Origin of the sequence: Sphingobacterium micropteri (assembly GCF_014692515.1) — a bacterium.
Classification (GTDB): Bacteria; Bacteroidota; Bacteroidia; order Sphingobacteriales; family Sphingobacteriaceae; genus Sphingobacterium; species Sphingobacterium micropteri.
This window is the reverse complement of the sequence record NZ_JACOIK010000003.1, coordinates 57,672-115,342: the sequence shown is the minus strand read 5'-3', so window position 1 is coordinate 115,342 and position 57,671 is coordinate 57,672. Positions and strand designations below refer to the sequence as shown.

Annotated in this window: 49 protein-coding genes (1 of these 49 only partly in view); 14 read left to right on the top strand and 35 right to left on the bottom strand. The window is 41.4% G+C overall.

What is annotated here, in order from left to right; genetic code table 11:
• Both kdsA and recQ read right to left on the bottom strand, forming a co-directional pair.
• Positions 1 to 465: the 5' portion of a 3-deoxy-8-phosphooctulonate synthase gene (gene kdsA, locus H8B06_RS04720; protein WP_190993158.1), read on the bottom strand. Its footprint begins 351 nt before the window's first position; only the first 465 of its 816 coding nucleotides appear in the window; the start codon lies at positions 463 to 465; its stop codon lies off the left edge, out of view.
• 11 nt (positions 466 to 476) lie between these two features.
• On the bottom strand, positions 477 to 2,666 hold the full coding sequence (recQ, locus tag H8B06_RS04715; protein WP_190993157.1) for a DNA helicase RecQ: 2,190 nt from the start codon (positions 2,664 to 2,666) through the stop codon (positions 477 to 479).
• 99 nt (positions 2,667 to 2,765) lie between these two features.
• On the opposite strand from recQ, the gene H8B06_RS04710 reads away from it, so the two are divergent.
• The 3 genes from H8B06_RS04710 to H8B06_RS04700 all read left to right on the top strand — a co-directional run bounded on the left by H8B06_RS04710 (position 2,766) and on the right by H8B06_RS04700 (position 5,521).
• Positions 2,766 to 3,728 carry a KpsF/GutQ family sugar-phosphate isomerase gene (locus tag H8B06_RS04710; RefSeq protein ID WP_394370017.1) on the top strand — a complete coding sequence of 321 codons (963 nt, stop codon included), beginning with the start codon at positions 2,766 to 2,768 and terminating at the stop codon, positions 3,726 to 3,728.
• A 113-nt stretch (positions 3,729 to 3,841) separates the two neighbouring features.
• Positions 3,842 to 4,219, top strand: coding sequence for a DUF1573 domain-containing protein (locus tag H8B06_RS04705; protein ID WP_130139783.1), 378 nt, complete (start codon positions 3,842 to 3,844; stop codon positions 4,217 to 4,219).
• A gap of 99 nt (positions 4,220 to 4,318) precedes the next feature.
• Positions 4,319 to 5,521 carry a pyridoxal phosphate-dependent aminotransferase gene (locus tag H8B06_RS04700; protein WP_190993155.1) on the top strand — a complete coding sequence of 401 codons (1,203 nt, stop codon included), beginning with the start codon at positions 4,319 to 4,321 and terminating at the stop codon, positions 5,519 to 5,521.
• A gap of 107 nt (positions 5,522 to 5,628) precedes the next feature.
• Here the strand turns inward: H8B06_RS04700 and H8B06_RS04695 are convergent, their stop codons facing one another.
• The 10 genes from H8B06_RS04695 to H8B06_RS04650 all read right to left on the bottom strand — a co-directional run bounded on the left by H8B06_RS04695 (position 5,629) and on the right by H8B06_RS04650 (position 20,239).
• Positions 5,629 to 6,693, bottom strand: a complete 1,065-nt coding sequence (locus H8B06_RS04695; protein ID WP_190993154.1) for a LacI family DNA-binding transcriptional regulator — start codon at positions 6,691 to 6,693, stop codon at positions 5,629 to 5,631.
• Positions 6,694 to 6,883: 190 nt separating this feature from the next.
• On the bottom strand, positions 6,884 to 8,482 hold the full coding sequence (locus H8B06_RS04690; RefSeq protein WP_190993153.1) for a beta-N-acetylhexosaminidase: 1,599 nt from the start codon (positions 8,480 to 8,482) through the stop codon (positions 6,884 to 6,886).
• Between the two features lie 29 nt (positions 8,483 to 8,511).
• On the bottom strand, positions 8,512 to 9,831 hold the full coding sequence (locus H8B06_RS04685) for a sugar MFS transporter (protein ID WP_190993152.1): 1,320 nt from the start codon (positions 9,829 to 9,831) through the stop codon (positions 8,512 to 8,514).
• Between the two features lie 30 nt (positions 9,832 to 9,861).
• Positions 9,862 to 11,412, bottom strand: a complete 1,551-nt coding sequence (locus tag H8B06_RS04680; protein ID WP_190993151.1) for a beta-N-acetylhexosaminidase — start codon at positions 11,410 to 11,412, stop codon at positions 9,862 to 9,864.
• Between the two features lie 39 nt (positions 11,413 to 11,451).
• Positions 11,452 to 12,645 (bottom strand): N-acetylglucosamine-6-phosphate deacetylase, encoded by a 1,194-nt coding sequence (gene nagA, locus H8B06_RS04675; protein WP_190993150.1) that lies wholly within the window; start codon positions 12,643 to 12,645, stop codon positions 11,452 to 11,454.
• Positions 12,646 to 12,673: 28 nt separating this feature from the next.
• A complete protein-coding gene (locus H8B06_RS04670) occupies positions 12,674 to 13,435 on the bottom strand; it encodes a 6-phosphogluconolactonase (RefSeq protein ID WP_190993149.1) in 762 nt (253 codons plus the stop codon).
• A gap of 73 nt (positions 13,436 to 13,508) precedes the next feature.
• A complete protein-coding gene (locus H8B06_RS04665) occupies positions 13,509 to 14,291 on the bottom strand; it encodes a glycoside hydrolase family 16 protein (RefSeq protein WP_223857477.1) in 783 nt (260 codons plus the stop codon).
• Between the two features lie 20 nt (positions 14,292 to 14,311).
• Entirely contained in the window at positions 14,312 to 15,751 is a 1,440-nt protein-coding gene (locus tag H8B06_RS04660) for a CBM96 family carbohydrate-binding protein (RefSeq protein WP_223857476.1), read from the bottom strand.
• 40 nt (positions 15,752 to 15,791) lie between these two features.
• Positions 15,792 to 17,165, bottom strand: a complete 1,374-nt coding sequence (locus tag H8B06_RS04655; protein ID WP_190993147.1) for a RagB/SusD family nutrient uptake outer membrane protein — start codon at positions 17,163 to 17,165, stop codon at positions 15,792 to 15,794.
• A gap of 11 nt (positions 17,166 to 17,176) precedes the next feature.
• Positions 17,177 to 20,239, bottom strand: coding sequence for a SusC/RagA family TonB-linked outer membrane protein (locus tag H8B06_RS04650; protein ID WP_190993146.1), 3,063 nt, complete (start codon positions 20,237 to 20,239; stop codon positions 17,177 to 17,179).
• 475 nt (positions 20,240 to 20,714) lie between these two features.
• On the opposite strand from H8B06_RS04650, the gene H8B06_RS04645 reads away from it, so the two are divergent.
• Positions 20,715 to 20,915, top strand: coding sequence for a DUF6965 family protein (locus tag H8B06_RS04645; RefSeq protein WP_190993145.1), 201 nt, complete (start codon positions 20,715 to 20,717; stop codon positions 20,913 to 20,915).
• 62 nt (positions 20,916 to 20,977) lie between these two features.
• Here H8B06_RS04645 and H8B06_RS04640 read toward each other — a convergent pair whose 3' ends face one another.
• Positions 20,978 to 22,771: a DUF4091 domain-containing protein gene (locus tag H8B06_RS04640; RefSeq protein ID WP_223857475.1), complete on the bottom strand. Its 1,794-nt coding sequence runs from the start codon at positions 22,769 to 22,771 to the stop codon at positions 20,978 to 20,980.
• 137 nt (positions 22,772 to 22,908) lie between these two features.
• Between H8B06_RS04640 and H8B06_RS04635 the strand changes: the two genes are divergently transcribed.
• Both H8B06_RS04635 and H8B06_RS04630 read left to right on the top strand, forming a co-directional pair.
• Complete coding sequence (locus H8B06_RS04635) at positions 22,909 to 24,546, top strand: ABC-F family ATP-binding cassette domain-containing protein (RefSeq protein ID WP_130139773.1); 1,638 nt, start codon at positions 22,909 to 22,911, stop codon at positions 24,544 to 24,546.
• 86 nt (positions 24,547 to 24,632) lie between these two features.
• The gene (locus H8B06_RS04630) at positions 24,633 to 25,529 is read left to right on the top strand and encodes a sugar phosphate isomerase/epimerase family protein (protein ID WP_190993144.1); all 897 of its coding nucleotides are present in this window, start codon (positions 24,633 to 24,635) and stop codon (positions 25,527 to 25,529) included.
• Here the strand turns inward: H8B06_RS04630 and H8B06_RS04625 are convergent.
• From H8B06_RS04625 to pdxH, 5 genes are read right to left on the bottom strand one after another with little or no spacing between them, the layout of a single operon-like run.
• A complete protein-coding gene (locus H8B06_RS04625) occupies positions 25,522 to 27,024 on the bottom strand; it encodes a M14 family zinc carboxypeptidase (protein WP_190993143.1) in 1,503 nt (500 codons plus the stop codon). The two genes, H8B06_RS04630 and H8B06_RS04625, sit on opposite strands and share 8 nt — an antisense overlap.
• A 51-nt stretch (positions 27,025 to 27,075) precedes the next feature.
• Positions 27,076 to 28,413, bottom strand: coding sequence for a dihydroorotase (locus tag H8B06_RS04620; RefSeq protein ID WP_190993142.1), 1,338 nt, complete (start codon positions 28,411 to 28,413; stop codon positions 27,076 to 27,078).
• A gap of 51 nt (positions 28,414 to 28,464) precedes the next feature.
• Positions 28,465 to 29,655, bottom strand: coding sequence for an NADH-quinone oxidoreductase subunit D (locus tag H8B06_RS04615; protein ID WP_190993141.1), 1,191 nt, complete (start codon positions 29,653 to 29,655; stop codon positions 28,465 to 28,467).
• A gap of 6 nt (positions 29,656 to 29,661) precedes the next feature.
• On the bottom strand, positions 29,662 to 30,153 hold the full coding sequence (locus H8B06_RS04610) for an NADH-quinone oxidoreductase subunit C (protein WP_190993140.1): 492 nt from the start codon (positions 30,151 to 30,153) through the stop codon (positions 29,662 to 29,664).
• Positions 30,154 to 30,156: 3 nt separating this feature from the next.
• A complete protein-coding gene (gene pdxH, locus H8B06_RS04605; RefSeq protein WP_190993139.1) occupies positions 30,157 to 30,810 on the bottom strand; it encodes a pyridoxamine 5'-phosphate oxidase in 654 nt (217 codons plus the stop codon).
• A 138-nt stretch (positions 30,811 to 30,948) separates the two neighbouring features.
• Here pdxH and H8B06_RS04600 point away from each other — a divergent pair, with 138 nt between their 5' ends.
• Positions 30,949 to 31,515 (top strand): YqgE/AlgH family protein, encoded by a 567-nt coding sequence (locus H8B06_RS04600; RefSeq protein WP_190993138.1) that lies wholly within the window; start codon positions 30,949 to 30,951, stop codon positions 31,513 to 31,515.
• Positions 31,516 to 31,580: 65 nt separating this feature from the next.
• On the opposite strand, the gene fucP is transcribed toward H8B06_RS04600, so the two are convergent.
• From fucP to H8B06_RS04580, 4 genes are all read right to left on the bottom strand, one after another.
• Positions 31,581 to 32,834, bottom strand: a complete 1,254-nt coding sequence (fucP, locus tag H8B06_RS04595) for an L-fucose:H+ symporter permease (protein WP_190993137.1) — start codon at positions 32,832 to 32,834, stop codon at positions 31,581 to 31,583.
• Between the two features lie 22 nt (positions 32,835 to 32,856).
• Positions 32,857 to 33,735, bottom strand: coding sequence for an ROK family protein (locus H8B06_RS04590; RefSeq protein WP_190993136.1), 879 nt, complete (start codon positions 33,733 to 33,735; stop codon positions 32,857 to 32,859).
• Between the two features lie 74 nt (positions 33,736 to 33,809).
• Positions 33,810 to 34,832 carry a LacI family DNA-binding transcriptional regulator gene (locus H8B06_RS04585; RefSeq protein ID WP_190993135.1) on the bottom strand — a complete coding sequence of 341 codons (1,023 nt, stop codon included), beginning with the start codon at positions 34,830 to 34,832 and terminating at the stop codon, positions 33,810 to 33,812.
• A 128-nt stretch (positions 34,833 to 34,960) separates the two neighbouring features.
• A complete protein-coding gene (locus tag H8B06_RS04580; RefSeq protein ID WP_130139763.1) occupies positions 34,961 to 35,362 on the bottom strand; it encodes a winged helix-turn-helix transcriptional regulator in 402 nt (133 codons plus the stop codon).
• A 110-nt stretch (positions 35,363 to 35,472) separates the two neighbouring features.
• On the opposite strand from H8B06_RS04580, the gene H8B06_RS04575 reads away from it, so the two are divergent.
• From H8B06_RS04575 to H8B06_RS04565, 3 genes are all read left to right on the top strand, one after another.
• Positions 35,473 to 36,102 carry an NAD(P)H-dependent oxidoreductase gene (locus H8B06_RS04575; protein WP_190993134.1) on the top strand — a complete coding sequence of 210 codons (630 nt, stop codon included), beginning with the start codon at positions 35,473 to 35,475 and terminating at the stop codon, positions 36,100 to 36,102.
• Between the two features lie 299 nt (positions 36,103 to 36,401).
• The gene (locus H8B06_RS04570; RefSeq protein WP_190993133.1) at positions 36,402 to 36,620 is read left to right on the top strand and encodes a hypothetical protein; all 219 of its coding nucleotides are present in this window, start codon (positions 36,402 to 36,404) and stop codon (positions 36,618 to 36,620) included.
• A gap of 45 nt (positions 36,621 to 36,665) precedes the next feature.
• Positions 36,666 to 36,905, top strand: a complete 240-nt coding sequence (locus H8B06_RS04565) for a DUF1456 family protein (protein WP_190993132.1) — start codon at positions 36,666 to 36,668, stop codon at positions 36,903 to 36,905.
• Positions 36,906 to 36,944: 39 nt separating this feature from the next.
• Here H8B06_RS04565 and H8B06_RS04560 read toward each other — a convergent pair whose 3' ends face one another.
• The 13 genes from H8B06_RS04560 to H8B06_RS04500 form a co-directional block, all read right to left on the bottom strand.
• Positions 36,945 to 38,102: a PepSY-associated TM helix domain-containing protein gene (locus tag H8B06_RS04560; RefSeq protein WP_190993131.1), complete on the bottom strand. Its 1,158-nt coding sequence runs from the start codon at positions 38,100 to 38,102 to the stop codon at positions 36,945 to 36,947.
• A gap of 9 nt (positions 38,103 to 38,111) precedes the next feature.
• Entirely contained in the window at positions 38,112 to 39,326 is a 1,215-nt protein-coding gene (locus H8B06_RS04555) for a DUF4374 domain-containing protein (RefSeq protein ID WP_190993130.1), read from the bottom strand.
• A gap of 5 nt (positions 39,327 to 39,331) precedes the next feature.
• Positions 39,332 to 41,704 carry a TonB-dependent receptor plug domain-containing protein gene (locus tag H8B06_RS04550; protein WP_190993129.1) on the bottom strand — a complete coding sequence of 791 codons (2,373 nt, stop codon included), beginning with the start codon at positions 41,702 to 41,704 and terminating at the stop codon, positions 39,332 to 39,334.
• 94 nt (positions 41,705 to 41,798) lie between these two features.
• On the bottom strand, positions 41,799 to 43,037 hold the full coding sequence (locus tag H8B06_RS04545) for a DUF4374 domain-containing protein (RefSeq protein ID WP_190993128.1): 1,239 nt from the start codon (positions 43,035 to 43,037) through the stop codon (positions 41,799 to 41,801).
• A gap of 4 nt (positions 43,038 to 43,041) precedes the next feature.
• Positions 43,042 to 43,707 carry a hypothetical protein gene (locus H8B06_RS04540; RefSeq protein WP_190993127.1) on the bottom strand — a complete coding sequence of 222 codons (666 nt, stop codon included), beginning with the start codon at positions 43,705 to 43,707 and terminating at the stop codon, positions 43,042 to 43,044.
• 48 nt (positions 43,708 to 43,755) lie between these two features.
• Positions 43,756 to 44,304 (bottom strand): RNA polymerase sigma-70 factor, encoded by a 549-nt coding sequence (locus tag H8B06_RS04535; protein WP_190993126.1) that lies wholly within the window; start codon positions 44,302 to 44,304, stop codon positions 43,756 to 43,758.
• 70 nt (positions 44,305 to 44,374) lie between these two features.
• Complete coding sequence (locus H8B06_RS04530; protein WP_190993125.1) at positions 44,375 to 45,439, bottom strand: NADH:flavin oxidoreductase/NADH oxidase; 1,065 nt, start codon at positions 45,437 to 45,439, stop codon at positions 44,375 to 44,377.
• Positions 45,440 to 45,588: 149 nt separating this feature from the next.
• Positions 45,589 to 46,497, bottom strand: a complete 909-nt coding sequence (locus H8B06_RS04525) for a hypothetical protein (protein ID WP_190993124.1) — start codon at positions 46,495 to 46,497, stop codon at positions 45,589 to 45,591.
• A gap of 5 nt (positions 46,498 to 46,502) precedes the next feature.
• Positions 46,503 to 47,138 carry a hypothetical protein gene (locus H8B06_RS04520; RefSeq protein WP_190993123.1) on the bottom strand — a complete coding sequence of 212 codons (636 nt, stop codon included), beginning with the start codon at positions 47,136 to 47,138 and terminating at the stop codon, positions 46,503 to 46,505.
• 86 nt (positions 47,139 to 47,224) lie between these two features.
• Positions 47,225 to 48,280: an AraC family transcriptional regulator gene (locus H8B06_RS04515; protein ID WP_190993122.1), complete on the bottom strand. Its 1,056-nt coding sequence runs from the start codon at positions 48,278 to 48,280 to the stop codon at positions 47,225 to 47,227.
• Positions 48,281 to 48,470: 190 nt separating this feature from the next.
• On the bottom strand, positions 48,471 to 49,190 hold the full coding sequence (pgl, locus tag H8B06_RS04510; RefSeq protein WP_190993121.1) for a 6-phosphogluconolactonase: 720 nt from the start codon (positions 49,188 to 49,190) through the stop codon (positions 48,471 to 48,473).
• 28 nt (positions 49,191 to 49,218) lie between these two features.
• Positions 49,219 to 50,703, bottom strand: a complete 1,485-nt coding sequence (gene zwf / locus H8B06_RS04505; protein ID WP_190993120.1) for a glucose-6-phosphate dehydrogenase — start codon at positions 50,701 to 50,703, stop codon at positions 49,219 to 49,221.
• A gap of 196 nt (positions 50,704 to 50,899) precedes the next feature.
• The gene (locus H8B06_RS04500) at positions 50,900 to 53,305 is read right to left on the bottom strand and encodes a TonB-dependent receptor (protein ID WP_190993119.1); all 2,406 of its coding nucleotides are present in this window, start codon (positions 53,303 to 53,305) and stop codon (positions 50,900 to 50,902) included.
• Between the two features lie 205 nt (positions 53,306 to 53,510).
• On the opposite strand from H8B06_RS04500, the gene H8B06_RS04495 reads away from it, so the two are divergent.
• The 4 genes from H8B06_RS04495 (at position 53,511) to H8B06_RS04480 (ending at position 57,640) form a co-directional block, all read left to right on the top strand.
• Positions 53,511 to 54,578 carry an endonuclease/exonuclease/phosphatase family protein gene (locus H8B06_RS04495; RefSeq protein ID WP_190993118.1) on the top strand — a complete coding sequence of 356 codons (1,068 nt, stop codon included), beginning with the start codon at positions 53,511 to 53,513 and terminating at the stop codon, positions 54,576 to 54,578.
• Between the two features lie 356 nt (positions 54,579 to 54,934).
• Positions 54,935 to 55,702, top strand: coding sequence for an HmuY family protein (locus H8B06_RS04490; protein ID WP_190993117.1), 768 nt, complete (start codon positions 54,935 to 54,937; stop codon positions 55,700 to 55,702).
• A gap of 13 nt (positions 55,703 to 55,715) precedes the next feature.
• A complete protein-coding gene (locus H8B06_RS04485) occupies positions 55,716 to 56,687 on the top strand; it encodes a hypothetical protein (RefSeq protein WP_190993116.1) in 972 nt (323 codons plus the stop codon).
• 2 nt (positions 56,688 to 56,689) lie between these two features.
• On the top strand, positions 56,690 to 57,640 hold the full coding sequence (locus H8B06_RS04480; RefSeq protein ID WP_190993115.1) for a hypothetical protein: 951 nt from the start codon (positions 56,690 to 56,692) through the stop codon (positions 57,638 to 57,640).
• Positions 57,641 to 57,671 lie beyond the last annotated feature (31 nt).

Below are 57,671 nucleotides of genomic sequence, written 5' to 3'. Positions count from 1 at the left end.
ATCTTTTACTTTATCGACAGCAAATTTCATCGACGCTGCAGATAAAAACTGTCCTTTTTTAATATTAATGACCTTACCAGTATCTGCTGCGGCAACCAGCAATTCCGTTTGTCTGCATAAAAATGCCGGTATCTGTAGCACGTCAACATAAGCTGCAGCAATAGCCGCCTCTTGGCTCTCATGTATATCTGTTACTGTCGGAACGCCAAATGTTTGCCCGACCTTTTCCAGTATTTTTAACGCTTTCTCGTCTCCTATTCCTGTAAAAGAATCTGAACGTGAACGATTGGCTTTTCGATAAGATCCTTTGAAGATGTATGGAATCTGATATTTATCCGTAATCTGCACAATCCGTTCTGCAATACGCAAAGCTATGTCCTCTCCCTCAATAGCACAAGGCCCCGCCATTAGAAAAAAACAGGTAGACTCCCCGTGTTTAATGGTAGGTAAATATTGTTGAATCATATATTTGGTTATTAATTTCCTAATTCAGACATGAATTTAATCCGCATTAATTGGATATCTTCATACGTATAATCATCTTCACCAAGTTCTTTTAACGCCTCCTGGATAGAATCGACCTCGGCCGTACGGAAGTAATCATATACTTCTTCTTGACGATCACTATCAATCATTTCATCCACAAAATATCCAAGATTAAGCTTTGTGCCAGAGTTGACAATAGACTCCACTTCTTTAAGCAAATCTTCATAACTGATTCCCTTAGCGGAGGCTATGTCTTCTAAACCAATCTTTCGATCTATATTTTGTATAATGGAAACTTTTAATGCCGATTTATTTGCTGTGCTCTTAATGACAAGATCCAACGGCCGGTCGATATCGTTGTCATCCACATATTGCTTAATCAACTCGACAAATGGTTTTCCAAACTTAAGGGCTTTGCCTGCCCCCACACCATGCATTTGCTTTAGCTCATCCAAACTAACCGGATAGTGTGTACACATTTCGTCCAGTGATGGGTCTTGAAATATCACAAAGGGTGGCAGGGATTTCTGCTTTGCTATTTTCTTCCTTAGATCTTTCAACATTTTCAGCAATTCCGTGTCCAATGTTCCAGATCCTTGTACCAGTTCCTCCGTACCATCCTCATCCGCCTTTTCCATTATTCTATTTAGAATAAATTTAATGCTATAAGGATTAGCTAAATATCTCTGACCATGCTCAGTAAGCGTAAGCAAACCATAATGATCAATATCCTTCTTCAGGAAATTGTTTAATTCGGCTTGTCGAATCAATGATTTCCAGTAATTTACACCTAAACTTTTACCTTTTCCGAACAAAGGATGTAGATCATGCTTATAAGAAGATACCGGTTGATTATTTTGTCCAATCATCACATTAATGATATGATGATCATCAAACTTCTCTCCTTCTTTCTCTATAAAACGCAGTATTTCCAGTAAATTTTCCTCGGCATCAAAATAGGTTTTCGATGTACGACAGTTGTCGCACATGTTATTGCAACCTGTTTCATCAAACTGTTCACCAAAATAATGTAAAATCTGTTTTCGACGACATACGGACGATTCTGAATAATCTATAACTTCTTTTAATATTTGCGTACCGATCTCTCGTTCGGAAACAGGCTTGTCTTTCATGAATTTGGTGAGCTTCTCTATATCCTTTTCAGAATAGAATGCTAAACAAATACCTTCGCCCCCATCACGCCCAGCACGGCCGGTTTCCTGATAATATCCTTCCATTGATTTGGGGATATCATGATGAATGACATATCGAACATCCGGTTTGTCTATCCCCATCCCAAACGCTATAGTTGCTACAATAACTTCGACATCTTCCATCAGAAACTTGTCTTGTGTATCTGCTCTGGTTTTCGCATCCAACCCCGCATGATATGGTAATGCCTTTATTCCATTGATATTAAGAACTTCCGCGACCTCTTCCACTTTTTTGCGGCTGAGACAGTATATAATGCCCGTTTTTCCAGCATTGTTCCGAATAAACTTCACAATTTCTTTTACAACATTCTTTTTAGGTCTGACCTCGTAATATAAGTTTGACCGATTAAAAGAAGATTTAAACAGCGTCGCGTTATTCATCTGTAAATTTTTGCGAATATCCGATTGCACCTTCGGTGTAGCGGTTGCTGTTAAAGCGATGATAGGAATATTTTCCCCGAGAGCATTAATAACTTGTCTTATCTTGCGGTATTCTGGACGAAAATCGTGTCCCCATTCTGATATACAATGGGCTTCGTCTACAGCCACGAAAGAAACCTTAATCTGCCGTAAAAAAAGTGCATTTTCTTCTTTTGCCAACGATTCTGGTGCTACATAGAGCAACTTCGTTTTACCCTCTGTTACATCCTTTTTAACTTTTGTAATCTCTCCCTTATTAAGTGAGGAGTTTAAAAAATGTGCAATGCTATCATTCCCACCGAACGCCCTTAGTTGATCTACTTGATTCTTCATAAGTGCAATAAGCGGCGAGATGACAATGGCCGTACCCTCGCTCATCAGCGCCGGCAATTGATAACAGATGGATTTCCCTCCCCCCGTAGGCATAATAACAAACGTATCTTTTTTATTCAATATATTCGTTATTATGGCTTCTTGATCCCCCTTAAAGGTATCAAAGCCGAAAAACTCCTGCAAATTGTCAAATAGTGATTTTTCTATTTCCATTGACCTCAAGACAAAAATTAGATGGATCCGTGGCTCATTTGAGCGCTAAATAACCTACTTTTGTAGTTAATTAAAATAAAATTAACTATTTTTTCTGTGATACACAACATCGATATCAAAAAGACTGCAATAGACACATTAGAACTAGAGGCCGCGGCAATTCATAACCTTGCACAATTCATTGATGACGATTTCATTAAGGTTGTTAATCAAATATTAGATCTACAGGGTAGAATTATTGTAACAGGCATTGGTAAGAGTGCTATCATTGCACAAAAAATAGTAGCCACCTTTAATTCTACCGGTACACCTGCCATTTTCATGCACGCAGCTGACGCCATTCATGGCGACCTAGGTATCATCCAGAAACATGATCTTATTATTGCCCTCTCTAAAAGTGGAAATACGCCTGAAATTAAAGTATTAGTACCATTTTTGAAGCAGACGGGCAATACGCTAGTTGCTATGGCAGGTAATATGGATTCTTTTTTAGCACACCACGCAAATTTTATTTTGAACACTTCTGTTGAACGAGAAGCTTGTCCGAATAACTTGGCTCCTACGACAAGCACAACAGCACAACTAGCCATGGGAGATGCCTTAGCCGTTTGCCTACAAACATGCCGCCAGTTTTCAGACCGCGATTTTGCTAAATATCACCCTGGAGGTGCTCTCGGAAAACAGTTATATTTAAAAGTCAGCGACCTGTCTGACCATAATGGCAAACCCGAAGTTTCTCCGTCGGCAAGCGTACGGGAAGTACTCATTACGATTACGAAGTATCGTTTAGGCGCGACTGCTGTCATTGATGCAGACAAGGTTGTAGGCATCATCACCGATGGCGACATCCGTAGAATGCTCGAAAAATATGAAGATCTAGCACATTTAACGGCAAATGACATGATGACACGACACCCAAAAGCAATAAAAAGAGAAGCACTAGCAGCAGATGCCCTCCATAGTATGCGACAACACAATATATCGCAACTGCTGGTTATTCAAGAGAACCATTACGCCGGTATTATCCATATACAGGATCTGTTGAAAGAGGGCATTATTTAGTTATTTCTGTAATATTTTTGTTTATTTCTAAGAAATAAGCCTATATACTTTGTGCTATTTGTAACTTTGGCGTATCTTTTGATAATTATCATGGAGGTTAAAGTATTAGTAAGATGAAGAAAAGAACATTAGGAATATTGGCAACGTTTATAGCTATCATTGGTTTTATGTCGATGACTACCGCTATTGGTGAATTCAAATTTGAAAATGAAACCCATGATTTTGGAACTATTCCCCAAAATAAGCCAGCATCATATAATTTTAAGTTTTCGAATACGGGTGACGCCCCGATTATTATCAACGAAGTAAAACCTTCTTGTGGGTGCTCTGTGGCTGAATTCACGAAGACTCCAGTTAAACCTGGAGAGGGGGGTACCGTAACGGTAACCTATAATGCGGCAGCCACAGGACCTTTCACGAAGCAATTCACCATTAAGTCCAACACAAAGACGCCTATAAAAACATTAACAATTAAAGGAAATGTAGAATAACTCTTCTTCCCTCTGGAGAGAAGATTATAGATTAAGCAAAGCCGTCAATTGACGGCTTTTTTTATTAGTTTTGCAGTATACTTAAAAACGTACAAGGTAATGCCAGAAATATCAAAAAGGGGCTTGGATATGCCCGCTTCTCCCATTAGAAAGCTTACGCCTTTTGCAGAACAAGCCAAAAAAGAAGGGAAGAAAGTATATCATTTAAATATAGGACAGCCCGATATCGAAACGCCAGAAGTCATGATAAATGCTTTAAAAGACATCGATTTCACGATATGGGCGTACACCGCATCAGAAGGTATTGCTTCGTATCGGGAGAAATTGGCGACGTATTACAACAAATTGGGTTACAACATCTCGCCGACAGATATTTTGGTAACCAACGGTGGATCAGAGGCCCTTACTATAGCGATGCAAAGCTGCCTTAGTTCCGGCGATGAAATTATCATTCCCGAACCATTTTACGCAAATTATAATGGATTTGCCTGTGCAGCAGACGCTATAGTAAAACCGATCCTATCTTATATAGAAACGGGCTTTGCTTTACCACCGATTGCGGAATTTGAAAAACTAATTACCAATAAGACGCGTGCAATTGCAATCTGTAACCCCAATAATCCTACAGGTTATCTCTACTCACGCGAAGAATTAGAATCTCTGAAAGCATTGTGTCTAAAATATGATCTGTATCTATTTGCAGACGAAGCTTATCGCGAGTTTTGCTATGATGGAAATACATTTATTTCACCCATGCACTTGGCAGGTCTTGAACAACATGTGGTCATTATCGACACCGTGTCCAAACGGTACTCGGCATGCGGTGCGCGCATAGGCTGCTTAATCACCAAAAACAAAGAATTGTATCAGACGGCTCTTAAATTTGCTCAAACACGTTTAAGTCCGTCTTTGGAAGGACAGATTGCTGCTGAAGCAGCAGTAGATACACCGGACAGCTATTTCGAAGCTGTATCTAAAGAATATACAGCCCGTCGCAACACCCTTGTTGAGGGGTTAAACAAGATAGAAGGTGTCTTTTGTCCGGTTCCCGGAGGAGCATTTTATGTAGTAGCTCAACTTCCTATTGATAATGCAGATAGGTTTTGTCAATGGATATTAGAAGAATTTTCGTACAACAACGAAACGGTCATGATGGCTCCGGCGACCGGATTTTACAGCACACCAAATGTCGGAACTGACCAAGTACGTTTGGCCTATGTACTTAAACAGGAAGATTTACGCCATGCGTTGGCCTGTCTCGAAAAAGCCTTAGCAGCATATCCAGGTCGTGTAGTGCTTTAATGAGAATCTTGCTCTTTTCTAAAGTTTAAATCTTTGGAAAAGAGCAAGGTAAACTTCATATTGACTTACGAAGATAACGGAAAGTATTTCGCGATTAAAGGAAACAATTAGTTACGATAGAATCGTTGATTCTCCCGATGAATGATATCGATAGGCATAAAATATTCCTTTTCCTGTTTTTCTTCAAACATAAGGTATCGATATAGCGCTTTTACCCCACGATAAGCTTGTTCCTGTGGTTTTTCACAGATTAAGAAATCAATCACACCTTTATTGAGAAAATCAATATTGCGTTGCAGAAAATCGTACCCTACCAATAGAATATCTTCTTTTTTCTTTTCTAACAGGTATCTTGCTACTAATGAAACCCGCGAGTTCGTCACAAAGATCAACCGTATGTCTGGATAACCTTTTAATGCAGCCGCAACAGACTTCTTAACCGATTGATAATCGGTATCATACAGATTTCGTTTTATGATTCTGCTCGAGTTATTTGCGTTAAAATATTTCGTAAAACCTTCTTCTTTTTTAAGGATATGATAATCCGATTCAATATCTTTGGCTATGTTCATTAACAATATCTGATCCGACTCGCCTACTAAGTAATCTACCAAATGTGCCGCCGTATACCCACTATAAAAAAGATCTGGCCCGAAATAGCTGAGATTCTTCCTGTTCGGAATATTTGAGTTCATAAATACAAACGGAATCTTCCTTTTTTGGCACGCATCTGTAAACGTTATAGCTTCTTCTATAAATGCCGGGGCGATTAAAACACCATCTACAGATTCGGATCTCAAGATTATTTCTGTTTGTTTCACGAACGAGTCTTTATTGTTCATGTCATAAAACAATTTTTCAATTTTGACATTATAAAGCATAATCTCATTTTCTGCCTGTATTATTCCCTGTAATGGCACGGTCCAATAATCCGTTTCCTCAGAAACTTCTGGAATAAGCGTATACAGATTCATTGTTTTGGATGATGCCAATCTTCTAGCTAGAATATTGGGTTTATAATCCAGCTCTTTAATAATCTCGTTGATCTTTTGTTTGGTTTTCTCCGATACACCCGATCTATTGTTTAACACCCTATCCACGGTTGCAATAGAAACGTTTGCCCTACGTGCAATTTCTTTTACACCAACAAGTTCTTTTTCACCCTTTTTCATATATAGTGTATTATGCTAATACGGAAAATCAAACCTAAATAAATTCATTTTTATATGCAATTTAATTGCGCATAATATAAAATGAATTTATTTCGCTCTCCTCTGCAATAAAGGGCTATTTTATAGAGGAAATATAGTGAATATCTTACATTCATTTGGATGCGTCATCATAAGCGTGACTGTTCTGCTTTCATCTGGAGCCGATAGATTCGCTAATCTGACATAAGCCCTTAGCATTCCAATAGGTAATTAGCGTCTGTATATTTTTTTCAAAGCGTTGAAAATCCTTGTTTTCAAGACGAGTCCACCCCACCTCGGCATATGCAGCCAATCTCGGATAAATATGCTCATTAATAGCTGTTACCGTGGGAGTCCATTCACTCCACATCTGACATCCTAAACCCAATATCCTATCCTGATATTCCAAAGGAAGTCCTGCTGGTATCGGTTCGAAGCTATACGACTTCGAAAGTGGTATTTTGTTATAATCGTAATCTAGATAAGTATAATTATGATAGGAATTCACGACATCGTGTCCCTTTTTTACGGCGTCAGTAATTAAGTCAACATCCCCTTTCCAAAAGTGTACAATTGCATTTTTAGCTAACGGCTGTTTAACCAAAACATCATCACTGTTAACATAATCATGTAGCTTAACGCCCATGATTTCATTCCAGCCCATTACGCGCTTTCCTTTACGCTCTACAAACCTTGAAATCTCATTTGTAAACCAAACCTGAAGCTCGGCGTAGGAAGCAATATCGTTTTCTTTCATAAAGTCATTTACCTTTTTCGATTCCTTCCATTGGTTATGACGAACCTCATCCCCACCAATATGAATAACTTTTGAAGGAAATAGAGCCATGGTTTCTTCCAGTACGTCCTTTAGAAAGTTTCTGACCCGCTCATCACTCACATCAAAGATATCATACATGACACCAAATTTTGCCGGGACGCTAATAATCGTGTCTTTCTTGACACCCAACCACGGATATGCGGCAATGGCTGCGCTCGCATGTCCCGGCATCGCTATTTCCGGCACAATTGTGATGTGCCGTTCCGCCGCATATTGTATGATATCCTTTATTTGTTCCTGTGTATAAAATCCCCCATAAGGCTTCCTATCATACACTGTACTTTTCGTCCCGGTTGGCCATGTACCGATCTGCGTAGAATCTCTCTTCGAACCAATTTCAGTCAATAATGGATACTTCTTGATTTCAATGCGCCAGCCCTGATCGTTCGTTAAATGCCAATGAAACGTATTCAGTTTCAAAAGAGCCATTTCGTCCAAAATATCCTTCACGGCCTGTGCGCCATGAAAGTGACGGGATTCGTCCAACATAAAAGCACGCCATTTAAATGCAGGCGTATCCTTAATCGTTAAAAGCGGGAGTTGAATAGACTCCAATAATAACTGGTTTAAACTTTGCATTCCGTAAAATAGACCCGTCTCCGTCTGCGCTTTTATTTCTATTTTATCTTGGGTCACCGATAATGCATATGATTCGTTATTTTCCGATGTATCGTTTGTTAATTGCAAGTAAATCGGATAGCTCTTTTTATCCTTCTTTACACGAATTCCCCGTTCAGCAAGTAGCTTTTGTAAATAACCATTTTGGCTGGAATTACCGCTGATATTGACCGCTCTATTTAAATCAACGAATCCCTCCTGTCGTACAACAGTGTTCGGATAAGGTGTGATATTGATTTGCGACTGCGCATAAGATAGATTTCCTGCCATTATACCAAACAGAACAATAATGACTAAGATCGCGTGCTTTTTCATATAATATCTTGTTATTAAATTCAATTTTATTATTTTTTCCAGGTTTTCAATTTAAATCCACGATAGGCATAGAATATCAAATACAGGTAGCAGGGAACCAATACCCAATAGGCCTCTTTCAATCCATGCGTATCCGCCAGATACCCGTATATTAAAGGCATAATCGCATTTCCACACAGCCCCATAATCAATAGAGAGGCTCCTATCTTGATGAACCGTCCCAAATTATCCAGCGCCAAAGGCCAGACTCCGGCCCAGATCATCGAATTGGCAAACCCCAATAACACGATGAACCAAACAGAAACATCGGTATCGTGCCCTAATAAATGTATCTTGCCTTCCACCAATATAACCAGCATACTCAAGATCAATCCAGAGACAGTACAAACCCTTAAAGCCGTCAATTGACTCATAAATTTCGGGATAAATGCTATTCCCAACAGATATCCAATAATAGTAGCCGTCAATGTATAGGAAGGAAACACTTTGGCTTCCAAAAAAGGAATTCCTGTACTGGCAACATAGTTAATGATACTGTCCACGGCAATTACTTGTGATCCGACATGGAAAAAAATCGCAAAAGCACCTAATACGAGATGGGGAAATTCAAGAATACTATTCTTGCTCGCATTCGATATCGCCATCTGCTCATCTTCTGTTTCTGTATCGATTTCGGGTAAAGGCGAATAACGAACGAAGAGACCAAGCAATAACAGAACGGTTGCGACTACGGCATAAGGCCCAATTACACGGGCAATCAGTTCATCCAGCACCTGTTCTTTTTCAGGACCTTGCATTAAACTAATCTGTTCAAATAACGCGTTATCGGAAGAACGCAGAATCACAGCAGCAAACAACAACGGGGCGACAATCCCGGCCAGTTTGTTGCATATCCCCATAATACTAAATCGCTGTGCTGCCCGCTCTTTATCGCCTAAAATCGTAATATAAGGATTTGCAGCGGTCTGCAAAATAGACAATCCAACGCCCAATGTAAAAAGACCTGTCAAGAAGATCGGATAAGCGCGAGAAAATCCGGCTGGAACAAAAAGCCCTGCACCCAATGCCATAATAAAAAAGCCCACCATCATTCCTTTTTTAAACCCTATCTTTTTCAAGAGATAACCGGCCGGTAATGACATGACTAAATAGGCAATATAAAAAGCAAAAGCGACAAGATATGACTGAAAATGATTGAGTTCACAAGCTATTTTAAAATAGGGTATCAAAATAGCGTTGACCCATGTTACAAAACCGAAAATAAAGAATAGCATCCCGATGATCGTAATGGAGATGATCGTATCTCTTTTACTCAAAGAGGATGCCGCTACTGTCTTGTCCTGTGCCATGATATCAGTTGATTATTTGTGTACGACATGTCATTTGTTTTGCTTATGCCGGGCCAAGCGCTCATATAGTACCCGGATCTTACTGTTTCTTAATTCATTTTCCTGCGCTATTTCGGCATCATACAATAAATATCTATTCAGGACAGCGAAGCGTCTGTCCAACGACGCTGTATCGATAGCTTCCAGCTCCTTTAATAAAGCCTGTACATCTTCCTGCTTGAAATTTGATGCATTGGCCCTTATTTCGATGGTCATATACGTCAAGTATTGTAGCCGAATATCAGCCATTAAGCGGTAGTGTTCAAACTCTTCTGGATTTTTACGCGGCCGTAGTTCGTAAAAAGTTTTTGAAACGATCTGCGCGCTATCTAATAAAACGTTAATATCAAGCCCTTCTTTACTGATTTTCCCTTGATTGATTTCATATGGTATAGCTCGCAAAGCTTCCCAAAACCGTATGGCCTGCTGATCATCAAAACCATATTGTTGTTTCGCATAAGACGTTACAAACGTATGAACATCCAATGCTTCGGTATGATTAACGCCCTGAAAGTAAGCATCAATCAATAGGTTAAATCCTGAAATTGGATACACGCGACGGATCGTATATAAATCTACAATATCGCGGGTGGATTCCCAGAGCGGGGAGTACAATCCCGATGTAGACCAAGAAGTCATAATCATACCCTGGTAACCAAATTCACGGGCCAATGGAATAAAATCCCGTATATTATGAAAATGTTTTTCCCATTGTGTCAAAAAATAATTATCTGGATGACTTCTTATTGACGGCGCGCCCCATATCTCGAAACCACTTTTCAATAAATTGTCATGCTTGCCAAACATATTGATATCCCATCCATAGTTCCAATCAACAAAAACTGTCTCTTTGGGTAAACCCACCAATGCATCAGGGTATTTTAAGGCGATATCTGCCCAGAGTACAGGGCGTTTACCTAGACTGACGACAATATCACAGAGCAGTTTGATATAGTCACCATAGAGTCTTCCCTTGCCTACTGTCTCCACTTTCTTTTTAGATTCAGCAGAATGTCCCAATAAATAAGTTTCATCTCCACCGATATGAATATATTCGGAAGTGTGCGTGGAAATCAAATCCGTATATAGGCTCGTAAAGAGTTCTTTGTTTAATTCTTCCCGAAGTGGATTAACTTGCGAATAATCTTTTTGATCTTCCCGCAGATCTTTATACCGATAGTGCCGAAGGATATACTCGACATGACCAAAGCTCTGTTGCAAAGGTACCACATCAAGCCCCAACGAATCGCAATAAGCAATAAAATCCACAACCTCTTCTCTCGTATAAGCAAATCTATTGGGGATAAGAGGATGATCTTGAAATGGATAAGTCGCCTCCCACTCCATGATTAGCGTATTCAACCCGTTATCTTTCAACTTTTTAGCAAAGTCCTTTAAAGCCGGTACGGTCATCACCTGAATCCTGAGGTCTAAATGAAAACCCTTTACCTTAAAATCCTGAAGCTTATTGTTCTGCGCGAACAATGACATCGATATGATGAGAAATCCTATTCCAAAAAGTAGACTTATATATTTATTCATCCATATAAAATTTTAAAAACGTATTAAAAAATATCCTGTTTAATCCTCTTTCTTATACTTTAGCTCGCCGGCGACTATCGTAGCCATCACGCGGATATCCTCATCAAATAACACAATATCAGCATCCATACCTGCCGCCAAATGCCCTTTTTTATCCAGCCCCATAATCCGAGCTGGAGTAGATGTCATCATTTGCACCGAATCCAGGAGAGCTACATTTCCCTCCCGCATCATTGTTCGCACCAAGCGATCTGCCGTAGCTACACTTCCGGCAAAAGCAGATCTGTCCATTAACTTTGCTACACCATCCTCCACGATAACCCTTGTACCTTCTTGTTTGCCGCCTAATATACTTTCTCCTTCAGGCATGCCTGCGGCGCGCATGGCGTCTGTTATTAAAGCTATCCTATCTGTACCTTTAATCTTGAAAACCAGACGAAGCAAGGGCGAAGGTACATGAATACCATCGGCTATAATTTCGACGTCCATCCCGTCTATTAAATATCCCGCTTCTATCGCGCCGGCATATCTGTAGGCATTTCGCCTCGTTATTCCGGACATCGCAGAATAAAAATGGGTAGCCAGCGTATAGCCGTTATCAAACGCCGCCTGCACTTCTTCATATATGGCATCTGTATGTGCTAAAGCTAATAGCTTATTTTTGGACTTAACATATCGGCCGAACGCTATGGCGCCGGGCAATTCAGGCGCGGCGCTCCATCGTACGATATCATCTGAGTATGCCAAGATTCTTTCATATTCCGCAGGATCCGGATGACGAATGTATTTGGGATCCTGCGCGCCTTTTTGGCTAAGAGCAAAGTATGGCCCCTCCAAATGAACGCCTATAAATTGTGCGCCTTGGGCATTGATTTCTTTTGCCGCCTTGTAAGCATCTAATGTCCGAAACAACGCTTCCATTGTACTGGTCAACGTGGTAGGGCATAAAGCAGTCGTACCGTATCTGAGGTGCGTCTCTGCTACACCCAAAAAGGCTTCCACTGTTCCATCCATAAAATCATGTCCTCCACCACCGTGCACGTGCATATCAATAAAACCCGGCGAAATATATAAGCCTTTCGCGTCGATCGACAATATTTCTGCATCTACATGGGCGGGTTTTCCGATACCTATGTCGCATATAATACCATCTTTAACATAGAGATAGGAATTCTCCTGAATAACCTCCGGACCAATTAATTTCCCATTAAATATCAACAAATTGCTCTTCATATTACACGAATTAACAACAACTATAATACTAAGCCTTCAAGATAGCAACCTCACTATACGCTTCTTTATCGAAAAAATACTGACAGTTCGAGTGTTTGCGCAATATCGTTGCCGGCCAAGAAGCGTCAATAGCACCAAATAACGCCTGCTTGACAGCCTCCTTTTTATGTGCTCCTACGACAACGCAAAATAAGGCATTACCCCGTAGTAAGGTAGGTATGGTTAACGTCAAAGCTGTTAACGGCACATCGCCCAGCTTCGAAAAGCAGCCATCATTCACCTGTTGTTGCCGACATACAATATCCAGATCTACCAGTTTGATCATGTCGGGATCATTAAAATCGGCCACTGGCGGATCATTAAATGCCAGATGGCCATTTTCACCGATGCCCAAACATACAATATCAATAGGATGATTTTCGATCAACTTAGAAAAACGCGTTATTTCATCTTGAACGTTTCCATTTGTCGATATTGTATATTTTTCCGCTAGTGCTACTTTCGAAAAAAGATTTCTTTGGAGGTATTGAGAAAACAACTGCGGAGCGTTGTCAGCAAGACCAACATACTCATCCATATTAAACGCTGTTATCTTGTTCCATTGGATTTTTTCAGACTGGGTAAGGTATTCCAGCATATAATCTTGTGAGGGTGCCGCTGCGAATATCATTCGGATATGCTGCTGCTGCTCCTGTAACTGTATAATCTTTTTTTCAATCGCCTGCCCAGCAGCATAACCCGCCTGCTTAGCAGATGAAAAAACATGGACATTCTTCAAATATTCTGACATCTTCTTTTTATTTATTTTAAAAGCACCTTCTAGTTCGCTTACATACAAACTTTCCTTGATCAACCCGTATAAACTAAGTAGGGTTTTTAATAAATTCTACCTTTTCTATAATTATTTCCTGGTCTTTGAAATCCGATGGAGCGACACCACGGAACAGCCATAAATTCATACGTAACCGTTCTTCGTTTTCCGGAGGAATATCTCCTCCCATGTACGTCCATTCGTGTATTATATTTTCAACACCGGATGTTAGCCCGTGCCCTTGTAAACTGATAAATTCAATTTTATTCGGTTGCCAATTGAAGGCATGTGTGGACTGCATACCCAATAGATGGAGATCATAACGTTCTTTATTTCCCGCTTTTTCAGATGGTTGCACAGCAAACTGCGAATCCTGATTGTCTGCTACTCCCCAGCGCGAAAACTCAATATCAATCTCTTCATTATCGTTCTTATAGGTAAACAGTCCAGCTACGACTTGTTTATCCAGCTTGCTCACATCACTCGAAATATAAAATACATACTTACCATATCCCATGCTCCGGCGTAAAATAACACCGGAACAATACCATATCCCTCCTTTTTGTACAATTTTCAAATGTAACCGTCCCTGTTCATCTACCCATACATTTTCCTGGGTATCGGAAAACAAATTTGGCCCAGGTCCTTGCTTTGCTTCCCCAGTCGTGCGCACGATCCAATCAAAGCCTGAAAAAGAGATGATTCGGTCTATTGTATTGGTATCTGGATCTGGTTCATTGGCAGCGCCTTTAGAACAGGATACATTAAACCATATCATACCGAAACACAACAGAATACAGCATAACGAACTGAAATAAAATTTTCTTGACATCATAAATATTTACGGTTATCTAATTATTGTATATTGATAGCCACCTCTATATCTTCAATAAGCCCTCCAGACCGATCTCTGGCAGACAATAGTAGCGTGCTCGGTGCATTGTTTTCTCCGTCATGAATGAACAGAATATTTTTCAAGTCAATATCTAACTGTGTAAATCGATCTCCCGCTCGTAGTATATTCGCCCCTTTGATTAGCCATCCGTTTGGTGATATTGCATCAACCGTGTAAACAATATCGGCTGCGGCCGATCCACTGACCTCCAAGACTTCGTTGTCCAGCACAAACACACCTCCATTAGATACATTTATACCCGTATTGGCGTCCAGCGTCAACGTACTCTCGCCTGATGCCAAAATGGAAATCAACATAGGTGGATCCATCGTGTCGTGTTCTTTTGAAGCAAGGTCTGTCGTTTCGTCCGAACCCGCTTGGGCATCCAGCATAAATGTCACACGCCCTTGTTCTGCATTTGATTTATAGAAATCTGTAATATCAAATACAAAAGGCTGTCCGGCAACTGCCATATAACTTGCAACAGGACTATTTCCTGCAGGAGGTTTTTGGGCATTATTGAAATTGATCGCCGTTTCTGTCCAGTTGTATCCAGGTATATCATACAAATAGGTAAATACACCTTTACCGTGTGTAAAGACGGTCTGTATCTTTAATTGCATATCGGTAACCACCCCTTCTTTCTTAAAATCATTAAAATCAAACATCAGGTAAGCACGGCGGTCTACTTCACTATTTCCTGTCACATTTTTGACCCGTAAAGTTGTAGCAGTACCAAAATTCTGTGATGCCGATGGCGGTCCATTTACGTAAGAATCATGAAGTGCATAAATCGTATCCCGAATAAGGTTCGGATTCGGTGCCTCGGCATCCCCTGTTGGTGCGGAATAATAGACAACCGAATTCACGATATGGATCACCCCATTGGTCGGCTCTATATTAGACGTACGAATTTGCCATTCTACATTAGTACTCTCATTAATAAGCCCTATATAGCTGGTATTATGTGAAAGATACATGATCTGACCATTCTCCGTATCGTAAGCAATTGGGCGATTACTTGGTGCCAAGGCCGGATCGGTAAAAATAACCCGATCTTTGACCACGTGATAACGTAATATATTACGTAATATCGGAAGCGGAATCTCTTCTACGTCGCTATATCGGTTTTCTTTTAAGTAAGCTCTAAATGCCGCATTGTTTGGCAAGATGAACGTCCGAGCGTCCGAGCTCTGGAATAAAGACTGAACTTCTGCGTAAGCAATTGCCTGCCGTAAGAAAGACAGCGAATCATGCTGTTGGATATACGTCCACGCATCCACATCTAATTTACCATCAACATTAGACGGCTGATATTTGAAATCTTCTTGTATTTCACAGCTGCCCATTAATCCTAGAATCGCACAGCAGAACAGAAGAAGATGTCTTATTGTTTTCATATTTTTCATGTTCGTCATATTTTTAAACCAATTGAAATGGCTACTTGTAAAACTCATTTTGAACAATATTTGGGTTCCGGTTAATCACATCTTCATGAATAGGCCACACAAAATTTCGGGTATCGCTGATGGAATTAATAGGCCCCATAACTTCGATTACTTTCCCGTTCCTAACCAGATCAAACCAGCGATGGCCCTCGTAACACAATTCGATAGCACGCTCATGTAAAACGGCAGATACCAAATCACCGTACATACCGTTGGCATCTGACAATTCTAGATTTGGCAACCCTGCGCGTCTTCTTATTTCATTCAATAAAGGGAGTGCCAAATCCGGTTCATTAAGATGAGCATGAGCTTCTGCTTTCAACAAAATAATATCAGCCAATCTGACCATGACAATATTGTTAGCAGACGGATCGGGGCTCTCGTCATTAAATCCTTCTCCAAAAAACTTCCATATCTTACGCGGTTGGGCTTGTGTAAGATCATAAATACGCGTTTTCCGAAGATCGTCTTCTTCAAATTCATCTCTAAATTTCAAACTCGGAAAGTAATAGCTGTCTGAGCCTAATGCATAGATAACCCGTAAAGAATTGGTCTGGATTTCATTGTAGCCGATTTCAAAAATGCTCTCGTTGCTCATTCCGTCCGAGAATATTTTGTTCCAGTCTTGAATGGATACCAGGGAATAAAACGGGCTTTCTATAACACGTTCCGCCGTCGTGATGGCCTCTCTATATTTTTTGCGCCACATGTACACCTGTGTCAAAAATGCGTCCGCAGCTCCTTTGGTCAAGATCACCCGGTTCCGTGCGCCTGTATAATTATCGGCGCAATAGGTAGATGCATATAGCAGGTCCTCCTCAATCATATCCAATACCATTTCCTGATTTGTCCGTTCCGAAAAAATATTTTGCTGAACACTTTCAAACGGTTCCAGAATAAGTGGGACATCGCCCCATACACGTACCGCATAAAAATAAGCGATAGCACGTAATGCTCTTGCCTGTCCTATCAGCTGATTACGCAATCCCCCTTCTTCCGATTCAAAGACTTGGGGAACATACTTGATCGCATAATTAGCTCTGCTGATAACGGTATACAGATTATCCCAACGAGCGGATTGGATGACTGGTGTAAGTCTGTTTTGCGTCAACGCAAATGGATCTTCAGCATGATTCGTTGCCACCGCATCTGCTCTCCCTTCACCCCATAGCGCGAAATTCTGACGGAAGGCCGATTGCATGGAATTATAGATACCATATACACCTGCCTGCGCATCGCTTGCATTTTTATAGAACCCTTTAGCGGAAAAACCGCTGATCGGTTCTTTATCTAAAAACGAGTCTGCACATGAACTAATTAGAACAATCAGTGTGCACAGCAGAAATTTTATATTCGTATTTTTCATAATATCATCTATTAAAGCCCAATATTTAACCCAAAAATGAACATCCGATTTTGTGGATAGGAACCTTGATCCACACCAACACGCAAACCGGAGAATGAATTAACATCAGGATCAAATCCGGTATACTTTGTCCACGTGATCAAATTAGTCCCCGTCACAAAAGCATCAACCTTGCGCAGACCGATCCGGTTAATCAAGCTGTTGGGGAATGTATATCTTAAATTCACATTCTTTAATTTGATATAAGAACCATCTTCAACCCACCGACTGGACACCCGACTATCGGTCTGCATAGGATCGTCCCTAACCGGTTTCGGATAACTTGTAATATCCCCCTGCTCCCGCCATCTATTTAGTGCATCTGCTGACAAGTTGTTGTAGCGTACAATAGAATTTCGTTCCTGATTAATGGAACTGTAAATATCATTGCCGTACGAAAATTGGAAAAACACATTCAATGAAAAGTTTTTGTAAGTGAAATCATTACCAAAACCTCCAAAAAACTTAGGCTCTGCTGTACCAATGATTTGGCGGTCGTCCGGATTAATAATATTGTCACCGTTTAAATCGTGCCAAATAGGATCACCACCTTTAAATACCGGGCCTAATGCACCATGCGTGATCGCATTCACATTATCCGCATCACGGGCGTATACGCCATCAAATCGCCATCCATAGAAAACGCCGATAGGCAGCCCCTCCTGTAAAATATGGTAGCTTCCATTTTGGATATATCCATTTGTCAAAAGCTCCTCTGGAAGTGATAAGACCTTATTTCTGTTTAAACTGATGTTCAGGTTTGTCCCCCACGAAAACACATCACGGGAAATATTTTTTGTGGTCAATAAAAACTCAACACCACGATTTTGTATACTACCGATATTCTGCATAAAGCTGCTAAATCCTGTCGTGGTAGGAATAGGAACGTTATATAGTAAATCGTCTGTATTTTTAATATAGAGATCGGTTGTAAACGTAATCTTATTTCCTAGAAATGCTAAATCCAAACCAGCATTATATTGAGTCGTCGTTTCCCAGGTCAGTCCCTCGTTAGGCATTACTGTCGGAGCGGCTCCCGAGAAATCCAGATAATTGGCTCCCACCATAAATTCTCCCTGAGAAGTATAGTCTCCGATGGCTTCATTACCTGTTTTACCCATACTGAAACGTATTTTACCATCATTAACTGCACCGATAGTAAAGAAATCTTCTTGAGAGAAGCGCCAGCCAACTGATGCCGAAGGAAAGTAACCAAAACGTTTTTGCCTACCAAATCTAGAAGAACCGTCAGCACGGAGGTTGACTTCCGTCAGATATTTTCCTTGATAATCGTATGACGCACGACCAAAATAAGACATCATCGCGTGTTCAGAAGCCACATTGATATCTACGCCATCCGCATCCTTATTGGAAATTGTTCCTGCGGCATTCAGTGTTCTGATATTATCACTTGGGAAAAACGATCCGTTCAATCCCGTACGGTCATAGCGCCAGTTTTGTAAACTAAAGCCCAATAAAGCCCCGAAATTATGATCTTGATTGAATGTCTTTGCATAACGCAAGAAACTTTCACTACTCCAGGTCATGTTCGTGATACTCCGGACCGCACCTGTGTTGTAGCCTTCTCTATAATCCAGTATTGTTGGCATGAATTCCTCTTCTTTCATGGAGGTGAAGTCGAAGTTTAAATTACTTCTAAACGTTAACTCAGGAATAAATTCGTACTCCAGGTATTGACTACCTATTATCCGGTTACTTTTGTTTAGATTGGTAGCATATTTTGCAATTCCTACCGGATTTCGCCTTCCCAAACTATATCCGTTTAGCGAACCGTCTGGCAAATACATAGACATAATAGGCGGACGTATCAATAATTCCCGGATTACACTCAGATTGCCCGCGCCTGCAGCATTAATTCTATTATTCAAACTATTTGTGTAGGCAATACTTTGTCCTATTTTTAATTTATCCGTCAGATTAAAATCCGTATTCAATCGAGAAGTTAGCCGCTTAAAATTGGAATTCAGAATGATACCATCCTGATCTAAATAGGACGTACTCCATGCATATTGCGTTGTTTTGCTGCCTCCTCGTACAGATAAATCTACTTTATACTGCGGTGCCACACGCATTAATTCACGCTGCCAATCTACATCTCCATTATTCATCGCACTTAACGAATCCAAAATTGTCCAAAAAGGTTCTTCAGGATTATCCATATTATTGTAGGAGTCAATAATAGCCTGGCGATATTGTGTGGCATTCAAAACGCTGAGTTTCCGCGGCAATTCGCTTACGCCCGTCGTAAAATTCACATCAACAGTGGCTTTACCTTCAGCTCCTCTTTTGGTCGTAATCATGACCACACCATTGGCTGCTCGGGAGCCGTATATAGCCGTGGATGCTGCATCCTTTAATATCTCAATTGACTCAATATCTCCGGGGTTTATGGCGGCCAATGGATTTAAGCCAAAGCCTTCTGTACCATTAAGATTGGATAGCGATCCCGATTCTATCGGAATACCATCAACTACGAAGAGTGGATTATTACCTGAATTCAGGGATGAATTGCCTCGAACCCGAATGGTCATTTCCCCTCCCGGTGCACCGGAATTAGACGTGATTTGTACACCCGCAGCACGTCCTTGTAAAATCGATATAGGGTCCTGTAACGCTGTTTTTTCAATTTCCTCATTGTTTACGGAAACGATAGACCCTGTTAAATTTCGTTTTTTCTGACGACCATAACCCACTACCACCGTTTCTTCCAATTCATTAAACGAAGTTTGTAAGGTAACATCAAGGACAGATCTTCCGCCAATGTTGATCTCCTGGGTACTGTAGCCTAAAATCGAAAAAACTAAAACAGTTTGATCAGTCACTCCTTGTAGGCTGTATGTACCATCTTGGCCAGAGCTGACTCCCTGTGATCCGCCTTTGACGGTAACAGTGACGCCGGACATGGCAGCTCCCGTTCGGGCATCCGTAATCTTACCGGACACCATTCTTGTTTGTGCTAGCACACTATGAAACAAGAGAAAATTAAGGGCAATAATGGTTATCCACTTCATCATCGCCAACTTTCTTTTTAGAGCAAAAGAAATTTTAGGATTGGTTTCTAAAGTCATATATTCATTTTTTCAAGGTTATAAAAATTAATAGTATGCAATTTTTCTTATCTGAATAGGTACTCTTTTTCCTTGTTGCAATATCTTCGGTTACGTTACCGGAACAATATTAATGCTATTTTAGTTAATCTTTAATCGCTCGAAATACACCTTTTTTGATTAACAATTACAAAGCGTCAATTTAATCGTGTGTTATGTTATTTTTTATTATGCTCTGCTTTTAAAATTTCTTCTATTTTTCGGCCTATAAAAATTCCGGTTACGTTACCGAAATAATATATAAACGTCGTTAGTTTGACACTAATATCGAAATACATTTTTAAAAATCAAAAATTTAATGCTATTTTTTTTCTTTACGAAAAAAGCGTTAATGACTACTTAATGTGTTCATTAATAGCCAAAGTTTCCTATTTTTGGTTCTATGATCACAATAGAGGAATTGAAAAACGAACTTTTAGGAAAATCTTTTCCTGAACGGGTAGAGATTTCACAAGAACAGGTAGTAGTAGATGTAGATACCTTCCTGAAGATACAGTTTATCGAAGCAGAAGCCTGGAAAAAAGATTTGGAAAAATGTCCTGCTTATTTGCGGTTAATCAAATTTCGAGAAGCTGTAAGGTAGTATGAATAGAGGGTATCTTATAATGAATAAAATCCCCTCTATTTTATCAAAAGTATTTATTTTTATCGCGCTAATTGCACCGAAAGTTCGTTAAGCAATGCTTTCGCATCATTGAGGTCTTGATTCCACGTGTCGTTGCGCTTCGTAATCTTCAATTTCTGGATGGCGGTTTCCAACCGATCCAAGTTTGTCCGATCTCCCTTGTCCTCCAGCACCTGCTTCACCACCTGAATCTTTGTATAATCCTGAATCCCTTCTAATAAACGCTCGTAACGAATCGAACTTCTGGCATTCGGATATACAATATAAGTATCCCCTGCGGGCCAGGTACGGAAACGGGAATCTAACAATGGGTTTTCTACCCAAGAATTGAATGCCCAACGCAACATACCGTCAAAATGTGCGGCTTCCGCAAACCATGCGAGGAGAACAGATTCCGCAGGATCAGAAAAAGTAAACTGATTGGGGAATGCATTGCCACAATAGATATAAAACGTCGTATTCAATCCACGTGATTGACGGTCTCTGAGATCCTCTTCTGAGAACGGATGCCCTAACGCAATGCTGATATCATCACTATTTGGATAGCGCTGGTAAGTTTTTTGGTTATCCGCATAAGAGACGCCCAATTCTGGCGATACTTTTTGCAACAAAGACAAAGCTCCATCCACTTCTTCCCGAGTACGTTCGTCAATAGCAATATTTGTTTTTTCCAACCAACCTTTTTCCCGAAGGTGTTCTACGAAATCCTTTAAGAACGGTGTCCAGAACTCCTCAAATACAGGCGTACCCGGTTTTGCTTCTACATTTACCCATTCGCCACTTGCCTCATCTTGATAATGAATTTCATTATTCCAAGGAATAATAGAATAGCAATTTATCATCTTATTAATACCGAGATCCAGCATAAACTGTACCCACCGATCAAAAACGCTGTAATCATATTTCCAAGAGCCGTCCTCTTGTTTCGTCCAAATAATCATATCTGCATAAGGATCGAATGTCTGCACATTCCAAGGATCTTTGTTAAGCGTTGTTGTAATTACCTTTTGTCCTATATCAGCTAACATCTGCATCTGTGGCTTCAGTGCCTTAAAATGTTCATCAGACCATATTTCGAGCCCTTCTACACGTGCCACCGCAGAAGGATGCTGCCATTGATCTAAATGATAAGTCCATTCCGAGGGCTTCGGCAGAACGTGGTCGATAACCTGTAAAGAAAGGTCCAGTTCCTGCGTAGGTACGTCAATTGCTTTCACTTGTACTTTTGCTGTATAGTTTCCCGGCTTTGCATCCTCTGGAATGCGCACGGTTACCCAAACAGGCCTTACTTTCTTTGCTTCGAGGTTAAAAGAAGAGAGATTATCCAACATATCTGGAGAAAGAGACGAAGCAAAATCTTCCGGTTTGCGGTAACCACATCCTCCAGCAAACTCATCGGTCATCACATAGCGAACGAAACGGGCGGAGGCAATATCAGCCGGTAGATAGCGACCATCGGGCATACGAAAACCCGATATTTCTACTTTTGCATCCGCAATTTCGGCATTTGTCCACAACAATATTTGCGCAGAAACACGTTCTCCTCTCCATCCTATCACCGACTCTTGCTTTTGTACAGCAAAGTCCGGAGCCATAGATTTCGGAAAGCGTTTGTCAATCGTCACAAAGGAAGCCTGCAGTCCATTCTCTATCCTAGACCAATCGGACAATGTATCTACCGTCGGATCGGACAATTCTTCAAAATTGACCAATTCGAATGGCGTGCTCCGCTCCTGCTTCTGTTGATTTTGGACACATGCAAAAGTCATCCCCAGTAAGATAGTACCGTATACGCCCCCTTTTAATTTACTCATATTGACGTCCATCATAAATAATATTACAAGCTAAACTTAGGGAAAATGGTCAGCACCTACAAACCTTATTGAAACACAATCGATTGCTTAAAAAGTTAGCCTCTTAAAATCCCGTAAATAAAGCGTATCTTTGCCGCATGATTAATGTATCCAATTTATCGCTTCGTTTTGGGAAGCGCGTGCTGTTTGAAGATGTAAATTTGAAATTTACATCTGGGAACTGTTATGGAATCATCGGTGCCAACGGTGCCGGAAAATCGACATTCCTTAAAATCATATCCGGCGAGGTTGATCCGACGACGGGTTCAGTGTCTTTTACGCCGGGTGAGCGTATGTCCGTACTGAAACAGAATCACTACGAGTTTGACGAATTCACCGTTCTCGAAACAGTCATGATGGGCAATCAGGAACTCTATAAAATAATGAAAGAGAAAGATGCCATTTACATGAAAGAAGACTTTACCGATGCAGATGGGGAACGCGCCGGCGAACTGGAAAGTCTTTTTGCGGAAATGGACGGTTGGAATGCAGAAAGCAATGCCGCTACCCTATTGAGTAATTTAGGCATCAAAGAAGATCTTCATTATAAATTAGTCAAAGAACTAGATGGTAACGAAAAAGTACGGGTGCTTTTAGCACAGGCTTTATTTGGTAATCCAGACATCTTGATCCTCGATGAGCCTACCAATGACCTGGACATCAACACGATTGGCTGGCTGGAAGATTTTCTGGCGGGATATGAGGCTATTGTCTTAGTCGTATCACACGACCGCCACTTTCTAGATCATGTCTGTACACATATTGTCGACATCGATTTCGGTAAGATGAACATCTACACAGGTAATTATAGCTTCTGGTATGAATCTTCTCAGCTCGCGTTGAAACAACGTGCAGATCAAAACAAGAAGATGGAAGATAAAGTCAAGGAGTTGCAGGAGTTTATCCGTCGCTTCTCGGCAAATGCCTCTAAATCTAAACAGGCGACTTCCAGGAAAAAAGCGCTGGATAAACTCAATGTAGAAGAAATCAAACCTTCGAACCGAAAATATCCGGCGATTATGTTCAACCAGATGGACCGCGAGCCGGGCGACCAAATATTGCATGTAGAGGGGCTAAGTAAAACTGTCAACGGTGAGGTTTACTTTAAAGATGTTACGTTCATGATCAATAAAGGTGACAAAATCGCTTTACTATCGGAAAACTCTTTAGTCACCTCCGCTTTCTATGATATCTTAGCAGGTCGTGACAAAGATTTTGGGGGCCAGTTCAAATGGGGGGTTACCATTACGGCAACCGATATGCCGATTGAAAACGCCGAATATTTTGAAGGCCGCGATGAGAATCTTGTGGATTGGCTTCGTAACTACACCTCAAAACCCGATGCAGACGAACAATTTATTCGTGGATTCCTCGGAAAAATGTTGTTTTCCGGCGAAGAGGTTTTAAAAAAGGTATCTGTATTATCCGGTGGGGAAAAGATGCGCTGCATGTTCTCGAAAATGATGCTTCAAGGTGCTAATTTCCTGCTATTCGATGAACCTACAAACCACCTTGATTTGGAATCCATCACCGCACTGAATAATGGCATGTTGGATTTCAAAGGATCGATGTTGTTTACCTCGCGTGACCACGAGTTGACACAAACCGTAGCAAATCGAATCATTGAACTAACGCCCAATGGTGTAATTGACAAGTTAATGTCTTACGATGAGTATATCAATTCAGATGCTGTGAAAGCACAACGCGAAGAGATGTATGGCAAAGTAATTTCTTAAATACAAACTCCTATAAAAAATAAGGGGAAATGTACGTTTCCTCTTATTTTTTATTACTTTGGCTTTCTAAACTTATAAAACAGACCATGAAACTAAACACATTATCCTCGCTTATGTTGGTAGCGGGAATTGCCTTATTATCTTGTTCTTCTGGAACAACTTCTTCAACCACACAAGTAGAAGATACCTTGCAGGATACCCTCGGTTATCCCGAAGAACATGTAAACTGGAAATTAGGCGCACAGGCGTACACCTTCAGATTATTCACTTTTGCGGAAGCACTGGATAAAATCGATAGTGCCGATTTACGCTTTGTTGAAGCTTTTCCAGGACAGATTGTCGGCGCCGGAAATGAGGAAAAATTCACTTATACCCTCTCAGAAGAAGGACGGGATCTGGTGCGGAAACTCTTGGCCGACCATAATATTACACTACATGCTTTTGGGGTAGTAAATGGTAAAGATGCTGAAGAATGGGAACAAATTTTTGCTTTTGCCCAAGATATGGGTGTCAAGGTCATCAACTGCGAGCCCAAAGAAGAGCATTTGGACATTGTCTCTACCCTATGTGAGAAATACGATATCCGTGCTGCGATTCATAACCATCCAGAACCTTCAACCTATTGGAAGCCAGAAGTCGTTTTAGCAGCACTGGAAGGAAGAAGTCCGAAAATGGGTGCGGCAGTCGATGTTGGCCACTGGATGCGCTCGGGATTAGACCCGGTAGAATGCCTAAAAAAATTAGACGGTAAGATTATACATTCACACTTTAAAGATTTGAATGAGTTTGGTGATAAAAAAGCACACGATGTGCATTGGGGAACTGGTAAACTGCCTATCAACGAGGTCATCGAAGAATTGAAAAGGCAAAACTTTGACGGGATGCTTTCCGCAGAATATGAATATAACTGGGAGAATAATCAAATTGATGTTGCCCAGAGTGTACGCAATTTCCGCGAACTATTAGCAGCATCAGCTAATTAATCCAGTTTTTATAAAAATTTTCCTGTGGTGGTTGACTTAAATCGATAAGATAACCGTTGACCACCGCATATTTCAACGTTGCGCCATCCCCTACAAAAAAATTACTTGTTCCGGTCAGCACAATTTTAGCTGTAGGCACAAATTCAGCATGGGCAGAAACAACCAACGGAAGATTATGTAATCGATCCGATCCTCTTGAGGCTACCCTAACCGCAATATATCCCTCTTTCAACAGCTCTAAAGCTCTACTATTACTGATATCATCAACTGTTTGAAAAACTTGCGGATACACTTTTCCTTGCACGAATTTCAGCCCATCTACATCTATTTCATCGTAACCATACGTACCTTCTAGATCTCCTATATCTTCTACCCACCCCCGTACACAATAATCCCGTTCCACAGTCAATTCGGCCCGACGAATAGCAATGTCTGTCCTTAACGGTACACTATCCGTTCCCAAATCGATCTGACGGATGATCACATCATGCAGTTGAGAAGCATTAAAAGGTATATCATCGTAAGCTTTATAATTGTATTTTTTATACGAATCTTGTGCTATTTCCAATAAAGCGTTTAAGATAATGGCAAAATTAAGCCGTCTTATTTCCTGCTTTTCAGGATCGCCTTTTAAGCCGCCTGATTCAATTAACACCGTACTCGCTCCCCAGGCCTGGAAATTGTCACCGAAACCACGTGGCGAATGCGTATCGTCATACTTCGCCACCGCATCAGGAACATATTGCTGCAAGAGGTTATTCATTCCCACAATCAACTGCATTGCGCCTTTCCGGACGTCGTTAACTTCCCTTTCTGTATTATACGCCGGCGCAAGCACCGCTATCGTTACCGGATTTTTCGTTCCGGGCACATTATAATATATACTCTGATCGTGTAGGTTAAAACCATAGTTTGGCTTAATTTCTTCCGCCATCCGCCGCAAGAGTTTCGCTTCTACTGTCTGGTTGGCACGTGCATCACGATTCAAATCAATGTATTGTGCATTTCGCCGTATAAAACGTTCCGCACCATCGGGATTGAGCATCGGGATAAAATGAATAGTCAAGTTATCCTTGAGACTATTGCGGATGGAATCAAAGCCGTCATCCTCGCCTTCCAAGAAATTGAAGATATCGAACAATGCCTGCGTTGCCGTAGGCTCATCCCCGTGCATCTGCGACCAAAACATGACCTTTTTATCTCCACTACCATATTGAAGTTTATAAATCGCACGGCTTTCCACCGATTTACCTATCTCTTCAACCTGCAATATCTCCTTCGCTTCATGTTTTTTAACCAAGTCCACGACATCTTGATGCTTAAAACGTCTGTGTGTTAAAGCTCCTTCCCTATATGTTTTATATAAGCTGTTGTAAGCCGTTGTATCCAACGTCATCGCGTCTGCATATCTATTTGATTCACCAGTAATCGTTGTTTGATGACAAGCCTGAAGACCGGCAGTGATTATACATAAAAGAAATAAGGTCTCTTTCATAACATTTCAATAACACTATAACTATCCATGCACGGTACATGAGTCGTGTTCCTACCGATTAAACAATAACCGATGCCCTGTACCTACTTCAATAATCTTGCCATCTGTATAAGCAACGTTTCCGGAGACCAACGTGTGGACTATAGTAGACGAAAAGGTATGCCCCTCAAAAGGTGACCAGCCACACTTGGACAAAATATTATCTTCAGAAACCGTATACGGCCTATCAAGGTCTACCAACACCAAATCCGCCCAATAACCCTCTCTGATAAAACCTCTGTTTTCCACCTGAAACAGTTCAGCCGTATTATGCGCCGTTTTTTGTACCACTTGCTCCAATGTAATTTTACCCTGCTTTACAAAATCCAACAACGCTTGGAGCGCGTGCTGTACTAACGGACCGCCCGACGGTGCCTGTGCATAAGGTTTCGATTTTTCTTCGAATGTATGAGGCGCGTGATCAGTGGCAATGACATCGATATGTCCATCTAATACGGCTTGAAAAACACCGTCCCTATCAGCTGCTGTTTTCACTGCCGGATTCCATTTAATAAAGTTTCCCTTTTCTTCATAATCTGCGTCGGAGAACCAAAGATGGTGTATGCAAGCTTCCGCCGTAATTTTTTTCTCCTTTAAGGGAATAGAACTCACAAACAATGCTGTCTCTGCGGCCGTCGAAATATGTAATATATGAAGACGGGCATCATGCTTTTTAGCAAGTTCCACCGCTTTAGAAGAAGAAAGATAACAAGCCTCTGCTGTTCGGATAAGTGGATGCATAAAAGGTTGAAACCCCTCTTCACCATATTCTTCCTTAAAAGCTTGAAGATTGCGCTGTACGGTCATTTCATCTTCACAGTGTACGGCAATCAATGTCGGGGCTTCTGCAAAAATCTTTTCCAACGTTGCCTCATTATCAACCAACATATTACCGGTAGAGGAACCCATAAAAATCTTGATGCCACATACATCACGTGGGTTCGTTTTTAAAACCTCGTCTAGATTGTCGTTGGCGGCTCCCATAAAAAACGAATAATTTGCCAATGATTTTTCGGCAGCAATATCGTATTTGTCCTGCAACAATTTTTGGGTCAACGTGTTCGGAACAGTATTTGGCATTTCCATAAACGACGTCGTTCCCCCTGCAACCGCAGCCCGGCTTTCATGCCAAATATCCGCTTTATAGGTTAGGCCTGGTTCACGAAAATGCACCTGGTCATCGATTAATCCCGGCAGCAAATATAAACCCCGTGCATCGATCGTCTGGTCAGCAGTATGGTTGATTTCTTCAGCGATCATTTCGATTCGCCCATTACTAATATATACATCGCTCAAAAAAGTCCTTCCTTCGTTGACAATTTGTGCAGATTTTATGAGAATTGATGACATATCGCGTTATAAATTATGAGTTATGAATTATGAGTTATCCCTTGTCCCTTACTATCTATCTACTTCCCCCAATACAATATCAATAGAACCTAATATAGCGATTAAATCTGCTATAAGTTGTCCTTTACCCAGTTCGGGTAACACCGAAAGGTTGTTAAAGCTGGGACCTCGCGCTTTCACCCGTTTCGGCACATCTGTTTTTTCTTGTGTTACAAAATGAAAACCTAATTCTCCTTTGGGGTTTTCGGCACGAACATAATATTCTTGCGCTTTTAAGTTTACCTTTTTTGGAACTAATCCTCGGGGATCGAAATCGGGTGTCCTTTTAAAATCTGTCTGAAGCCTTTGTAAGCACTGTTCTATAATTTTCACAGACTCTTTCACTTCCTCTACCCGTACTTTATAACGATCCCAGCAATCCCCGAGCATTCCCATCTCTCCCTTTCCAACTGGAATTTCAAACTCCAGTTCTGGATAAACACTGTACCCATCTACACGTCGTAAATCCCACTTAATGCCCGACGCTCTTAGCATCGGCCCACTACATCCATAATTGATCGCAACGTCGGCAGGCAAAGCCCCGATATTCGCCGTACGTGAAATAAATATCTGATTATTGGAAAGTAAATCATCCAGTTCTACTAACTTAGGTTTGAAATAATCTACAAATTCCTGGCAGCGTTTTTCAAAACCGACAGGCAGGTCATAGAACAAGCCGCCCACCCAAATATAATTGTAGAGCATCCGCGACCCGGAAGCCCATTCCAGCATATTCATAATGTGCTCCCTATCCCGAAAGCACCACATAAAAGGTGTGAAAGCACCAATATCAATTCCGTAAGTACCAATAGCAATCAAGTGGGAAGCAATACGATTAAGCTCACAAACCAATACTCGTATATACTCTACACGTTTTGGCAACTTGTTCTCTATCTTGAGCATACGCTCCACTCCCATCACAAAAGCATGGCTGTTGTTCATGGACGACAGATAATCTAACCGATCTGTAAACGGGATGGCCTTTCCGTAGTTCATCGATTCAGCATGCTTATCGAAACAACGATGGAGATATCCTAAATGCGGAATAATATCCTTCACCACTTCTCCATCCGTAATCAACTCCAAGCGTAATACACCATGTGTAGATGGGTGTTGCGGCCCCATATTGATGACCATTTCCTGCGACGTTATCGCAGCAATCTTCTTCTTATAATTTTCCAGTCCTTCCGTATAACGCGTCATCTCCTTCTATTTAATAGCTATTCCATGATATGTTTCGGCATCTTCGTAATCTTTCCGCAGCGGATATCCCTGCCAGTCGTCCGGCAAAAGAATACGTCTTAAATCTGGATGCCCTGTAAAGAATATACCCATCAGATCGAACGCCTCCCTTTCGTGCCAATCGGCTGTACGCCAAACAGTCGCAACAGAGGGAACCTCGGGCAAATTATCAAACCGACGGTCGTTCTCGATTTCGACTTTTAGCGTAAGTTGCGTTTGGTAAGGAATGGATGCTAGGTGGTATACGACACCAAACCGTTGTTCGGGGTGATAATCTACTGCCGAAATATTAGAAAGGAAATCAAAATAGTATCCCTCCGTATCACGCAGCAAAAAAGCAGTTTCTACTAGGTTATCAATATGAATGACTAAGATAGGCTGCAAATTTTCTTCCTCTATACGAACAATAGCTTGTTCACCAATATTGTTAATTATTAAATCTGTTACTCTGTTTATCATGTACTACGGTGCTAATCGTTGTATAATCCAATCTCCCTGCTGGAAGACGTATTCGATACGGTCGTGCAAACGACTACTTCTACCTTGCCAAAATTCCACGCGAAGCGGGCTGACCAAATATCCTCCCCAAAAAGCAGGGCGTTCTATTGTAGTTTTCTCCGCATATTCTGTCGTCAATTCATCGACACGTGTTTCCAATACTTTTCTGTTCGTAATGACCTGACTCTGTGGCGAGGCAATTGCTCCTATCCGGCTTCCTTTTGGGCGGGATGCAAAATATTCATCCGAATCTTCCGAAGGCAACTTCTCTGCCCACCCCTCGATTCGTATCTGTCTCTGCAGTTCAGGCCAAAAAAACAAAAGACTAACTTTCTTTTGTTTCGACATAGCCTGTCCCTTTTTACTATGATAGTTTGTAAAAAAGCTAAATCCTGAAGGTTTTATATCTTTCAAAAGAACGACCCTTGAAGAGGGAAAGCCGTCTTCTCCGACCGTTGCCAATACCATTGCATTTGGTTCGACCACTTCCGCATAACGGGCTTCGTCAAACCAACGCTGAAACTGTTCGATCGGACTGGATAGCACATCCTTTTCGTCCAATTTATATTTACAATAATCTTCCCGTATAGCTGCAATATCTTTATGGATAATGGACATGGGTTAAGTATGTTGATGCAAACACAAACTTAATCAAAAGCGACGGGATTCGTGAGGTGTACGGTACAAAAAATTGGTTTTTCGGGAAAAACAACCTATATTGATGCAAGTTTTAGTTAAACGAAAGGCTTCTTTATTATGTTCAATACGCACACACCCCAAAAAGGAAGTTTATTACTTTCTGAGCCATTTATGCTTGACAATAACTTCGAAAGGTCAGTCATTTTACTCTGTGAACACGATGTTATTGAAGGAACAATGGGCGTTATTGTTAATAATCGCTCGTCACTGCTCTTATCAGACGTCATACCCGATATAGAAAACACACAATTTCCTTTATATATCGGAGGGCCAGTTGGCGTAGAAGCACTATTTTTTCTTCATAAAGTTCCAGAAAAAATTGAGGGAGGCATTGAACTTGTCGACGGTATTTACTTCGGCGGAGAATTCGAACAAATACGGCTCCTCGTAAACGATCATCTCCTTCAACCCGATGAAATTAAATTTATTTTAGGTTACGCTGGATGGACCGCCGGACAACTGGACGATGAAATAGCACAGAACAGCTGGGCAGTACACAATAAATTTCCAGCAGATCTACTTCTGCTCCAGGATGGTGAAGATTTATGGAAACAGGCACTTATCAGCCTAGGTCCGAAATATGCCCATGTCGCTAATTTCCCCAAAAGTCCCGACTTGAATTGAAGATAATCTCGAAATCTGACTTATTTCGCCTAGATTGACAATCTTGTGCTGTTTCCAATTACCTATTACCGATGCACACCCCCCTCATGCTGCACTTTATAGAATTTTGCACCAAATAAAAATATAATGATGTAACATACGATCGGGAGATAGTAAGATGTCGCAATATTTGTATCCGCAACTAACCCCATTAAGAACGGAAAAACAGCGGCACCTACGACACCCATCGAGATAAATGACGATGCCTGTTGAGTATGCCCACCCAGGTTTTTGAGCCCTAGACTAAAGATAGTCGGGAACATGATACTAAAGAAGAAATTGATAGACAGTAGTGCGGCAAATGAAATCCAGCCCCAACCCTGCGCGACGATGACACACATGACGACATTGGCCAGTGCAAATACAGCTAATAGTTTATTTGCAGCAATATACCGCATCAGAAATGTGCCTATAAAGCGTCCTAATAACATTGTTCCCATAAAAACTACAAGATAGCTCCCCGCTTTTTCATCGGAGAATCCCATAACCTCGTGACCATAATTTATAAAAAATGCCCACGTACCCCCCTGTGCTGCCGCATTAAAAAATTGTGCCATCACCGCCCACACAAAATGTCTATGCTGAAAGAGCTTTTTATCTGGCGCCACATCAATATTGACAGCGTCAAGATCTACCTCTTCGGACGATTTATGGGGATCGACCAACGTCGGGATTCTTACAAAAGAAAAGCATATAGCTATCAAGAGAATAACCGTCCCTATTCCTATATAGAGGTTCTTAACCGAATCCAGTCCATCAGTCGGAATATCGTAGCTCCCACGTAGTAAAAAATACGTTCCCAACGCCGGGCCGATCATCGTACCTACCGCATTAAAAGCTTGTGCAAAATTAACCCTTCTGTCACTGCTCCGCTGATCCCCTAAAGATGCCATAAAAGGGTGTGCAACGGTCTCTAATGTTGCCAAACCACAACCAAGGACAAACAAGGCTATTCTAAAAAACCCAAACGATTCCGCGTCAGCTGCAGGCACAAAAAGAAAAGCGCCGGTTGCAAATAATATAAGTCCTAAAAGTACACCGTATTTATAGCCAAATTTTTTCATAAACATCCCTGCCGGGATACTCATAATAAAGTAAGCACCAAATATGGAAAACTGAACCAGTCCCGAATCCGCCTTTGACACATTTAAGACTGTTTGAAAATGCTTATTGAGAACGTCGCCCATCGTGATGGCAATACCCCAAAACATAAATAAGGACGTAACGAAAACAAGCGTAATCATATACTTCTTTTCGGTAAAAGATATTTTTTCTTTCATTGTTTGGTTTATAAAATTCTGTTTAAATTGATTTAGCAAGCTCCTTTTCCCAAAGATAGCCCGCTCCCAATAAAGCTGCATCCTCCCATAGTGCACTCTGGCACAACGCTACCTGTTTATTGTCTAATTTTGCTTTCAACTCATCGACAAATAGATCAAGACACCGAGCGATATTTCCGCCTATAATGACTGTTGATGCAGATTCTGCATGGATAAAATCATTGAGAAAAATGGCCAGATGAGTAGCAAATTCACTAAAAAGCTGCTCTTTCCATGGATCTTGGCTCTTTGCAAGTGCTTCAACACTTTCCAACTGTCCGCCAGACAATTCCCGGTACCTATGCATAAACCATCTAGAAGATATATAATCTTCCGCAATCCCTTCCTTCATTGGTCTTATTGCCCAAAAAACATCCCTACATGCGCCGTGGTCAGACACCGCAGACCCCAGTCCGGTACCTAATGTGATCCCTACTACTTTTGTTTCGGGTAAACCCGGCCTATACACAACCTCTCCTTGTAAGAAAGCTTCCGCATCGTTCCTAAACAATATATGTTCTTCGGAGATGCCTAATATCGTTGCAAGTTCCTTTTTAACGTTTACACCATACAATGCATCATATTTATTCAATTCTTTAATATAGGAGATACCTTCTGTATAATCAAAAGGTCCCGGCATAGCGATACCTATACGGACGTAATCCTTGTTGGTACCATCAACAAAATGGGAGAGAAAATTTGCCCAGGAGTTAATAACAACTTCGGACGAAGCATGCGAATCTACCCTCATACGTCTTTGGGATCCAGCCCGTATCCGTCGCTCATTCCAAACTACCTCTCCCGCCGCTATATGCGACCCACCAATATCTACTCCAATAATTTTTCTTTCGTTTGTATCCATAACTGTATTAGCTCAAATCGTTTTACAATTATATAAAACGTTTTAGCAAAATCAAAAAAGAACTTGAAAATATTTTAGTGCGCCGTGGAATCACGTGGTATAAAAGTGGTTGATAATACTATTTTTTGTGGACTTTTATCCACATCAGCAGTTCTTCTATTCAATCTAGACAACAATAAATTGATAGCATTTTCTGAAATAGACTCGATAGGTTGTGCGATGCTTGTAATGGCAGGGGTGTACATTTCGAAGAGTTCATAATCGTCAAAACTGACGATAGCAATATCTTCTGGAATATTCAATCCCAGTTTTTTAATGGCTTTGAGACCACTCACACAAATATAATTCGTAGAAAAAATGATCGCTTCTATATCCTTTCGCTTTCTTTCCAAAAAGGACAACAGATGTTTCTCTCGTTCTAAACTATCTACTGGCGCAATCTCTTTGATAATAGGTCTCAAATTATTATCTTGGATAGCTTGTTCGTACCCTGATAATCTGTCCAGCATTTGACTCTGTAACGAGCTTAATGTGATAAATGCTATATTTTTATATCCTTGATCAATAAGATAATGTGTAGCAGAATAAACACTATCATAGTTATTGACCAATACATGGTCTGTTTCCACATTATCCAAATATCTGTCAAGCACGACCACAGGCTTTCCCGATAGACGCAACGCATTGATTTTTTCCTCGACCCCCTCCGGCGGAACAATAATATACCCATCCACATGCTTATCCTGATAGATTTCTATCAATTCTCTTGTTTTGGCAGCATCGTTCTCCGTACTGGAATATATAATCCTATAGCCATTTTTATAGGCTTTTTCTTCTATTTCTTTTGCTATCGCCGAAAAAAATGGAAAAGAAATATCCTCCACAATGAGCGCTATGATATTGGACTTGCCCGTTCGTAAACTTCTGGCCAATGAATTAGGTTTATAGTCAATTTCTTCCACGTAATCCATGACTTTTTTCACCAATTTATCGCTGATTCTTTTCTCCTGTGCTTTTCCATTCAAAACAAAGGATACCGTTGTTGTCGATATCCCTAAGTGTTTTGCAATACTAGTGATTGAAATTTTCTTGCCCACGATTAAACGCTTTATCCATGTATTCCATTAGTCGATATATGCGTGCTAAAATGATTTTGCCGCATATTTACAAACTTAGATAAATTTCTTTTATATGCAATAGTTCCCGTTATCGAAGATAAAATGCACTATGCAGGCACACCTTCCCGCTCCTGTTTAAATTGTTCCACAATACACTGTCGGTGTCGCGTTCCCCACGCCGCCAGACTGTGAATAACCGGAAGCAACTCTACGCAATAGTCGGTGAGTTCATAGACAACCGATATCGGTTGCTCGGAGATTACCGTTCGTTTTACCAATAAATTCATTTCCATATCTTTCAATTCCCTACTGAGCATTTTTCCAGAAATCCCCTTTACCTCTTTTAGTATCTCCGAATAGCGTCGTTTGCCAAAACCCAGTAACGAGATAATAGTAATCTTCCATTTACCGTTCAACACATCCATCGTATCGTGCACAGCGGCAATGTGTTTGTCGCAATTTGAATATTCCTGTCCTTCACAGGGTACACTCTTTATTTTGTTTTCCATAAAATGTCACTTAGTTACTCGAATGTCACTATTACTTTTTGTCCCTTGGTTACAAATTTACACCAAATCATCGGATATTTGCATAGGTTTTATAAAAATTAAAATTACAGATGGAATTACAAGACGCGTTATCATGGCGTTATGCCGTGAAGAAATACAAAGAAGCTACCGTAGCGGACGACAAAATCCGTCGCATATTAGAAGCGACTAACCTCAGTGCATCTTCAGTAGGCATACAACCCTATCGAGTCATCGTTGTCAAAGATAAAGACCTGCGTGCCGAACTGGGAGCGGGTTCTTTTAATACCCAGATTAAAGATGCATCACATTTACTCGTATTCGCAGCATACACCAATATTGATCAAGGCATTATTGACGACTTCATGACACGCACAGCCGCCATACGGTCGGTGCCTGTAGAGCAACTTGTCGATTTCAAGAATAAACTGGAAAGCTTTTTGCTGCCGCGTACAGCGGAGGAAAACTTTCAGTGGACTTCCCGTCAAGCCTATATCGGACTCGGCACAGCTTTAATTGCCGCAGCTGCCGAACAAGTGGATTCCACACCGATGGAAGGGTTTGATTCAGCACAGGTAGATCGTATTCTCGGTTTGACCGAAAAAGGTCTGCGGAGTGTGGTGCTATTGTCGTTAGGTTATCGCGACGAAGAACAAGATTGGCTAGCACCCCTTAAAAAAGTTCGGTTACCCGTTGAAGAATTTGCTCCACAAATAGGTTAAATAGGCCGTTATTGCAAAAGCATTTCCCCAACCACTATGCGGTTGGGGAATGCTTTGTATATCAACTATTGATCTTACATTCAAGTATATTGATTTCCCTTGCGATATTTTTTCTAGCTTTCGCTTCGTATAGACCGCTAAACAACGCGATCTTAAAAATCCGGTCCAAGGATAAAAAATATGCCAACACCTTTTTACGACCTTTATCAAATTTAGTACAAAAGCGGCTTACAAATTCTAAAACCCGAAACCATACCGTATATCAGTTGTTCTATGGATAGTATTTTAAAAAAAACGATATGAATACGAACGATAACAAAGAAAGATCGCAAACAGACCGCGAACGAGGCGTTGCGGAAAACGAAGAAGCGAATTATAGCGGCTTTCCTCAAGAGGATTCTACGGACCAGGTTGATAAGAACGATATCAAAGAAACTGAGCGATCTGATAAGCGCGACAAAGTGGGTGGCGATCTTGCGGGTAACGCAGCGGGGAATACACCTCCCGACGAAGAATAATAATGGGAATAACATTTTTTGCGTAGTTTTCATTACATTTACGCCATGAGCAACAATGATATCATGAAAAAGCTCCGTGTGGCTTTAAAATTTACAGATGACGATATTATCGAAGTATTATCTCTGGTAGATTTCAAGGTGACCAAAACGGAGCTGGGTGCAATATTTCGCAAAGAAGACCACCCGAATTTTAAACCCTGTGGTGATCAGATATTGCGAAATTTCCTTAATGGGTTGATTATTTATAAGCGCGGCCGTAGACCTGACACGCGCTCGAAAACTTAGATTTATCTCGAAATACGTCTTGTCGAACACCTTTCAAATTCATTTTTTCTTCTTTTTCTTTTTACCTAACCAGACATAGAAGCCTGTTATGGGCAAAGAAGCGCAAATGAGACTAGCAAAAAAATAGAGCCACTTGGTAAGTAGTCCTCCGATGTATCCGGTATGTAAGCCATAGTTTGCGCGCATAAACCAGTTTGCGGCATCCTCCTCGTCCATAGGCACATCCGAAGTAGATAATAACGATAAATTTTCTCGATCAAAAAAGAGTACACGCCAAGTTCCGTTATGCATATCCGTACATGCATATATAGCCTTATCGGTGTCTTTAGGAAAGTGAATACTGATCTCCAATGGATTGTATTTCCCTATCTCCCGGGTCGTTTTATACCAAGCAGCATCTACCTTTTCTTCCATATCAGTTGGGATATCATTTGCCCATTCTTCTATAACATATGTGGGCGTATTTCCCCCCTTCTCTCCTCCTAAAATCGAAAATACCGTTTCCCGAACCACGATAAACCCCATCACTAAACCGGTGAACGCCATCAATAGACCCAATAAAAGCGAATAAAATCCCAGTACATTATGGAGGTCATAATTGATCCGCTTCCATTTTCCTTTCCAATTAATAGTGAATGCCTGCTTCATCTGGCGCTTATTCCATTTCTTCGGCCACCAAAGCACAACACCGGTCAATAATAGACAGCCAAAGATCAGCGTTGCCCACGATACTACCGGTCTGCCTATCTCCGGAGGTAACCACAGATTACGATGTCCCTCATCTATCTCATGAAAAAAATCTTCATGATCGATAAGTGCAAGTACCTTTCCCGAATACGGGTTAGCGTAAATCAAGGAGTCCGAATTATCGGGTGTAATTTTCACCGGTGCATCGTCACCATAGTACCAAATTCTGCGGATATCCATATCCGGTAGTTGTTGTCCAACTCGTCGGCGTATCTCAGAAGGGGGAAGAAGATTTTCCTCCCCCAGATTTTCTACATTCCACCAGGGGCGGGATAGTTCCGTGATTTCCTTTTGAAACACCAAAAGACAGCCCGTCAGACTGATGAGCACCACGGGAATCCCCGATACGATACCAATCCACAAATGGAACCAGTCGTTTGCAACCCGCCACCAAGCCTTCTTCTTTTTTTTATTTTTTACTTGGACCGGCTTCTTTTTTTCGTCGATCATCAAATTCGCTTATTTCAATTTATCAATGCGGGAGAATGAATTGTAGCCGCCCTGTATGCTCAGGCCTTTACTTACTTTATCTGTCGCAGAGTCGTATACCCAAATGTAGTCTGTCCCTTCTCCGGTTAACACGGCGATATAGGCTTTACCATTTTCCACATAGATATTTCGTTCTCCGGATTCCCCAGAAGTGATTTCCGTTAATTTACGGACTTCTTTTCCGGTTTCGAGATCAATAATCGTATAACCATACTTCTCATTTTCATATCCCTCGGTTTCCTGCAATTTCAAAATAGCCTTTCCATTCCCCAAATCCATAAACGTTCCTGCTGCGGCCTCTTTGCCCGTTTCCTGCAACACATTTATATAATAACTTTTATCCAGTTCATCTTCGCCTTTCTTGATTCGGTAAATGCCTTTAGGCGCACGCGTTCCATTATCGTTCCACACCAAATTCCAGCTCGTCATGAAATACATATCGCCATTGCCATCCACAAAGGATGTAGCAAAATATCCCGAGGTATTGCCTACACCTACCGAGCGATCGTCTGTAGATATCTTGGTAACCGATAAGGCAGGATAGCTGACAGCCATAGTATATAAGCGCGGGTACACTTGATAGTTGGATGTATTCTGCATATTCACCGAGAAAAACAATTTCCCGTCCTTATACTGGATATCTCCACCAACAAGATATTTAGTATAGTTAGTGACTAGTTCCGGAAGGCCACTGATAGCACCGGTCGTGAGCGATAGATCATCCGTGTTGACAACTACGGCATTCACCCCGTTTCCGGAGGCATTATTCCCAATCATGACCAGGGTACTGTTATTTACCCAAGTGTGGCCCGCTAGGGACGCCAGGTGAGATAACGGCACTTCCTTGATAACCTTAACGGCTCCATTTTCCAGCGTGTATTTCCCAAATCTTCCTTCGGCGGAATTGTAGAAATAATAAAAGCCATCTTTTGTAATTACCGAGTTATTCAATTTCGTCGTCACATCGATGCCGTTCCCCTGGAGTTTGGCAGCTCCCTGTGTCAAGTCTTCCACATTCAAGACGTAATAATTTGTATTTGGCCAGCTCCCTACCTGAATCCACAATGCGAATGCGGCGTCCTCGTCTATCGGTATAGCATCATTATTGTCTTTTTTACAAGAAGCGACACCTATGCTCAAAGCCAAAGCAAGAACAAAAAATTTAGTATACATTTTCATATTCATATAAATTATTTTTGAAGTAATGCGTAACGAAGTTTAACATAAAAGGCACGACCCGGCCGTTGTAAACGAAAATTGTCAAATGCCAATTCGTTTGTCAGGTTTCGACATTCGAAGGAAACATTATACCTACCCCCTTGTGTAGCGTACGATACAATAGCACTGTGAATTAATTGTCGCGGTATAATCTCAGTTGAATTTTGTGTAGAAATATTTGCCCACGAACGGTAATACCACTGTGTAAAATGCGTCATTAGGTTAAACTGCAGGCGATCGTCCTGATGTAGAAATGAATTCTTGGAAAGGCCCAGGTCAAAATTTCCAAATAGCCAGGGACGATTAGGGATTTCACTTTTGTATGTGCTGGAAATACCGTTATCAACATTATTTTTCTGATATTTCGTATTATCTATCGCTTGCTGGTATGTAAGATTAACCACCGCTGATAACCAGTTCCCATAGACATATCGCACTTCGCCCTCGACACCGCGCACCAAACTGTTGGTCAAGTTTTGATATTGTATCATGTTGTTGGCGTATTGATTCGGTGAGATAAAGTCTTTAACGTCCCGATACGTTCCTAGCGCCTCTACAAACCAATCGTGTTTACCCGATTGCAGGCCGTAAAACAATCCTAGATTCACGTTCTGGCTTGCTTCAGGCTTCAGCTCCAGATTATTGAAAATCTGAAATCCATCACCAAACATTTCATTGACATCTTGTAGTCGATAAGTGTTTTCGTACGAAGCTTTGATACCAGCACCAGACGTCAATTTATAGACGGAAGCTATACCATAGCCATAGTAGCCATTATAATCCGATACATTCACCATATCTTGTACCGCATAATCGTATTGCTTTTTCTCTGTGGCTAATCCATAGTATTTTGCCATAAAGGTATTTGTCCACCGCCCAAACAATTCGTGCTGATAGCCCAAGCCAACGATATGTTTCCCCAGCTTACCGGGCATATCGTCTTCGTCCATGTAATAAGCGTTGTAAGCATTGTTTTCAATTTGATCCAAGGTATAGTTCAAACTCAGCTTGTGGTTTTCAAACAGACGATAATTGACATTAGCCCGTGTAAAGATGCGGGGCCGGTCAACGGTCGAGAGTCCAAAACTTCCCGTTTCTGAGTTCCCTTCCATATACGAGCCGTCCCAGCGATAACTTCGTAGAACTGTATCAGCCACCACGCTATAGTCTTTCGCATAGTTTGCAAATAAGCTCAGGTCAAGCTTATCCTGCAATAGTCCTGTTTTACTATAGCGCAGGTTCAATGCCTTCGCGTTACCGTCACGGGTAACATGTCCATAAACAATAGACTGTCTTACGCCCGTTTGCACCTGTTTATCGAAATCGGTATAACCAATGCCGATGAAAAGTGCATCTGCCCACGATTTATTGACCAAACCTACCTCAAAACGTCCCATTACCGACCGATACCTGTCGTTAAAACGCGGCAAATCCCGTAACACAAATGCATTATCCTCCACGGTTTCTACATCGTGCATCATGTAATTATTTTTGGAATAGTTGAAAAAACCACTAGCCTTAATTACGATGCCCGTCGGTTGATGTACATACTGGGTGTTCAATGCCGATTGGTTGCTTTGAAAAGAACCATAGCTATGGCTAAAATCCAAATAATTGGAAACAGATTTATTGGTTACAATATTAACGGCACCTCCCAATGCATCGGATCCCAGTTCGATAGGTGCCACACCCTTGTACACTTCGATACGATCAGCCAGGTTTACCGGTATATTGTTGAGTGCCATCGCACTTCCCATGATATCTAATGGTACACCATCGATAAAAAATTTAACCGCACTACCCGAAAGTCCGTTGACGGAAAACTCAAAATCAGATCCCATACCGCCCTGTTGCCTTACTTTAACACCCGTCGAGCGATTCAACACCTCATTGAGATCAGCCGTTGTATTCGCCAGTTTACGCGTGTCAATGGCATTCACGGCGAAACCCTGCTCCTTTAGTTGCCGGGTTTCCGAACGACCATCAACTTCCACTACTTCCATTTGTCTGGCATCCCGTTGCAGGATAATATTCTCGATATCAACCTTATCGGCAGACTGCGCCAAAACAGATTGCTTCTGTGCTATAAATCCTACATTTGTCAATTCTATCGTGAAGCTTCCGGCATGCGTGACAGAAAGACGAAATAAACCATTGGAATCCGTAGTAGCAGACTTCGGCGTCCCAACAATTTTAACCGTTACAGCCTCCAGAGGGATATTATTGTTGTCCACAACACGTGCCACTATGCTATAGCTTTGCTGCGCCTGACCACTGATAGCAATAAGAAAAAAAAGGAAAGTTAACTTAATTCGTAAACAATTATTCAATACAAATACGACCATGGTTATTTACTTGATACAGTACCATAGTAGCACAACTATTCGTTTTCCGCAATGCGTTATTGCTTTTTTTTAGATTTATTTTAAATAAGAAGCGTCACTCACCGTACAGCCGATCTATTCGGAAGATATAATCGATTTCCCCCTCTATATGTAGCCCTTTCTCCAGTGTTTGTTCTTTGCTTCGATATAACCAAACATCGTTATTACCTTCACCATCATTGATCGTAATATAAGCGATGTCATCCTCTAGGAGGACACAGGTTCTCGAAGATCCTCTATCTAAAGGCAGGTCTAACTTGTGTACATGAGCCGGATCCAAAAGATCGATTTCATAAAATTCAATATGCGGGAGCAAATAATGTTCTTTATAATCTTTGAATAAGTCTTTACGTTCGCTACGGATAAGCGCTTTATTATCTCCCAAGTACCACATACCATAAGCATGGTTCTGTATTTGGGAGTCCGATATATTATAAAAATAAGCACTATCCAAGTGGTTCTCTCCTTTCTTGATCCGGTATATCGCAGTCGGTTGTTTCGGATTTGCTCCTCGGACAATTCCCGGAGCACTCATAAAATAAAAATTCCCGTCTTCATCTTCGAAGGTATTCTGTTGTGCTGTATTTACATTTCCAGGATAAGTCGAACGTGCGTCTTTATCCACACTAAGAAGTTTCATGTCTGGGTAAGAGAATCTAGCTACATATACCGTATCGGCGGAACCATATCCCATTTTCGAATTCGTGTAATGATAGGTATATCCCATCCAGAGTTGGGCGTCCCTTCTGTATACAAAACCAACCGACATGTTATCAAAAGCCGCTTGAGGTGCGTCTATCGCCAACTCACCTATATGTACCTGCATATCACGCACATCGATTTTGGCATAACTTTTCTTTTTACGGCCAACGCTATGGTTCACAATCAACAGCTGGTTATCATCTAGAAAGCATGCATTATCGGGATAACTAAAGCCCTCGAGATACACAGAGTCCAACCGCAAGAACTGGTTATCCGCTATTTTACCTTTAATAAGGTATTCCGTTTTGGAATCCACAAAGTAATAAAAACCATTCCGCACCAACATATAGTACCAGATTCTGGCCGGGCGGTCAAGGATTACGCCCTGTTTAGTTGGGTCGATTGTACCAGAGTCAACCTGATCGGTCTGCCAAATAAATTGCCGCTCATCAGTTGTCATAAAAAACATGCTATACGCCGGCTTTCCTGTATTTTGAGGAGATTGGCACGAAGTCAGTGACATCAAGCCATACAGCATAGAAAAAAAAACGATAATGCTCACGTTATATTTGGCCATACCCTTTTCTTTCATATTCTTAAATTCCAAACTGTGCCCGTAAGGAATTCTGCAGTATCGGGGGCAATTCACTCAGCTCTCGTTCACTCTTTACAATGATCTCCCTGTCTTCATTTTCGCTAAGTTCTAAAGCAAAATAGGTTTCGCCCGCGTTGACCATCAACTCTTTCCGATGCTCTATTTTATCATCCGCGTGTGTCGCGGAGAATACAAGTTTCATCGTTTTATTAACAGTTACTTTTACGGTACCACAAAAGTTAATACGTTCCAAGCTATTAATGAAACTGGCCTTGCTATCTTCACCTAAGACCAAATTTACATCATCCTTTATTTTGTCGGATAAACCCGCTTTCCTGCTTATTTTTTCTTCTTGTAATATACTACCGTCTCGTAGCAACCAAACACATAAAAAACTAACAGCCAAGATTGCCGCAGCTCCCTGGTATATTGGACGTAATCTAACTTTATTTATCCGCGGAAGTGATTTTTTTTCCGATTGAGCAATGGTATTTGTCTTTACGGAAGACCAAATCTCCGCTTTTATTACGTTTTTTTGTTCTATTTCCAAAGTTGTAGATAACTCTTCTTCACTATCCGAGTTGAGCCAAGCTTCAACCGATGCTCTTTCTTCATCAGAACAAAGCCCTTGGTGATATTTTGCAATAAGTTCTTTGGAAACATTCATATACTTAGAATGATAGTTTCTACAAAAATACAAAAATAAATATTGAAATTAGGATAGGTCAGCGTTGTAGTTTCTGTCCAATTTTGTCTTGAGCAGTTTCAGAGCATTTGCCATATGGTATTCTACTGTTCGCTCCGAAATCGTTAATTGACCAGCAATTTCCCGGTTTGTCATTCCTTTCTGATGCTTCATTTGAAAGATTCTTTTGCAATGTAGTGGTAAGCGTTCGACAAGCTTTTCTAACGTTTCTGATAAAGAGCGCTGCATAACCGTATCCTCCGTAATGTTCGAATGTGTTTGGGTATACTCTGCCACACATTTTAAATGCTGGGCTCGTAGCTGTTTATTGCGAATATGTTCGAAGACTTTCAACTTAGCAGAACGCAAAAGATAACGTTCATAGGAAGTATTGATCTCTAAACTATGACGTCGTTCCCATAAGGATTTAAAAATATCTTGCACGAGTTCTTTCGCAACCTCTAAATCGTCGGTGTGTTTGTAACATATGGCAAAAACCTTTTCCCAGTAATCATTGTATATCTCGGTAAAGGTTGTTTCGTTGATGGTCAACGACGGTGATTCGGCTATTTCAAGCATTTCGATAGTTTCAGCGTGTTGCCGCAAATATAGCTATTTATAATTAATCTAAACAATAGTAATAACTTATTTACCACTGTGCCCGTTCATATTGCACCGGCCAGTCTATTTTTACTTTTAATTCGTGAGCAGCTCTCAATGGAAAATGTGGATCCCTTAAAAACTCTCGGGCGATCATAATTAAATCTGCTTCCTCATTAACCAAAATTGATTCCGCCTGTACAGCATTGGTAATCAATCCCGCCGTGGAGGTCAATGCACCGGTCTCCCGTTTTATTTTTGCGGCAAAAGGTGTTTGATAAGCCGGTCCAACCACTATTTTTTGATGGCTTACCACACCGCCACTGGTCACGTCCATCACGTCTACCCCTTTATCTTTTAAGATTTGGGCGAGTGCAGCGGCATCATCAGGCGTCCATCCACCTTCCGCCCAATCCGAACCCGGAATACGTACAAACAAAGGCTTGTCTCGGGGCAACACCGACTGCACTCCATCCAGCACCTCCAGTAATAAACGAATTCTGTTTTCGAAACTACCACCATACGAATCGCTACGTTGGTTACTCAGGGGTGATAGAAATTGATGAAGTAGATACCCGTGTGAAGCATGAATTTCGATAACATCGAATCCTGCTTTTACCGCCCTTTCGGTAGCGGTTTTGAAATCGTAGATCACTTTTTGAATCCCCTCCCTATCCAAAGCAAGAGGTTTAGGGTAATTATCCGCGTAGGGAATTGCTGTGGGAGCGACAGTCTGCCAACCACCGTCTTCCGGTTTCACTTCATCACGCCCCTCCCACGGCACCATCGTGCTGGCTTTTCGACCTGCATGCGCCAACTGAATACCTGGAACAGCACCTTGCTGTCTAACAAAAGTATTAATTTGCGCCAGCTTTTCTATCTGCTCGTCTTTCCACAGTCCCAGATCGGAAGATGATATCCTAGCTTCGGGTGAGACACCCGTTGCTTCCACCAAAATCAACGCGGCGCCACCTACAGCAAAACTACCTAGATGCACCAAATGCCAGTCGCTGGCAAAGCCATCCACGGCGGAATATTGACACATCGGTGAAACGATGATTCTATTTTTTAACGTAACTCCTTTTATCGCTATCGGACTGAATAATTTGGACATGCCGTTATTATCTAAACAATAAATTCCTTTGTTTTATGAATGTCCGAAGTTACGGACAAAGGCATTCTTTATCAAGCAAGAATGTGGACAGCAAGTCATAAAAAATCGTGAACACAACTTCCATAAATCAGGAGGCAATCTATTCCTACCTATGGCTGGCTTAACCATTCCAATATATTACGCAACAACCCTACATGATCTTGCGCATCCATATGATTCATTCCTCGTTTTTCACTGTTTATACCTTTTAATAAGGCCGTAAAAGGGGAAGCATTAGCAAAGATACATACCCGGCCATTGCCACATTTCAATAGGGCTCCATTCGCAAGATTTATGCCCGATATATAAGGGATATCGGGCGGGATAGTATGCTCCATATCTTTCGTCTTTGAAGGCAAATATAGGCGATACGCATCACCCAATATCGAAAAAACTTCCGCTTCTTGTGGAGGAATAAAACCACTCCCAACCCAACATCGCACCTGGTTGATCCTACGCCCTTCCCTATCGGTAACGGCCGAGGGAAGCAAGTTTCCGATCTCCCTATTGAACAACTCCGCTTGTCCATCCATACGGTGAGTGACACCATTGATAACATTAAAACCGAACCGCTCTGCCAAACGCCCCACCGAACCAGCACTCGGCATCTCATCTGTAATGATAAATAAACCACCACCATCATCGTGTACCCATCGATAAAGGGCTTCAATTTCCTCTTCACTATAAATAGATGCATTGGGAAGATCCCAGTCAGAAGGATGGCTTAACGCATTCACCGTTACGAATATCTTAGCCTTCGTTAAATTTTCTGCATTAATAACCGCTTTATGATCCTCAAGTCGATATCCTTCTGCCTGCGCCACATCAGCAAAGCCTTTATATTGCCCCGAAAGCGAAAAGGCATTGTAATGGTGCTGGTCGAATAGGATCCGCGGACCATCCTTTCCCGGAAATAGCGCCTGCTCCAGCCGAACATCAAAGTGTGGATCAGAAACCGATTGCGCCATCAAAAGGGCAGGCAGCAAAAACGACATTATTAACAATTGTACAGTTTTCATCGCTTTTATTTATTTTTAAACCAACAATCTTCTTCAAAACACTGCATCGTAACGCCTTTTCCTTTTTCTTCATAGAAGGTTACCGGCATGGCGGCCTCTTGATTTACAAACTCGTGATCTGTAATACATTCCAACGGTATCCGTTTCCCATCCCAACCTTGAACCAGCACGAGGCGCTCATCATCCCAAACGACATGTATAACGTGCGTATTGTCCCGTTCGAAGTAATACGTCCCTACATACTGGTCTGCCAATGAAGATGTAATCGATTTTCGTTGTGTAGGATCGAAATCGACTTTAGTCAAATCCACACGATCCAGAATTTTCACAACAGTAGGTTCTGCAGCATCAAATGCCAATTTATACCGCTCTTCCTGAGACTCAAAGGTCAACTCGCCCGTCCTTTTTAATTGGTAAAGCCGATCATCCCATACCTGCCGAGCCTGTAGTTCATTACCTTTCACTTCAAATTGAATGTAGGCTACCCGATTCGGGAAACGGTAAAAGCCTTCAAATCGCTGTAACGAGGTTTGCTTTGCAGGGGGATCAACCGAGGGATTTCGATTACCCACAGCGACCTTCCATCCACATAGCCCAATAAGAGCAACGATTATCCAAAGTTGTTTTTGATGCTTTGTCATATTTATCCTTGTTTTAGTTTATAAGGCAAGGATAAGTAACTCGTCATTTACAAGCCTCCGTCTGGATAAACCTGTACTATAAATTGTTATTGCTGTTGCAGATATTGCTTCGGTGTCATGCCAACTATCTGTTTAAAAGCGGTATAAAATGTAGTTTTAGAATTAAATCCTGACCGGATAAAGATTTCCTGAATATTATAATCGTTTCGTGTATTTTCGTTTAACAACTGTTGTGCATATCGAATACGGTAGGCATTTACGAATTGGTAAAAATTAAGGTCGACACCGGTGTTCAGCACATACGAAAGCTCATGAACAGATAATCCAATTTTATCGGCCAATAGCGGCAACGTTAATATTGGATCCAAATAGGGCTTATCATTATCCATCAAGTTAAGCAATCTTTCCTTGAAAAACCCCACCTGTTCTGCCGTTAATCGTTCTTTGTCCTTGCATAGTACTGCTGCCTTTATAACAGGAACCTGTTTATCTACAACCTGATAAATTGCTGTCTGCGATAATGCATAATAACTAAAAAATAGGATACCCAGCAGATACAAACCATCTACCATTGGCGATAGCGCAGGAACAAATCGGGCAACCAGCGATAAAACACCCAACAGGAGTATTCCCCACCAGATATTAAGCACCCATTGCAGATCCACACCATGAAAGTCAGCGGAAATTTTTTTCAGTAATGCACGATGTTTACGTAGCAGCACATACGTCCAAATACCATAGACGAAGAGCTGAATATACAAAAAATAACGTATCGCGTAGACCAAAAAATCAGGCAATACATTGCCCCCTGACAGCAACGGGATGAGTAATAAAGTCGGAATAAAGTGAAGAAAATATTTGTAAGGCGACCGATCCGGAGAGATATACAGATTTATAGCGACAAAAAAACTAGGTAATATTGCCCATCTGCCGCATTCCAAAAACGACAACAACATGATATTCCCATGTAGATTAAGCACTTCTAGCAAAAATTGAACAAACACACTTGCCAGAAAAAAACTACAGATCCCGAGAAACAGATTCGCTTTTTCGTTAACTTTTGGCAGGTTGAAAAACAATAGAAAAGATAGCAGCCATAAACTACCACCGCACAATCCATACATCAACGTTTTGTATACCATACCTTTTTATAATCTGCTAAAGATACGCGGTTCGCGTGAGATATTTAGCCATCTGTATCCAGACGGACTCTAAGCGCATCAATTGTTATTTTTTACAAATCGAAGCCGAATCTGAAATAAAAACACCCGAGATTATATACCTCGGGCGTTGAATTATAAATAAAAATGACAAGCGCTAAAGCTAGTCTATTCATGTCAAGAGCTGAGCCGCTTCGTCATCCACTAGAAAAACGAGGCTTCCCGTAGTCGGTTTTAAAAGTTGAGATGGATACAATTCCGGATTGCGCTCTCCCTGCAAAACCTCTCGTAAGGCCTTAGCCTTTTTTTCTCCAAAGGCAATCACTACGATTTGGTCCGCCTTATTGATAAACGGAGCCGTCAGCGTAATCCGATACATATCCTGTGGCACCAAAAAATAGGCATCCACCCATTTATCTTTTTCATGGAGCACTTCCGTACCCGGAAACAACGATGCCGTATGTCCATCATCTCCCATTCCCAAAAAAATAAAATCGAGCCGTGCACTATCCCCTAATTTCTCCCGTAAAATTTGCTCGTAAGTCTGCGCATAATCTGCTGCATCTACACCTACTTTATACATCGGAAAAATGTTGGATTCTGGAATAGGAACGTGATTAAGCAGCGTTTCGTAAGACATCTTTGCATTACTCAAATTGTCGTCGAGCGGCACCCATCTTTCGTCGCCCCAAAACATGAACACCTTTTCCCAATCCACCTGTGATTTATAGGCTTCGGTAGCTAATAATTTATGCAAATCAACGGGAGAAGAACCTCCAGTCAATGCCACAGAAAAAAATCCCTTTTCATCTATATTTTTTTTTGCCGCATCGACAAACAGCTGTGCCGCTGTTTCAAAAATTTGTGCTTTACTTTTAAACTGTTTTACCATTATTCTTCCTTTAAACTTCCATTATTGTTTATAACCAACGATGTCCTTGCCTGCTCAACAATTCATCAGCTGCTTCTGGCCCCCAGCTTCCCGCAGGGTAAGTGTGCATCGGCGAATACGTTCCGTTTTCCCATTCTTCCTGAATCGTCGCGATAATATCCCAAGCTTCCTCTACCTGATCCGATCGCATAAACAACGTCGAGTCTCCATCGAGCGCATCTATCAGCAAGGTTTCGTATGCTTCCGGGCTATCTGGCGCGCTCTCAAAATAATCAAACACCATTTCAACAGGGTTTAACGTCATATCCAGGCCGGGCTTTTTCGCCATAAACGATAAGCGAATATCCATTTCAGGTTGGATATTGATCGTCAATTGATTCCGTTGTAACCTATCCGTACCATTTACAAATGTTTTGTTTGGCACTTCCTTAAAGTTTACAATCACACAGGATTTCTTCTGTGCCATACTTTTGCCGGTACGCATATAGAAAGGTACCCCTTGCCACCTCGGATTATCAATATAAAACTTCATGGCTACAAATGTCTCCGTATTCGAATTAGAATCTACTCCCGGTTCCTGTCTATAAGCCTTTTTTGCCTTTCCATTTATTTCACCATCTGTATATTGTGCACGAACCGTGTAATGATTGATATCTTCCGGTTTGATCCGGCGTACGGTTTTTAGTATTTCCGCCTTTTTATCCCGAACTAAAGAAGACTCAAATTCAACTGGAGCGTCCATAGCAACCATACAGAGAATCTGTAAGAGATGGTTTTGAATCATATCACGTAGTGCACCGGAATGGTCGTAATATCCGCCCCGATCTTCCACCCCCACCTGTTCAGCCACGGTTATCTGAACCGATTCAATATGTCGATTGCTCCACAGCGGTTCAAAAACCGTATTTGCAAAGCGAAAAGCTAGAATATTCTGTACGGTTTCCTTGCCCAGATAATGATCAATACGATAAATCTGTTCTTCTTGAAAATTTTGATTTAATAGTTGATTCAGGGCAACTGCAGAAGCCTTGTCATAACCGAAAGGCTTTTCGATGATAATACGGTCTTTTTTGACTTCGTCGGCCATACCAGCCTTCTTTAAGCTAGACGATACGGAATCGATAAAATTAGGCGCTACCGATAGATAAAAAAGACGGTTTGCGCGGTTGTCGCAAGTTACATCGAATGCAGTCAGTTTTTCGTTCAGATGAAGGAATGAATTTTCATCCGTGATATCAAAATTTAAAAAGGTAATTTTTTCGCTAAAACTCCTCCACTGTTCTTCCGTGAACTCCTTATTGCGTGAAAACTCCTTTAAATTTTCCAGGACATATGCCCGAAATCCCTCTTGATCGAACGGTTTTCTACCCAAAGCAATGATTTGGAAATGCACAGGCATCCATTCATCAATGAATAAATTAAAAAAAGCCGGGAACAATTTTCTTTTCGCGAGATCACCTGTTCCACCAAATACTACAATGGATGTTGGTGCTGTTGTTCTGTCGTGTGTCATCTTACGGTCGCTAAAATTTAGTCCCAGTGGGCATGAAAAAACCTAAATCCAATCTAGCTACAGCGAAATCGTTGTCTGCGATTCCAAAATTGTATTTAATCATTTTTTTAAATTAGTTAAATATGGAAGTCCAAATATATTGAAACTTGTATGCTATTATGCAAAAATTCTTTTTTTTACCCATATTTGACCAATATTAAAAGCTATATGCTATACTTCCGAGCACGTTTCGGGACATCATGGGATTGACTGTAGACCATCCCTTGTAATACGTTTCGTCCGTCAGATTATTCGCTTTCACAGCCAGCTCGTAATTTTTATAACGATAAGATACACTCGCATTAACCAACGTATAAGCCGGAACAGTAAATGCGCCCGTAGGTAAACTATTCGTAATCAAGTTTTTCCCGGCGTGGTTAACCCCCGCTCCGATACCTACACCATGCAATAGCCCACGCCTAACGGTATAATTTGCCCAGAAATTGAATAAGTTCTTCGGTCCCGCTTCCGTTGGGCGTAGATTATTAACGGTTGCTGCTGCTTTCGTCAGCTTGCTGCTGTTGTTGCTATAGCTCAAAATAACGTCCAAACCTTCCATTGGGGCGGCCGTCAGATCAAATTCAAACCCACGGCTCAAACGTGTTCCATCCTGTACCGTAATATTATAGAACTCGCCATCACGTTCAATAGTTTCCGGTCTGGTGATGTTGTTGACAGAAATATCATAATAACTTGCCGTCAACCCCACACGGTCATTAAATAAATTAAACTTCACCCCTGCTTCCCATTGCTCAGCTTGCTGTGGTTCGAAATCACCCGAAACATCTGGTAAAGGTTGTACTATCGGCGCAACATTTTTGAATCCATTCTGATAATTACCGAAGAACGATATTCGATCTTTCATAAGCTCGTACACGAGCCCTACCCTTGGTGAGAGCGCGGTCTGGCTATATGCACCCGTCGTTGTATCCGCATCATAATTATACGTTCCTTTGTTATCAAAATAGTCCACACGCAATGCGAGATGGACATGAAGAGCAGGTGTCACATCCAACACATTGGACACATAACCTCCCAACACGCCGTTCCGGCTACGGTTATTTGTTTCAGCACCATTGGAGGCAGCGATAGCTTGATCGATGAATGCCGCATTGAATTTGTAGTAGTCAGGATCATCATAGGACGTATTTATTTTATCTACCAAAACGTAGGGCGAGTTGTGTGTTACCGCCTGCTGGAAGAGATAATCAATACCGATCAACGTACGGTTACGCATTGTTCCGATCCGGTAATCCCCCACAAAATTCTGCTGTGCATTGAAGACTTTCGCCACATAATCCTGATCTCCGGCATAACGGCTGATCAACGTATCGTTGCCTGGTTCCAGGTACATCACATATTGGAAATAACCATCAGATTTCCGTTGATTGAAACTGACCGTCGTATTGGACGTCCAGCGGTCATCCAGACGATAGTTTACGTTTCCACGAATATTGGCGACCGGATTCTTAAATGTCACATCGTTATGCGTATACGATTTATCGAAATCAAACTGCAGCTCAGATGGTGTACGTGCAAAAAGGTCACGACTTCTATTTAGAAATACCATCAAGGGGTTGGTCGCTTTACTTTGGTAAATTTCAGCATCGAGCTGGATATCCAAACGCTCGTTGGCCCGATATAATAAAGATGGAGCAATGAAGAAAGATCTGTTGAATCCGGCATCCTGAAAAGTACCCGTGCTTGTAAAGGCTGTATTTACACGTCCTAACCATTTATGATCCTTCGAAAGCGGACCGTATACATCTGCCGTTACCCGATGTTGGTCAAAAGATCCAAAAATATAATTTACACGTCCACCAAGGGTATCCAAAGGCTTTTTCGTCACATTATTGATCAAACCACCAAAGCCGATAGCCGCCCCGCCATACAATGAACCGGAGGGTCCCTTAATCACTTCAATTGTTTCCAGATTTGCTGGATCGGGACTTCCGCTGGCAATACTTACTACACCATTGACCATAGCAACCTGCGTTGTAAATCCACGTAATGTATAATAAGACGATCCATCTCCCGGGCGACCGGTCGCACCCCACAGCTGGTCCACACCAGAAACATTCGCCAAGGCATCGTCAAAACTTGTATTTACCTGGCTCTGCAACAGCTCCTTCGTAATAACAGCGTACGACTGTGGATTCTCTAGATTGCGTAAAGGCATCTTGGCCACATAGGGACTAGTTTTCCGCGTATACGTATTCCGTATCCCATAAATATTGATTTCCTCCAAAGAGGCGCGATTTTCCGTTAAGTAAATTGTCGGAATTTGCAATCGACCACCTGGGCGAATATAGATTTCACGGGACAATGGCTTTATGCCTACCGCAGATATCGCAAGCATATATCTTCCCGTATCGATATCGTTGAACGTATAATTTCCCTTTGCATCGGTATAGGAGGATTTTCCCAGACCATTTATATTGACCGTGATACCAGCAGCAGGTTGGCTATCCGCAGATAGAATTTTCCCGTATATTTTTACTTTTTGTTGGGCATACAATAGCGTATGGGCAAGAACACATACAGCAATTAAGATTTTTCGCATAATAAATCAGAATAATTATTTAGAACAATTAAAATTTCTCTAATTTAGACTTATTCTAGACAACAAACAAATCCATATCAAATTTCGTATATAAAAAGCAATTTGGATCATTATATGAAAGCTAAAAAAATACGACAATGAATGAATTTACACTTGGGAAATTATTACTTTTAATTATCTTTCGAGGCAATTCAAGACATTCACTATGGTTACGACACTCGCTGTTATCTCTACAATCTTCATTCTTTTAAGTGTATTGCCGTTTATCCAACATCAGCATTGGTTATTCCGTGTAGCCGAATTTATCAAAATACAGCTCGTTATCCTACAAATTATTGCCTTCGGCATAACGATGATATATGTAGAGGATAGTATCTGGCTTTGGATAATTCAAACCGTCCAGTTCATACTGATTGTCTACCATATCTACATCTTAATGCGGTACACCAAATTCTGGAAAAAACAAAAGCCTTCCAAAACATCATCTAGTTCCGATAAAATAAACATCATTTCCTGCAACATCTATCAATTCAACAGCGAATACCATCGCTTTATCGAACTGATCGAGCAAGAGCAGCCAGACATTTTTGTCACGATGGAGAGTAACGCTGACTGGGAAAAAGCATTGCACCCCCTAGAAAAGGACTATCCCTACCAAAAGAAGGTGCCATTAGAGAATACCTACGGGATGCATCTTTACACAAAATTAAAGGTTCACAATATACAGACCCATTATTTTGTTGCGGACGATGTACCCAGTATAGAAGCTGAACTCGAAACAAACGATGGCCATCGCTTTATTTTCTTTGCTGTACACCCACCCCCATCAAGCCCAACGGAGGAAGATAATTCCAAAGAAAGGGACGGCGATTTGCTAGCAGTAGCGAAAAAAGTGAGAGACTATGCATTACCCGTTGTCGTCACGGGCGATTTCAATAATGTCGCATGGGCAAGATCCTCTATTTTGTTTAAGAAAACCAGTGAACTTATCGACGCACGTATTGGACGGGGCATCCTATCAACCTTTCATGCCAAATATTGGTTTTTTCGGGTTCCGTTAGACTTATTATTCCACAGTACAACGATAATAATAGATAAGCTATTTATTTATCCATCTGTCGGCTCCGATCACTTTCCAATAGGCTGCACTTTCCACATCGACGTCGAATCAGACGATCAGGAAGAAGAAGTAAAGCATCTCGAAAACGGAGAAATGCAGGAGGTTGACGAACTTATTGCTGCCGGAAAGGCAGAAGAAAGCGAAAACCGTTAGGGATATCCCGCCAACGGTAGTAGACTATATATTTCAGCAACGCTATCTCCAGATAAAAACCTATTTTGCATCGACCTTACGATGGCGTCATTGCTGAATGACCCGGAGCATATGCTCCAGGTGTTTTTATTATTACCTTCCTCGTTCAAATCCGGCTTACAAAGAACGGTTAGCACTTGCCATCTCATCGTGTGCATCGATAAATCCATCCTACGATACCGTATAAAATAAGAATTGTCAATTTTCATATACGAAATACAGTTACGCAGACATTTATTTAAAAATAAACAATCATATTCGCGTTAAATTTATTTAGATTCAATACAAATAAAGAATTATTAATTCCAAACGTCAAAATGAAGAAGTATAACTATCTAACATCGAGGCTGCTAATACTATTAATGTGCGCAGCTTGTCTATCCTGTAGCAAAAACGACGATCCACAACCCGATCCGGATCCAGCGCCAGACGAAGAATTCTACTACAAATTGCACCGTGTTGAAAATTTGGCCATGGAAGCGGACGACGACAATCCTACAGAAGCAAAACCAGCCATCTATTTCAGTCTCGAGACCGGACAAGAAGTACCAAACGCACAATCGAAGACCATGCGTTGGGATCTCTCTTTCAGTGGTCTTTATAATAGTTTCCTAGGCGGAAATAATGGCACCAATTCAACCAATTTTGGTTATGGTGGAGCAGGAAAAGGCGGTATTCTTATTCTGGAGAAACCCTTTGACGAGGTCACGGAAGTACCTAACGATTCACAATTCAAATCAGGAAGCGGTATCATCGGTACAGACGATGCCGGCGCCTTCGGTGAAGGTATTGGGTGGTATCTGTATGATTTTGGTGGCACAATTTTAGGAGACGGAACGACAGAAAAGACACATGTTGCGTATGCTTTGGGTTCATCGTTGACCACCAATGACGGTACCGTGATTCCCGCACGTACTGTCATTGTCAAAACACCAAGGGGGGATATCGCAAAGATCAAAATGATCTCCTGTTATGAAGATGCATTTACACCAGATGAATGGTTCAAAGATACACCACATATGTTCTTCACCTTTGAATATGTTGTTATTCCTGCAGGCGCCAAACATTTCGAAATCAAACCATAATTACGCTCACTATATGAAACAGTTTATATCTTTAACCAAGATGCTATTATGCATTCTCGTTGGTATCGTAGGATGCACCAAAACCGAAGAACTTCCTGTGTTAAGCCAGAGCCGTATACTAAGCTTTAAAGTTCCCACTGCAGATGGTGAAATCATTGGAGCAGTTGATGAATCAGATAAAACGATCTCCCTTTATCTGCCCTTCTACTATCAATTCTCCGTAATCGATCCAGAAATTAAGTTAAGCGACGGCGCGAGCTTACTCGAAGAGTCGATACCGGTCGATGTCCTCGCCGATGGTACGGTCTATACTGTTGTTGGAGCAGACCATAGTAGAACGAGCTATACATTGACTATTCACTTACAGCAAGTTTCGCCGCTGGTTATTACGGAGCCTTCTACGGCCGATCAAACTGCCTTATGGACCATCGGCGATAACAGAATCAGTATCAGAGGAAACTTTCATACCACCGATCCAACCCTTATCAAAGCTTCACTCGTCGATAAGAACGGTCAAGATTATCCCTTTTTAGCCAATACAGGGTCTGGCCCAGCGGGAGTAGCACCAGCGATTGGTGCTGACGGGAAAAAAATCTATGCCTACGGGTCCTTACAGATACCTCAAGAGCTTTCGCCTGGGTTGTATCAGATAAAAGTTTCACACCTAGCATTAAGCGCAACGACAACTTATCCGGTACAGTTGGTATGGGGACGACCAACTTCATTTGTATACACACCCGTTACCATCAAAACAGGCGAAACTTTCACCCTCGAAAGCTCGTCTACAGCAATACATGATGTCCGAGAAGCCTACTTCACGATCGATGGAGCGAAAAAAATGTTGGAGATACTCAGTCAGGACACTAAAAAAGTTGTCATTCGCGTACCCGACGATACGCCGATGGGCACACACATCCCGTCCATTGTTTGCGGTGAATTTGAACCATCATCTCCTGGTTGGTGGGGTATAACTATAACGAAATAATCATGATGAAGCTATTTACCCGTATCAACATCTTTACTGTAGCTATAGTAGTTGCAGTTGCCTGTAAAAAAGAACAACCATTACTACCCTACACCGATATCGTGAACTTCACCGTTGCCATCGATGAAAGTGATATCGTGAAAGGCGCTATAGATGGAGATTCTATTGTCTTATACTGGCCCGTCGGGCAAACGATTCCTGAAACGATCACACCGACAATCCAAGTCGCCGATGGAGCAAGCATTTCGCCAGCGTCAGGAGAAGTGATTTCTCTCGGCGAAGACGTGACCTATACGGTTACTGCAGAAACAGGCTACACAAAAACCTATCGCCTGCGTGTTCCAAACAACCGTCCCAAACCGTATGTCAGAACTTTCGGGGGATTACAAACCTATGAAGGGAAGCAGTATATCTTTCAAAACTTCGGGCTTTCCATTCGTGGCGACTATTTTGATACGTTAGCGGAAGGTGCAAAAGTGTATTTTGTCGACATTGCCGGCAACGATCATGAAGTCGAAATACAACATAGCACCGAACTTGGCTATAATGTTCTGGCAACTGTATTGGGAACCTTCTCCGGCTTAAGGATTGTTTCCTCCGGTTACACTATTTTCTACGAAACATCTCCGTTTGAGGTGGCGGAAAACCCATTTGTAACATTAGTTGCACCAGGATCAACTATATCCGCCAAAGCAGGCGACACCATTACCCTCGCCGGCGTAAAAACAGATAGAGCGGAGAAAATGGAGATTGGGAATTATCTTACCAACACTTACCAATCGGTGTCAATAACCAGTAAAACGGCAACTAGCATTACGTTTCAAATACCGGAAGGCTTTCCGGTGGGTGAGTACAACGAACTTTTGGTTTATTATCCAGCGGGTCCTTACAATGAAGCAGGGCACTCGAGCCTCTATTTGAATACATCAAATAGTATTACCATAACCAACTGATAAAACAGCAAAACGGTATACAGCAAAACAG

Excerpts from the sequence above, each read along its gene's own strand:
- recQ (WP_190993157.1), bottom strand. The coding sequence starts at position 2,666 with ATGGAAATAGAAAAATCACTATTTGACAATTTGCAGGAGTTTTTCGGC.
- fucP (WP_190993137.1), bottom strand. The coding sequence starts at position 32,834 with ATGAAAGAAAAAATATCTTTTACCGAAAAGAAGTATATGATTACGCTT.
- H8B06_RS04480 (WP_190993115.1), top strand. The coding sequence starts at position 56,690 with ATGATGAAGCTATTTACCCGTATCAACATCTTTACTGTAGCTATAGTA.
- H8B06_RS04590 (WP_190993136.1), bottom strand. The coding sequence starts at position 33,735 with ATGGATACAAACGAAAGAAAAATTATTGGAGTAGATATTGGTGGGTCG.
- H8B06_RS04580 (WP_130139763.1), bottom strand. The coding sequence starts at position 35,362 with ATGGAAAACAAAATAAAGAGTGTACCCTGTGAAGGACAGGAATATTCA.
- H8B06_RS04655 (WP_190993147.1), bottom strand. The coding sequence starts at position 17,165 with ATGAAAAATACGAATATAAAATTTCTGCTGTGCACACTGATTGTTCTA.
- H8B06_RS04525 (WP_190993124.1), bottom strand. The coding sequence starts at position 46,497 with ATGAAAACTGTACAATTGTTAATAATGTCGTTTTTGCTGCCTGCCCTT.
- H8B06_RS04660 (WP_223857476.1), bottom strand. The coding sequence starts at position 15,751 with ATGAAAACAATAAGACATCTTCTTCTGTTCTGCTGTGCGATTCTAGGA.
- H8B06_RS04620 (WP_190993142.1), bottom strand. The coding sequence starts at position 28,413 with ATGTCATCAATTCTCATAAAATCTGCACAAATTGTCAACGAAGGAAGG.
- H8B06_RS04700 (WP_190993155.1), top strand. The coding sequence starts at position 4,319 with ATGCCAGAAATATCAAAAAGGGGCTTGGATATGCCCGCTTCTCCCATT.
- pdxH (WP_190993139.1), bottom strand. The coding sequence starts at position 30,810 with ATGTCCATTATCCATAAAGATATTGCAGCTATACGGGAAGATTATTGT.
- H8B06_RS04695 (WP_190993154.1), bottom strand. The coding sequence starts at position 6,693 with ATGAAAAAGGGTGAAAAAGAACTTGTTGGTGTAAAAGAAATTGCACGT.
- H8B06_RS04575 (WP_190993134.1), top strand. The coding sequence starts at position 35,473 with ATGGAATTACAAGACGCGTTATCATGGCGTTATGCCGTGAAGAAATAC.
- H8B06_RS04530 (WP_190993125.1), bottom strand. The coding sequence starts at position 45,439 with ATGTCCAAATTATTCAGTCCGATAGCGATAAAAGGAGTTACGTTAAAA.
- H8B06_RS04545 (WP_190993128.1), bottom strand. The coding sequence starts at position 43,037 with ATGAAAGAAAAGGGTATGGCCAAATATAACGTGAGCATTATCGTTTTT.
- pgl (WP_190993121.1), bottom strand. The coding sequence starts at position 49,190 with ATGGTAAAACAGTTTAAAAGTAAAGCACAAATTTTTGAAACAGCGGCA.
- H8B06_RS04645 (WP_190993145.1), top strand. The coding sequence starts at position 20,715 with ATGATCACAATAGAGGAATTGAAAAACGAACTTTTAGGAAAATCTTTT.
- zwf (WP_190993120.1), bottom strand. The coding sequence starts at position 50,703 with ATGACACACGACAGAACAACAGCACCAACATCCATTGTAGTATTTGGT.
- H8B06_RS04485 (WP_190993116.1), top strand. The coding sequence starts at position 55,716 with ATGAAACAGTTTATATCTTTAACCAAGATGCTATTATGCATTCTCGTT.
- H8B06_RS04690 (WP_190993153.1), bottom strand. The coding sequence starts at position 8,482 with ATGAAAAAGCACGCGATCTTAGTCATTATTGTTCTGTTTGGTATAATG.
- H8B06_RS04570 (WP_190993133.1), top strand. The coding sequence starts at position 36,402 with ATGAATACGAACGATAACAAAGAAAGATCGCAAACAGACCGCGAACGA.
- H8B06_RS04550 (WP_190993129.1), bottom strand. The coding sequence starts at position 41,704 with ATGGTCGTATTTGTATTGAATAATTGTTTACGAATTAAGTTAACTTTC.
- H8B06_RS04630 (WP_190993144.1), top strand. The coding sequence starts at position 24,633 with ATGAAACTAAACACATTATCCTCGCTTATGTTGGTAGCGGGAATTGCC.
- H8B06_RS04500 (WP_190993119.1), bottom strand. The coding sequence starts at position 53,305 with ATGCGAAAAATCTTAATTGCTGTATGTGTTCTTGCCCATACGCTATTG.
- H8B06_RS04615 (WP_190993141.1), bottom strand. The coding sequence starts at position 29,655 with ATGACGCGTTATACGGAAGGACTGGAAAATTATAAGAAGAAGATTGCT.
- H8B06_RS04555 (WP_190993130.1), bottom strand. The coding sequence starts at position 39,326 with ATGAATATGAAAATGTATACTAAATTTTTTGTTCTTGCTTTGGCTTTG.
- nagA (WP_190993150.1), bottom strand. The coding sequence starts at position 12,645 with ATGAAGAGCAATTTGTTGATATTTAATGGGAAATTAATTGGTCCGGAG.
- H8B06_RS04665 (WP_223857477.1), bottom strand. The coding sequence starts at position 14,291 with ATGATGTCAAGAAAATTTTATTTCAGTTCGTTATGCTGTATTCTGTTG.
- H8B06_RS04540 (WP_190993127.1), bottom strand. The coding sequence starts at position 43,707 with ATGAATGTTTCCAAAGAACTTATTGCAAAATATCACCAAGGGCTTTGT.
- H8B06_RS04650 (WP_190993146.1), bottom strand. The coding sequence starts at position 20,239 with ATGATGAAGTGGATAACCATTATTGCCCTTAATTTTCTCTTGTTTCAT.
- H8B06_RS04635 (WP_130139773.1), top strand. The coding sequence starts at position 22,909 with ATGATTAATGTATCCAATTTATCGCTTCGTTTTGGGAAGCGCGTGCTG.
- H8B06_RS04490 (WP_190993117.1), top strand. The coding sequence starts at position 54,935 with ATGAAGAAGTATAACTATCTAACATCGAGGCTGCTAATACTATTAATG.
- H8B06_RS04520 (WP_190993123.1), bottom strand. The coding sequence starts at position 47,138 with ATGACAAAGCATCAAAAACAACTTTGGATAATCGTTGCTCTTATTGGG.
- H8B06_RS04565 (WP_190993132.1), top strand. The coding sequence starts at position 36,666 with ATGAGCAACAATGATATCATGAAAAAGCTCCGTGTGGCTTTAAAATTT.
- H8B06_RS04680 (WP_190993151.1), bottom strand. The coding sequence starts at position 11,412 with ATGAATAAATATATAAGTCTACTTTTTGGAATAGGATTTCTCATCATA.
- H8B06_RS04600 (WP_190993138.1), top strand. The coding sequence starts at position 30,949 with ATGTTCAATACGCACACACCCCAAAAAGGAAGTTTATTACTTTCTGAG.
- H8B06_RS04515 (WP_190993122.1), bottom strand. The coding sequence starts at position 48,280 with ATGGTATACAAAACGTTGATGTATGGATTGTGCGGTGGTAGTTTATGG.
- H8B06_RS04560 (WP_190993131.1), bottom strand. The coding sequence starts at position 38,102 with ATGATCGACGAAAAAAAGAAGCCGGTCCAAGTAAAAAATAAAAAAAAG.
- H8B06_RS04640 (WP_223857475.1), bottom strand. The coding sequence starts at position 22,771 with ATGAGTAAATTAAAAGGGGGCGTATACGGTACTATCTTACTGGGGATG.
- H8B06_RS04535 (WP_190993126.1), bottom strand. The coding sequence starts at position 44,304 with ATGCTTGAAATAGCCGAATCACCGTCGTTGACCATCAACGAAACAACC.
- H8B06_RS04495 (WP_190993118.1), top strand. The coding sequence starts at position 53,511 with ATGGTTACGACACTCGCTGTTATCTCTACAATCTTCATTCTTTTAAGT.
- H8B06_RS04685 (WP_190993152.1), bottom strand. The coding sequence starts at position 9,831 with ATGGCACAGGACAAGACAGTAGCGGCATCCTCTTTGAGTAAAAGAGAT.
- H8B06_RS04670 (WP_190993149.1), bottom strand. The coding sequence starts at position 13,435 with ATGTCAGAATATTTGAAGAATGTCCATGTTTTTTCATCTGCTAAGCAG.
- H8B06_RS04625 (WP_190993143.1), bottom strand. The coding sequence starts at position 27,024 with ATGAAAGAGACCTTATTTCTTTTATGTATAATCACTGCCGGTCTTCAG.
- H8B06_RS04705 (WP_130139783.1), top strand. The coding sequence starts at position 3,842 with ATGAAGAAAAGAACATTAGGAATATTGGCAACGTTTATAGCTATCATT.
- H8B06_RS04610 (WP_190993140.1), bottom strand. The coding sequence starts at position 30,153 with ATGATAAACAGAGTAACAGATTTAATAATTAACAATATTGGTGAACAA.